This is a genomic window from Frankia sp. AiPa1 (assembly GCF_023243075.1).
Lineage (GTDB): Bacteria > Actinomycetota > Actinomycetes > Frankiales > Frankiaceae > Frankia.
Map to the genome: position 1 here is coordinate 1 of NZ_JALKFZ020000161.1, position 57,671 is coordinate 57,671.

The 57,671-nt window shown below is 70.9% G+C and carries 40 protein-coding genes, 1 tRNA gene, 1 pseudogene and 3 riboswitches (1 of these 45 running past the window's edge); of the genes and pseudogenes, 17 read left to right on the forward strand and 25 right to left on the reverse strand.

Annotation, left to right across the window (positions count from 1 at the left end; translation table 11 throughout):
• Nucleotides 1-11 precede the first annotated feature (11 nt).
• On the reverse strand, nt 12-161 hold the full coding sequence (locus MXD95_RS18380) for a hypothetical protein (RefSeq protein WP_250641893.1): 150 nt from the start codon (nt 159-161) through the stop codon (nt 12-14).
• A 720-nt stretch (nt 162-881) separates the two neighbouring features.
• Here MXD95_RS18380 and rlmB point away from each other — a divergent pair.
• A complete protein-coding gene (rlmB, locus tag MXD95_RS18385; protein WP_250641894.1) occupies nt 882-1,991 on the forward strand; it encodes a 23S rRNA (guanosine(2251)-2'-O)-methyltransferase RlmB in 1,110 nt (369 codons plus the stop codon).
• Nucleotides 1,992-2,254: 263 nt separating this feature from the next.
• Here rlmB and MXD95_RS18390 read toward each other — a convergent pair whose 3' ends face one another.
• Nucleotides 2,255-2,635, reverse strand: a complete 381-nt coding sequence (locus MXD95_RS18390) for a transglycosylase family protein (protein WP_250641895.1) — start codon at nt 2,633-2,635, stop codon at nt 2,255-2,257.
• 2 nt (nt 2,636-2,637) lie between these two features.
• Nucleotides 2,638-2,786, reverse strand: a riboswitch (cyclic di-AMP (ydaO/yuaA leader).
• Between the two features lie 496 nt (nt 2,787-3,282).
• A complete protein-coding gene (locus MXD95_RS18395) occupies nt 3,283-4,938 on the reverse strand; it encodes a peptide deformylase (RefSeq protein WP_250641896.1) in 1,656 nt (551 codons plus the stop codon).
• A 592-nt stretch (nt 4,939-5,530) separates the two neighbouring features.
• On the opposite strand from MXD95_RS18395, the gene MXD95_RS18400 reads away from it, so the two are divergent.
• Nucleotides 5,531-6,481 (forward strand): hypothetical protein, encoded by a 951-nt coding sequence (locus MXD95_RS18400; RefSeq protein WP_250641897.1) that lies wholly within the window; start codon nt 5,531-5,533, stop codon nt 6,479-6,481.
• A 547-nt stretch (nt 6,482-7,028) separates the two neighbouring features.
• On the opposite strand, the gene MXD95_RS18405 is transcribed toward MXD95_RS18400, so the two are convergent.
• Nucleotides 7,029-8,390, reverse strand: a complete 1,362-nt coding sequence (locus MXD95_RS18405) for a lipase (protein ID WP_250641898.1) — start codon at nt 8,388-8,390, stop codon at nt 7,029-7,031.
• 774 nt (nt 8,391-9,164) lie between these two features.
• On the opposite strand from MXD95_RS18405, the gene MXD95_RS18410 reads away from it, so the two are divergent.
• A complete protein-coding gene (locus MXD95_RS18410; RefSeq protein ID WP_250641899.1) occupies nt 9,165-10,892 on the forward strand; it encodes an ABC transporter ATP-binding protein in 1,728 nt (575 codons plus the stop codon).
• A 99-nt stretch (nt 10,893-10,991) separates the two neighbouring features.
• Here MXD95_RS18410 and MXD95_RS18415 read toward each other — a convergent pair whose 3' ends face one another.
• The 5 genes from MXD95_RS18415 to MXD95_RS18435 all read right to left on the reverse strand — a co-directional run bounded on the left by MXD95_RS18415 (nt 10,992) and on the right by MXD95_RS18435 (nt 20,167).
• Nucleotides 10,992-13,163: a serine/threonine-protein kinase gene (locus MXD95_RS18415; RefSeq protein ID WP_250641900.1), complete on the reverse strand. Its 2,172-nt coding sequence runs from the start codon at nt 13,161-13,163 to the stop codon at nt 10,992-10,994.
• A 320-nt stretch (nt 13,164-13,483) separates the two neighbouring features.
• Nucleotides 13,484-15,763: a family 2 encapsulin nanocompartment cargo protein terpene cyclase gene (locus tag MXD95_RS18420; protein WP_250641901.1), complete on the reverse strand. Its 2,280-nt coding sequence runs from the start codon at nt 15,761-15,763 to the stop codon at nt 13,484-13,486.
• 103 nt (nt 15,764-15,866) lie between these two features.
• The gene (locus tag MXD95_RS18425) at nt 15,867-17,285 is read right to left on the reverse strand and encodes a family 2B encapsulin nanocompartment shell protein (RefSeq protein ID WP_250641902.1); all 1,419 of its coding nucleotides are present in this window, start codon (nt 17,283-17,285) and stop codon (nt 15,867-15,869) included.
• Nucleotides 17,286-18,787: 1,502 nt separating this feature from the next.
• Nucleotides 18,788-19,372: an isopentenyl-diphosphate Delta-isomerase gene (gene idi, locus MXD95_RS18430; RefSeq protein WP_250641903.1), complete on the reverse strand. Its 585-nt coding sequence runs from the start codon at nt 19,370-19,372 to the stop codon at nt 18,788-18,790.
• Between the two features lie 330 nt (nt 19,373-19,702).
• Nucleotides 19,703-20,167 carry a hemerythrin domain-containing protein gene (locus MXD95_RS18435; RefSeq protein WP_250641904.1) on the reverse strand — a complete coding sequence of 155 codons (465 nt, stop codon included), beginning with the start codon at nt 20,165-20,167 and terminating at the stop codon, nt 19,703-19,705.
• 982 nt (nt 20,168-21,149) lie between these two features.
• Between MXD95_RS18435 and MXD95_RS18440 the strand changes: the two genes are divergently transcribed.
• Together MXD95_RS18440 and MXD95_RS18445 are read left to right on the forward strand one after the other, a co-directional pair.
• A complete protein-coding gene (locus MXD95_RS18440) occupies nt 21,150-22,676 on the forward strand; it encodes a serine hydrolase domain-containing protein (RefSeq protein WP_250641905.1) in 1,527 nt (508 codons plus the stop codon).
• A gap of 262 nt (nt 22,677-22,938) precedes the next feature.
• Complete coding sequence (locus MXD95_RS18445) at nt 22,939-23,085, forward strand: YuzB family protein (protein WP_250641906.1); 147 nt, start codon at nt 22,939-22,941, stop codon at nt 23,083-23,085.
• A gap of 79 nt (nt 23,086-23,164) precedes the next feature.
• On the opposite strand, the gene MXD95_RS18450 is transcribed toward MXD95_RS18445, so the two are convergent.
• From MXD95_RS18450 to MXD95_RS18475, 6 genes and pseudogenes are all read right to left on the reverse strand, one after another.
• Entirely contained in the window at nt 23,165-23,725 is a 561-nt protein-coding gene (locus tag MXD95_RS18450) for a hypothetical protein (RefSeq protein WP_250641907.1), read from the reverse strand.
• Between the two features lie 409 nt (nt 23,726-24,134).
• Nucleotides 24,135-24,902 (reverse strand): annotated as a pseudogene (locus MXD95_RS18455) (response regulator); the annotation flags it as partial.
• A gap of 104 nt (nt 24,903-25,006) precedes the next feature.
• The gene (locus MXD95_RS18460) at nt 25,007-26,644 is read right to left on the reverse strand and encodes a sensor histidine kinase (RefSeq protein ID WP_250641908.1); all 1,638 of its coding nucleotides are present in this window, start codon (nt 26,642-26,644) and stop codon (nt 25,007-25,009) included.
• Nucleotides 26,645-26,812: 168 nt separating this feature from the next.
• Nucleotides 26,813-27,679, reverse strand: coding sequence for an ABC-2 transporter permease family protein (locus MXD95_RS18465; RefSeq protein ID WP_250641909.1), 867 nt, complete (start codon nt 27,677-27,679; stop codon nt 26,813-26,815).
• Nucleotides 27,676-28,737 (reverse strand): ABC transporter ATP-binding protein, encoded by a 1,062-nt coding sequence (locus tag MXD95_RS18470; protein ID WP_250641910.1) that lies wholly within the window; start codon nt 28,735-28,737, stop codon nt 27,676-27,678. The genes MXD95_RS18465 and MXD95_RS18470 overlap by 4 nt, the downstream gene beginning before the upstream one ends.
• A 340-nt stretch (nt 28,738-29,077) precedes the next feature.
• Nucleotides 29,078-30,085, reverse strand: coding sequence for a DUF2278 family protein (locus MXD95_RS18475; protein WP_250641911.1), 1,008 nt, complete (start codon nt 30,083-30,085; stop codon nt 29,078-29,080).
• A 108-nt stretch (nt 30,086-30,193) separates the two neighbouring features.
• On the opposite strand from MXD95_RS18475, the gene MXD95_RS18480 reads away from it, so the two are divergent.
• On the forward strand, nt 30,194-30,442 hold the full coding sequence (locus tag MXD95_RS18480; protein ID WP_250641912.1) for an SIP domain-containing protein: 249 nt from the start codon (nt 30,194-30,196) through the stop codon (nt 30,440-30,442).
• 19 nt (nt 30,443-30,461) lie between these two features.
• Here the strand turns inward: MXD95_RS18480 and MXD95_RS18485 are convergent, their stop codons facing one another.
• From MXD95_RS18485 to MXD95_RS18500, 4 genes are all read right to left on the reverse strand, one after another.
• Nucleotides 30,462-31,934 carry a glycoside hydrolase family 3 N-terminal domain-containing protein gene (locus MXD95_RS18485; protein WP_250641913.1) on the reverse strand — a complete coding sequence of 491 codons (1,473 nt, stop codon included), beginning with the start codon at nt 31,932-31,934 and terminating at the stop codon, nt 30,462-30,464.
• Nucleotides 31,935-32,081: 147 nt separating this feature from the next.
• On the reverse strand, nt 32,082-32,888 hold the full coding sequence (locus MXD95_RS18490; protein ID WP_250641914.1) for an SAM-dependent methyltransferase: 807 nt from the start codon (nt 32,886-32,888) through the stop codon (nt 32,082-32,084).
• Nucleotides 32,889-32,987: 99 nt separating this feature from the next.
• Nucleotides 32,988-34,088 (reverse strand): WD40 repeat domain-containing protein, encoded by a 1,101-nt coding sequence (locus MXD95_RS18495; protein WP_250641915.1) that lies wholly within the window; start codon nt 34,086-34,088, stop codon nt 32,988-32,990.
• 208 nt (nt 34,089-34,296) lie between these two features.
• Nucleotides 34,297-35,418, reverse strand: coding sequence for an alpha/beta hydrolase (locus MXD95_RS18500; protein ID WP_250641916.1), 1,122 nt, complete (start codon nt 35,416-35,418; stop codon nt 34,297-34,299).
• 615 nt (nt 35,419-36,033) lie between these two features.
• On the opposite strand from MXD95_RS18500, the gene MXD95_RS18505 reads away from it, so the two are divergent.
• Nucleotides 36,034-36,354, forward strand: a complete 321-nt coding sequence (locus MXD95_RS18505) for an antibiotic biosynthesis monooxygenase family protein (protein WP_250641917.1) — start codon at nt 36,034-36,036, stop codon at nt 36,352-36,354.
• A gap of 119 nt (nt 36,355-36,473) precedes the next feature.
• Here MXD95_RS18505 and MXD95_RS18510 read toward each other — a convergent pair whose 3' ends face one another.
• Entirely contained in the window at nt 36,474-36,896 is a 423-nt protein-coding gene (locus MXD95_RS18510) for a nuclear transport factor 2 family protein (protein WP_250641918.1), read from the reverse strand.
• A 185-nt stretch (nt 36,897-37,081) separates the two neighbouring features.
• On the opposite strand from MXD95_RS18510, the gene MXD95_RS18515 reads away from it, so the two are divergent.
• Nucleotides 37,082-37,981 (forward strand): helix-turn-helix domain-containing protein, encoded by a 900-nt coding sequence (locus MXD95_RS18515; RefSeq protein ID WP_251078601.1) that lies wholly within the window; start codon nt 37,082-37,084, stop codon nt 37,979-37,981.
• A 615-nt stretch (nt 37,982-38,596) separates the two neighbouring features.
• On the opposite strand, the gene MXD95_RS18520 is transcribed toward MXD95_RS18515, so the two are convergent.
• Nucleotides 38,597-38,672: transfer RNA gene (locus tag MXD95_RS18520), tRNA-Thr, on the reverse strand.
• Between the two features lie 162 nt (nt 38,673-38,834).
• Between MXD95_RS18520 and MXD95_RS18525 the strand changes: the two genes are divergently transcribed.
• On the forward strand, nt 38,835-39,416 hold the full coding sequence (locus MXD95_RS18525) for a histidine phosphatase family protein (protein WP_250641920.1): 582 nt from the start codon (nt 38,835-38,837) through the stop codon (nt 39,414-39,416).
• Between the two features lie 286 nt (nt 39,417-39,702).
• On the opposite strand, the gene MXD95_RS18530 is transcribed toward MXD95_RS18525, so the two are convergent.
• The 3 genes from MXD95_RS18530 to MXD95_RS18540 all read right to left on the reverse strand — a co-directional run bounded on the left by MXD95_RS18530 (nt 39,703) and on the right by MXD95_RS18540 (nt 41,883).
• A complete protein-coding gene (locus tag MXD95_RS18530) occupies nt 39,703-40,431 on the reverse strand; it encodes a class I SAM-dependent methyltransferase (protein ID WP_250641921.1) in 729 nt (242 codons plus the stop codon).
• A gap of 157 nt (nt 40,432-40,588) precedes the next feature.
• Complete coding sequence (locus MXD95_RS18535) at nt 40,589-40,957, reverse strand: CHRD domain-containing protein (RefSeq protein WP_250641922.1); 369 nt, start codon at nt 40,955-40,957, stop codon at nt 40,589-40,591.
• Between the two features lie 374 nt (nt 40,958-41,331).
• A complete protein-coding gene (locus MXD95_RS18540) occupies nt 41,332-41,883 on the reverse strand; it encodes a hypothetical protein (protein ID WP_250641923.1) in 552 nt (183 codons plus the stop codon).
• Between the two features lie 1,011 nt (nt 41,884-42,894).
• Between MXD95_RS18540 and MXD95_RS18545 the strand changes: the two genes are divergently transcribed.
• Nucleotides 42,895-43,239, forward strand: a complete 345-nt coding sequence (locus MXD95_RS18545; protein ID WP_250641924.1) for an AMIN-like domain-containing (lipo)protein — start codon at nt 42,895-42,897, stop codon at nt 43,237-43,239.
• Between the two features lie 20 nt (nt 43,240-43,259).
• Here the strand turns inward: MXD95_RS18545 and MXD95_RS18550 are convergent, their stop codons facing one another.
• Nucleotides 43,260-45,146: a hypothetical protein gene (locus MXD95_RS18550; RefSeq protein ID WP_250641925.1), complete on the reverse strand. Its 1,887-nt coding sequence runs from the start codon at nt 45,144-45,146 to the stop codon at nt 43,260-43,262.
• 1,217 nt (nt 45,147-46,363) lie between these two features.
• On the opposite strand from MXD95_RS18550, the gene MXD95_RS18555 reads away from it, so the two are divergent.
• The 7 genes from MXD95_RS18555 to MXD95_RS18585 form a co-directional block, all read left to right on the forward strand.
• The gene (locus MXD95_RS18555; protein WP_374122070.1) at nt 46,364-47,368 is read left to right on the forward strand and encodes an AAA family ATPase; all 1,005 of its coding nucleotides are present in this window, start codon (nt 46,364-46,366) and stop codon (nt 47,366-47,368) included.
• A 728-nt stretch (nt 47,369-48,096) separates the two neighbouring features.
• Complete coding sequence (locus MXD95_RS18560; protein ID WP_250641926.1) at nt 48,097-49,497, forward strand: DUF58 domain-containing protein; 1,401 nt, start codon at nt 48,097-48,099, stop codon at nt 49,495-49,497.
• 296 nt (nt 49,498-49,793) lie between these two features.
• A complete protein-coding gene (locus MXD95_RS18565) occupies nt 49,794-52,274 on the forward strand; it encodes a transglutaminase domain-containing protein (protein WP_250641927.1) in 2,481 nt (826 codons plus the stop codon).
• A gap of 205 nt (nt 52,275-52,479) precedes the next feature.
• Nucleotides 52,480-52,713: a hypothetical protein gene (locus MXD95_RS18570; RefSeq protein ID WP_250641928.1), complete on the forward strand. Its 234-nt coding sequence runs from the start codon at nt 52,480-52,482 to the stop codon at nt 52,711-52,713.
• Between the two features lie 92 nt (nt 52,714-52,805).
• Nucleotides 52,806-53,555 (forward strand): PIG-L deacetylase family protein, encoded by a 750-nt coding sequence (locus MXD95_RS18575; RefSeq protein ID WP_250641929.1) that lies wholly within the window; start codon nt 52,806-52,808, stop codon nt 53,553-53,555.
• 358 nt (nt 53,556-53,913) lie between these two features.
• A riboswitch (glycine riboswitch) is annotated at nt 53,914-54,011 on the forward strand.
• Nucleotides 54,012-54,147, forward strand: a riboswitch (glycine riboswitch).
• A gap of 56 nt (nt 54,148-54,203) precedes the next feature.
• Nucleotides 54,204-57,263, forward strand: a complete 3,060-nt coding sequence (gene gcvP, locus MXD95_RS18580) for an aminomethyl-transferring glycine dehydrogenase (protein ID WP_250641930.1) — start codon at nt 54,204-54,206, stop codon at nt 57,261-57,263.
• 275 nt (nt 57,264-57,538) lie between these two features.
• Nucleotides 57,539-57,671, forward strand: the 5' end (the start) of a protein-coding gene (locus MXD95_RS18585; protein WP_250641931.1) for an FkbM family methyltransferase. The gene runs 608 nt beyond the window's last position; 133 of the gene's 741 nt are visible here — the first part of the coding sequence; its start codon is at nt 57,539-57,541; its stop codon lies beyond the right edge, outside the window.

Below are 57,671 nucleotides of genomic sequence, written 5' to 3' on the forward strand. Positions count from 1 at the left end.
GCCCAGATGAGCTAGATGTCGGGTTCGGCGGATGGGGCGGCCCCCGCCCGGCGCGGGGCGGCGGGGGGGGCGGGGGCGGGGTCGGGGGCGCCGGCGCCGGCGCCGGCGAACTGGTAGGCCACCGTCGGGGCGTCGTCGTGCGGGTTGAGGTCCACCGTCACGCCGCCGGACGGTGACGCTCGCGTGTGGGCGGTGTGCGCAGAGCCATGTGCTGGTGCCTCCTGCCCCTGCTGGTCCGGTCGTCGGAACTGGCCGCCGTGGCCGCCGTGGCCGCGGTGCCGGCCGTCTGCGGACGGTGCCCCGGCGATCCGGCCGGCCTGGGTGAGCCGGTCGCACGTGGCGGTCTGGTCGATTGGATCACGTCGGTCATCACGGGTTCATGAGGATGTATCCTCCCAGGTTCCCCGTGATGCGTCGATGACTGAGATCGCCACCGGCAGGCCACCCTCCGGCGTGCTCCCTTTGTCGACGCGCGAACGTGATTGAGCGTAAGGGTCGGATGTCGGCGGCCCCCGGCGGGGACCGCCGCATCAGGATAGGGCGCTAGGCCGCCATGAACGGCCATGTCGAGGCAGGTCGCTGGCATGGGTCCGGCCTGTCCCCCAGCCGGGGGTCCCCAGCCGAGGCCGCCGGTCCGCGCCGCCGGATGAATCCGGCCGGACGAGCTGCCCGGACTCCGCGGCCGTGCCGGATACCGTGTGTCACGCCGGATACCGTGGTCACATGGTCGTCTCAAGCCCACCCGGGGCATGCCCACCGGGATCGCCCGTATCCGGATCACCCGCGGCCGGCCTGCCGCTGGCCGGATCGGGCCAGTCCGGAGTAGGCCCGTCCGGGTCAGGCATGTCCGAGCCCGGTGCGTCCCCCGGTTGGTGGCACTGATGGCGGGCACAGGACGCCGGGGCGGCGGCGGAATCGCGCGCGGCGGTCAGGGTGGCCGGGCTGGCAAGTCCAGCTCGCACCGCAAGGGCGCCGGCGCGGGCAGCGGCGGGCAGAACCGCCGGGCGCTCGAGGGCCGAGGGGCCACCCCGCCCGCGCACCTGCGCCCCGGCCACCCGGCGCAGCGCCGGGCCGCCGCGGCGGCTAAGGGGGCGATCACTGAGAGTGGGCGTCCTGGCACCGGAAACCGAGTGAACGACGCCGGCCGGCCGGGGTCGCCCCGTTCCCGGCGGGCGGAGACCGACGAGCTGGTCGTCGGGCGCAACGCGGTGGTGGAGGCGCTTCGGGCCGCGGTGCCATCGACCACGCTGTTCGTCGCCGCGGGGCTGGACTTCGACGAGCGGCTCGACGAGGCCCGTCGGCTGGCGTCGCGACGTGGCATCGCGGTCGTCGACGCCGCCCGGCCGGACCTGGACCGGATGTGCGGCACCGCGCCGCATCAGGGCCTCGTTCTTTCGGTCCCGCCGTTCCGCTACACCCACCCCGACGACCTGCTCGCCCAGGTCCGCGCGGACCGACGCCCGCCCGAGGCCGCGGCCTCGGGCGCCGGTCGCGGGTCCGGCGGCTCAGCGGGCGCTGCCGGCCTGGTGGTCGCGCTCGACGGCGTCACCGATCCGCGCAACCTCGGCGCCGTGGTGCGGTCCGCGGCGGCCTTCGGCGCGCACGGTGTCGTGGTGCCCGAGCGGCGGGCCGCCGGGATGACCGCGGCGGCCTGGAAGACGTCGGCGGGCGCGGCGGCCCGGCTGCCCGTCGCCCGCGCCACCAATCTGGCCCGCACACTCACCGCCTATGCCGAGGCCGGGCTGTTCGTCGTGGGACTGGCCGCCGACGCCGAGCTGAGCCTCGACGAGCTGACGATGGCCGGCGACCCGCTGGTCCTGGTGATCGGCTCGGAGGGGCGAGGCCTGTCCCGCCTGGTCGAGCAGCGCTGCGATCTGACGGTGCGCATCCCCATGGTCGGCGAGGTCGAGTCGCTCAACGCCGGGGTCGCGGCCGCGGTGGCCCTCGCGGAGATCGCGCGTCGTCGGCGTAACCCGGTCGAGCGGGCCTGACCGGCGCTGGAGGCGTCTGCGGGTGAGCCCCCCGCGGGTGAGCTTTTCGGCTGTGCTGCCCCGCGGTGCGGCACAGCGGGACACAGCGGGACACAGCGGGAAACGAACCAGGCCCCGCCCCCGGGAGGTGGGGCGGGGCTGGTGGCCGCGCGCTGGGTCGCGTCGCCTCGCGCCGGTCGGCTCACGATCTGTCGAGCACGATCCGATTGATCATGTGCGGATCAGAACCGGCCGAGTGCTGATGTCGGCGCGGTATCGGGGCCTCAGATCCGGTGACCCCAGCAGGGCTTCGACGCGTACCACGGGCTGGTGCCCGCCTGCGCGTAGAGCTTGCGCGCCATGCGCCACTGCTCGGCGACGCTGGCGTGCTGCGGCAGGCCACGACCACCGAGGCCGTGCCACGTGCTGGGCAGGAACTGGAACAGGCCGCCCGCTCCGATGGAGTTCACCGCATGCGAGTTGCCGCCGGACTCACAGGGAACGACCGCACTCAGGAAATGGTCGGCGTTGGTTGCCGCGCTGGCCGGCTGGGACAGTGCGAGCCCGCCACTCACGGAGGCGGCGAGAGCCGTGGCGACAACAGCGGCACGGGTGCTGAGCTTGATCCGGTTGAGGCCCCGACCGAGCGTACGAGCATTGGACATTGAGGTGTCCTTCCCCACGCCTGCGAGGTGAGCTGTCGGATTCGGGCTGGGAATGCCCGGCCACCAGTGGTGGCTTCACCCCTAGGACGCCTGGGTTCGGCGTCCGAAATTGGGTCCCCCGCTCCTGCCACAAGTTTGGCTCCTACCGGGTGGGGGCAGGATTCGGCGTGCCACCCGGCGTCTGCCGTCAGTCGACGACATGGCTACGAACATAGCTGGCCGTGACCTGGGTAAATCAAGCCTCCGTGAAGATGGGCACAATACCTTCCGGAACATTTTTCTGATCTTTCTTCCGGTCTATCGCGCGGGTGTGTGCGCCCGAGCATAACCGGTTTCCTGGCCTCGCCGAAATACCTCTTGGGAAGTGGTTCTGCCACGCTGGAGAAAAAATATCACGGTCCGCGCCAGACCTTCTTCCGCGAGTGTCGCCGGGCGCTTTCCGTGACACCCCGGAGGCGCGCGGGACGCTGCGGTGGAAGGCGGGATGATCGGTCGCGATATTCGTTGTATCAGGCTGCATCTTTATGAATTGTACCCAGTTTGGGTATACATCGGCCATGGGAGTCGTGTCGTATTTTTCGGGCACGGCGCCTGGCCGCGCGGGGTGGCCGGGGCGTGGCCGATCCCCGCCGTCCGGGTGGTCGGCCTCAGGGGCTGTAGGTCCAGGCGGAGCCGGTACCGCGGTACTGCTCGACGGGTATCGGGGTGCTGCCGGGCCGCATCCGGGTGGTGTAGAGCCGGCCGAGGAGGTGGTCGATCTCGTGGCCGACGAGGCGGGCCAGGCCCTGGCGGTACACGGTGATGTGCTGGCGCCCGGAGATGTCGGTGTGCTCGACATGCAGCTCGAGGGGGCGGGGGACGAGCCCACGGACGTCGAAGAAGCTCAGGCAACCCTCGTAGTGCTCGTCGGTTTCCGGCGATGCCTCGATGATCCGCGGGTTGAGCAGGGTGATGATGTCGCCGTCGGCGGAGCGGACGATGGCGGCCGCCCGGTTGATCCCGATCTGCGGCGCGGCGATGCCCATGCCCTTGCCGAAGGTGTGCAGGGCGGAGACGCGTTCCATGGCCGAGGACAGCTGGGCGACGACTCGCCGGGCGTCCTCGGCCTCCGCCGGAAGCTGGAAGGAGCGGGCGGACTGGGCCAGCGCCGCATCGTCCGCCTGGACGATGCCCACCGCCGCCATCTGCTCGCTCGGGCGTGGTCCGGTGGTGGCTGATCGGCCCGGCGCCTCCGGTCCGTGGCCGCCGCCTTCGGCCCGGAAGTTCCATTCCAGTCGATAACGGGCATGAAGCGGCGGATTACTGGTCGACCAGGTGTATACCCGCCGGTCGCCCTCGTCGGCCCGGGCGATCGCGGTCCGAAACGGGAAGGCGTCCGCCGTCATCGAGGTCTCCATTCCCCAGACCACCGGGTCGGCTCGGGCGGGGAAGTCCAGCACGACCGACAGGAAGGCGGTGGGCACCCGGACCGCCCGCTGGAACCACGGGCCCCACTTCTCCTCGCCCACCCGATAGGTGTATTCGATCCAGGTGGATTCGCCTGGGTAAAGGGGGAAACGCCCGCTGCTGTTCTCGAACAGCAGCCAGACCTCCTTGAGTGCATCCCAGTCGGTCTTGATCTTCCAGGCCATCTGCTCGTCCCCGCAGTGGGCGGACAGGCGCAGTTCCTCCCACCGCAGGGGATTGCTGCGGTAGAGGCGCGCGGCCCGTTCCTGGTCACCTGGGAAACGATCGACGGAGATACGCATCAGGTAACGGGTCACCGGTTCGTCGCCGGTGTTGGTGATGCGACGCCGTTGGTGGGCGACATACATGCCGTCGTCGTAACGCAGCCGCGCGCTGTCCTCCTCGACGAGCAGTCCACCACCTGCCGCGCCGCGCGATCCCGACCCGGCCGACGCCGTGCCCGCCTCGCCGGCGGCCGCCACCGCGGACTGGCCGGACGCGGCGACCAGGTCGCCCGTTCCCGTGGACCCGGCCGTCCCGGCGCCGACGCCGGAGAGGGCAGCGGCCTCCCAGGGGCGAGCAGCCAGGTGGAAATAGGCGCCGGGGATGCGCAGCGCGTCGGCGATCCGCTCGATCAATGACAACCGCGCGATGTGGTCCTCGCCCTGCATGATCCGGCTGACCCGGCTCTGGCTGAGGCCCTCGACCGGCGAGGAGATCCGGTTCTGGCTCGCGCCGTCGTACTTCTTCATCAGGCGGAAGGCAGTGCGGAAGTCCCGGGAGGCGCAGGCGGCCTGGAACTCGGCACGGGCGAGCAGTTGCGCGGAGACCCGGTAGGGGCCGGACTCGTAGGACATCGACCGGCCTTCCGTTTGGCACACGCCCGAACCACGTCGCCGGGCCAGTCGCCAGCCCGACCCGGGCCGGGCTCGCCGTACCGCGCGGGTGCCTGCCCTCGACGGGCGGGCGCCGCGCTGACCAGCCGGGCGGCAGGATGGCCGCGGCACCCCATCGCCTCTGGATGGGGCACATCGCCCGATGTGACCCCAACTGACACATCAGGATAACGGGGTTGTGGCGTCGCGACATGGGCTTTGTGCGGGACTCCGATGGTCTGGCGTTGTCGTGCAGATGACACCCGAGTCGTCCAGGTGATGATCGACCGCTGGTCCCGCCGGTTCCGCGAGTTGGCCGCTTCTGGTCCCGGCGGGGCCATATGAGAAGGGCATGCCTGACTGGAGTTTCCGGTATCCCCCGATCGGACGACTCTGGACCCAGGCCGGCCCCGCCCCGCGTCGAGCCGCGACCTCCGCCGGGCGGGGCCGGCGCACCGGGCTGCCACGGGCGGTCGCGGCCGCCCGAACGGGAGGGGGCGGGAGCCGCGACCGGCCGTGGCGGCCATCAGGCCGAGGCGTGCGGCGCAGGGGCGGTTGCGGTGGAAGGAAGGTGATGACCATGACAACCCGGGCGGCCGAGCGGGAGCGCCGAGCCGTGGTCTACGGCGTGGTGCGCTTCGTGCCCGGCGGCGATCGTCAGGTACTCGACATCGTCATCACCTTTCCGACCGCCGCGGCGGCCGATGTCTTTGCCACGGAGCGGGGCTGGTCGGACTACATGATCGCGCCAGCCCGGTTCTTCGTGCACGAACGCCGGTCCGGCATGGATGCGCTGGCCCCGCCGGACCGGCCCGAGCTCCGCCCGTTCGGGCCTGACCCGTTGCCCGATCGGCCGCCGACGGGTGGCCCTGCCCTGTCCAAGCAGGGTCACCGTCCTGCCTCCGCCGATCCGGCCGGACCCCCCGGATCGGCGGGGGCGGAGAAACACGAGCCGGCGCTGGCCAAGGCCGCCGAGGGGAATACGGGCCCGGCCCCACGGGGGGAGCCGGAGTCCGCCCCGTCGGGGGTGCCGGAGTCCGCCCCGTCGGGGGTGCCGGAGTCCGCCCCGTCGGGGGTGCCGGAGCCCGCCCGGTCAGCGGATCCCGGGCTAGGCACGGCGGGCGGGGATGACCCGGACGGGCCGTTGCCGGTGATGGGGTCATCGGGGGATCCGGCGTCGCGGCCGCGGGCGACGGTCCGCCACTGGGGCGGGCACCGCTGGTCGATCAGGGTGACTCTGGGATCGCGCCCCATCGACCTGCTGCGCGCCGCGGCCAGGTTGCCTGTCGACCTCACCCACACCGCTTCCTTCTGCGACGCGGACACCGCCCTCGTGTACGGTGGGCCGCCTGCCGGCGCGCTGCCCGTACTGCCTTCGGCTCCGGCCACCGTCGCCGAGAGTCTGCTGGCGCCGCGGACACCTCCCGAGATCCAGACGGCTCGCTGGATGACTCCCGGGGAACTGCAGGCCTACCGGGCCGGGCACGATGCCGCGCTGGACGGTGTCCGGCGAGCCCTGGCCTGACCGGCTGACACAGCTAGCAACATCCGCCCGGGCTGTCCTTGCTACACATGCTGTCCCGGTTCCGCGGAATCGGGACAGCGCAGGCCAGCCTCGATGGTCGCGGCGCTGGGTTGCTTCTCGTGGATCTCCGGCCCGCGGCCGGGTTCATCCGGTGGATCTCACTGTCCGTGATGGCTCTCGGGGATGGTGGCGCTGCCGACGAGCAGAGATGTCGCTTCTACCGGGTTTTCCGTCCAATTTGTCCCTTCGTAACCCCGTAGAAGCGGCACGGAGGTTTCCCGGGGCCGATCCGTCGTCACGCGCTGCGGCAAGGCGGGCGGCGGCGGGTCGGCGGTGGGGAGGGGGCTCGGTGGTCGTGACGACCGGAGCTGACGGTGACGGCAGGGCACCCTGCACCACCGGCCACCGGCCACCGGCCATGCGGTACGCCGGACGGTGCGCGTGGCGCCGAGGACGCCGGACGTGGTCCGAGCCCGACCGGGGATCGGCCGGGGATCGGGCGGGAACTGGCCGGTCTGCTGTGATGGACCATCATGATCCGCGAGCCCTACTCGTCGTCGCGGAACCGAAGCGTGATGCGGTCGGTGTCCGACCTCCAGGCGGGCACGGAGAGGTTCGTGTGGTGCGAGGCTGCACCCCGTGGGGTCAACGCCACTGCGATCGAGCGGTTGCCCGCGGGTATGTACAGGTCGATGCCGGTGAGGAAGCCGATCGCGAAGTAGTTGGACAGTGGCGCGGCCAGGTTGGAGACGCCGTCGGCGCCCTGGTCGAACAGGAACACGCGCAGGGCTAGCTTCGAACGCGGTGCGTTTTCCGCGTTCAGGACGCTGTGACCGTCAACGGTCAGGCGGTCACTCGCGGCACCCTGATCACCCCACCATTCCCGGCCGCGAGTTACGACGAGGTCGGTCTGGCGCGGGCTCACCGCCATCCCACCGCCGATCTCCTCGGCCGGGCGGCTGGTCAGCAGCCGGATCAGCTGGTCGGTGCGGCGGAACGGCTCGTAATAGAAATGATGCACCGGTTCACCGGGAGGGGTGACGGCGAATTCGTAGCTGGACGTGCCGTCCGCGCGCAGCGGGCCGAACGTGCCGTCGGGCGGAAGGTTGACAAAGCCCTGCAGGCCCTGGGGCAGGCGCCGGCCGGTCTTCGGGTCGACCCGGTAGAGCTCGAGTCGGGCGGGACCCGCCCCGGCCTCCGCCGGGTACAGCAGAACGCGGCCGGCGAGCTCGATCTGGCCGGGCTGTGGAAAAACGTCGGTGGTGAACGGGTCCTCGCCAGTCAGGAACTGGTACATCTGTTTGAAGGTGCCCGGTGAGGTGAGCAGCTCGGCGCGGTCGTCGGCGGGGAAACGCACGTTCTGGGCGCCGGCTATCCGCCGGGTGGGGTCGCCGACGCCCCACACCGCCAGCGTGCGTACGCCGCGGGGAGGCCCGGCGGGCTGCGGGCCGGCGACGCTCACCAGATGCGCGACCCGCGCCGCCCGCGCGGCCGTGCTGGCAAGGTAGTGGATCGCCAGGCCGGCGCCCTCCGCCTGGGCGACCAGGTCGACCTGCTTCATGCTGGACGCCGCGAGCAGCCGGGTGATCTCGGTGTCGATCTGCGCGAAGACCTGGTTCTCCGGCGGCGTCGCGGTCGACGCGTCGTAGTCGAGCGCGGCTATCCGGTCGGCCGGATAGCCGTTGCTGGCAAATCGCTGCGCCTGGACCTCGAACTGGTCGCCGGTACCGAGATTCCCGGGTACGAACAAGAGGGGCAGCCGGGCGGTGTCCGGCGGTGCCGCCGGCCGTGCGATCTCCCGGGCAAGGGCGTCGGTGTCTGTCCCGGCGGCGGTCTGACTGCCACTCGAACAGGCCATTGCGGTCGCCAGCACGGCAAGGATCAGGCCGATCCAGCGGCGGCGAGGCATGCCGCGCCCCTTCCTGCGGAATGTTCGGCGCCCCGGCGAATCGCCCGGAGCCGATGTCGTGCAGCGTCACGGTCGGTCCGGGCGAACCAGTCACCCTACGGTCGGACGGACCAGTCGCCGGACGGACCAGTCAAAGGATGCCATCATTGGGACACGACGCGAGAAGATATCGTTTCAACGCGGACTCTCGCTTGCCCATCGGCCGGCGAGGCGCCGCCGTTGGGTGACTGATGGGAATTCGAGCCGGCCGGCGCCCGGGGAGAACTGCCCCGGCCCGTGTCGATCTCGGCCCGTGTCGATCTCTCTACGTAGAGTTGCCAAGAGTTGCTCTGCGAAAGGGGGGCAAGCCGCGCCGTGGGTGGCCAGCCTGGCCGCGGTCATCCGGGCGGGTGCGTGCCCGGGGCGGGGGAGTGTGCGGGCGGCAGGGTAATCGGAGCGCGGGGCCCTGAACCTCTGTCAGGTTGGCCGGAATCCGCGTTCGGTGGCCATGCCGGCGTCGGTGGGGCAGACGAAAAATGGGATGCGATCGGCGTCGCCGGCTGTCATCATGCATGAGTGGTAACGACGGGTGGAAGTGTTTCCCGAGAGCGGGAACTGTTATCCGCAGCCTCGGACGTCCCGGGCGGCAATCCAGGTGACGGGCCGGGCAGTAACTCCTCCGGTGACCTCGGCAATGACGACGGTGTCGATGGCGGCGGTGCGTCCAAACCGCATGCCGGCCTGCGGTTCCTGCTTTCTTTCGTGGGTACCTTCCGGCGTTCGATGCTCCTGGTGATGGCGAGTTTCGCGGTCTCCACCGCGGCGCTTGCCGTGCTGCCGATCTTCGTCGGGCGCCTGGTGCAGTCGTTGGCCCAACAGGGCATGTCGGGTGGCGTCGCGTACCGGTACGCGTTGGTTCTCATCGGCGCGAACCTCGTACACGACCTCTTCTGGCGCATCGGCGAGCTACTGTACCGCCGGATGATCATCCAGCATGGCTACGAATGTGAGGACATTCTTTTCGGCCGCGTCATCGGCCAGCGCTACCCCTATTTTGTGGGGAAGTTCACCGGAAAGATCAGCAGCTACGTGGCCACGGTGGGCCGTGAGTTTCGCGAGATACTCGAGTCCGCCTGCTTCACGTATGTCGAGATGCTGATCCGCGTCCCGTCGATCGTGGTCATCATGTTCGCCGTCAACCTGTGGTCGGGCCTGACCTTTCTGGGGGCGGTCCTGCTCATGTTCGCGGTCGGCCGGCGCACGGCCAGGTGGTCGTTCCGGGCGGAGAAGGAACTCGCCGACGAGGTCTCCGAGATGGACGGCCATGTGATCGATATCATCGCGAACTTCGTCAGCGTGAAGTCGTTTCGTCAGGAGCGGGCCGAGTACGACGAGGTACGGCGACGGCGCCGGAATGTGGTCGAGGCAGCCCGCCGTTCATCCTGGTGGGACATCGTGTTCTGGGCATCGATGTCGCTGGTTGTCCGCTGGTTGGTGTGGCCGCTGGCGATCCTGCTCAACCTGTACCTCTATCGCGACGGGCAGCTCAGCCTCGCGCAGTTCGCGACGTTTCTGTCCGTGCTGGTGATGTTCTCGGACTTCATCTGGGTGATGGTCTGGGAGGTCGCGCAGCTCAACCTGCGGCTGGCCCGGGTCGATGAGGCCTACCGGTACCTGTTCGGCGTCGAGCCCGTCGAGCCCGTCGAGCCGGTTACTCGGCGGGGTCTCTGGTCGGGGTCGACCGGGCCCGGCGGGGATGGGGACGGCCCGCCGGCCGGGCACGGGCGCCTGGAGCTGCGTGGCCTGGCGTTCGCCTATCCGGACAGTCCGGGCCGGCCGGTGCTGTCCGGCTTCGACCTGGTGATCGAGCCGGGTGAGAAGATCGGGGTGGTCGGTCGCAGCGGAAGTGGCAAGACGACCCTGGTGAAGCTGTTGCTCGGCTACTACCCCCTTCCGCGGGGCGCCGTCCTGCTGGAAGGCCGGGAGACTGCGAACACGCGTCTTGCCGCGGGGATCTCCTATGTGCCGCAGGACACGGCGCTGTTCCACCGGTCGATCCGCGACAACATCACCTATGGTTCGGCCGTGTCGGTGAGTCAGCAGGAGGTCGAGGCAGCGGCGATCCGCGCCCACGCGCACGATTTCATCACGCGAGCGCCGAACGGCTACGACACCCTGGTGGGGGAGCGGGGCATTCGGCTGTCGACCGGGCAGCGCCAGCGGATCGCGATCGCCCGGGCGTTTCTCGACGACAAGCCCATGCTCATCCTCGACGAGGCGACCAGCGCCCTGGACAGCGAGAGCGAGGTACTTGTCCAGCACGCTCTCGAGCAGCTCTGGACCGGCAAGACCGTCATCGCGGTGGCGCACCGCCTGTCGACCTTGCTGAACATGGACCGGATCATCGTTCTGGCCGACGGCGAGATCGCCGAACAGGGGACGCATCGGGAGTTGCTCGCATCTGGTGGGCGCTACAGCGCGTTGTGGGAACGCCAGAGTGGCGGGATGATCTCGCTCGGCTGACCGGGGGGCAGGGGCGTGGCGTGGACAGGTCGACGACGGGAGGTCGGCGGGCGACCCGCTGGTCCCACCGGTCAGTCGAGCGCTCTGGTGCTCGACGGCTCAGCGGCGGATGCCAGCTGAGACCGAGACGGAGACCGAGACGGAGACGGAGACGTCGGGCCGGTCGGCGGGATCCGGCGAGTCGACGCCTTCGGCGCCGAGGGCGACGCCCGTGACGTCCGGATCGACGTCGATACCGGAGGCGTCGCCGTCAGCCGCGCTGAGCTGCGAGAACTCCGCCGCGGCGGCGGACCACAGAGCCGGCAGGCCGATGCTCGTCCACTCGGCGCAGAGGGGGTCGCTGGCAGGCAGGGAGGTCCCACTTGTCGGTGCGCCCGTGACACTGCCCTGACTCGCGGTGCTGCCCTGAGCCACGGCGCTGCCCTGAGCCACGATGCTGTCCTGGCCTGACACTCTGGCCTGGCCCACGGCGATCCCCTGGCCTGGGGCCGTCGCGGTGCCGCCGCTGGGGGAGCCAGTGCTCCCGCCGTCGGCTGCCGTGCGCCCCGGTGTGCCGGTCGCTGCGGCCAGGACGGCGGCGGATCGAGGTCCCGCGGAGCCGCCGGTGGCGGTCGTGCCCAGCCGGACTGGGACGACGCCGCTCCCGGCGGCCTCCGATGCGCCGCCGGTAGCGGAGCGCAGCGCCTGGGCGATGCTGCCCGCCGCGCCGACGGGGCCCACCCAGTGGGCGGTACCGGTGGGCCAGGCGGTGCCGCCGGCACCCGCCTCGATACTGCCCCACCCGGCACTCACACCCGCCTCCTGCCGAGGACCCGTGGCCCAACCCGCCGCCCCGGCGTCCCCGCCGAACGCGGCGGGCCCGAGGTCGCCTGTGCCGGGGAGGATCGCGCCGGCCAGCCGCTGGCCGGTCAGTCTCCGGCCGGTCGGGCCAGAACCGGTCAGGGTGGGGCCGGAGCCGTCCGCAGGAGTGTCCGGGCTGGTCGGGAGCGGTGGGGCGAGGGCGGCTGAGCGCGGATCGGTCCTCGACCTGGCGGGTCCCGTCCCACCGTCGGACGGGGAGCCCGAGGGTTCCAGCCCCGACGTACCGATGAGGATCACCACCGACACGGCCGCGGCTATGGCAGTCGCCGCCATGCTGGGGATGACGGCGCCCCGCCGCAGCCGTAGCGCGGCCAGGCGATGGGCCTCGGCCCGAGTCCGCGCATGCCGGCCGGTACCGGTACCGGTACCGGCCTCGGACTGTGCCAGGGAACCCGCCGTGCCATCGGCGAGCGTGCCGGCGGTGGCCGAACTCAGCGTGACCAGAGCCGTATCGTCCGCAGCCGGGTCGTGCGCGGCTGGACCGTCCGTCGCCGAATCGCTGGGAGCGGAGCCAGCACCGCTGGTGGCCATAGCGCTGGTGGCCATAGCGCTGGTGGTCGAACCGAGCGCGGGTACGGCAAGCACCGTGGACCCGGCCGCGGTCGAGGCAGCGGCGACCTGAGCCCGCAACCGGCGGGCGTCCGGCCGCCGGTCGGGCTTCTTGCGAAGCGTTGCCGCGACCACTCCCCGCAGCGGGCCGGGTAGGCCGGCGAGCTCCGGCTCGCTGTAGACGGTGCGGTAGAGCAGTGCGTCGAGCGGGCCGGTCCCGAACGGTGGCCGGCCGGTGGCCGCGAAGGCCATGGTCAGGCCCCAGGAGAACACGTCGGCGGCGGGTCGCGCCCGCCGGGTTCCGGTCAGCAGCTCGGGGGCGAGGTAGCCGATGCTGCCGAGGACGACGCCGGAGCCGGTCATCGTGCCTGGCGGCCCGGCGACGATGCCGAAGTCGATGATCTTCGGGCCGTCCGGGGCCAGCATCACGTTGCCCGGTTTGAGGTCGCGGTGAACGACCCCGGCAGCGTGGATGGCGCCGAGTGCCTCGGCGAGCCCGTCGGCCAGCCGCCACAGCGCATCACCGGCCAGCGGCCCGTGCGCCGTGACCGACCGGAACAGCGTCGGCCCCTCGACGTACTCGGTGGCCAGCCACGGCACGTCCCCGTCGACGTCGGCACCCAACAGCCGAGCGACGTGGGGGCTGTCGATCCGCGTGACCGCTGCCGCCTCCCGGTGGAAACGGTTGCGGGAGTTCTCGTCGCCCGCGTACTCCTCACGCATCACCTTGACCGCGGCGGGGACGCCAGCGGCGTCCACCCCGAGATACACGATTCCCATGCCACCGCTGCCGATCCGTCCGATGAGCCGGTACGGCCCCACCTTGGACGGATCGCCTGTCTGCAAGGACTTCCAGGACACGTCACGTCCCCCTCGGATGTTCCCCTCGCACGGCGGCTGCCACGAGTGCCGCCGTGCCGGGCACCGGGCGACGGCGGCGTCCGTACGTCTCGCGGCCGATGCGCCGGGACGAGTCGCTCCGCCACGTGGAGCCACTCGGTCACGGGATCAGGGAGCCGCGCGGACGGAACCGCCGACATGCCCGGTCGCGGCTGTGCCGCCACCCGACCGGTCCGTTTGTACCTGGGTAATCCGGACATGGCACGGGTGTCCGCACGCGGGGTAGCGACCACGACCGGGCAATGGGGGAGGGAAATGAGGGGTGACGCCCGCGGGCGACGTCAGTGGGCGACGAGACCGCGGACGTCGGTCGTTGCGGTGCCCAGACCCGTCGGTGCGCCGAAGGGCCGCCGGCCCGCGGCCGGGTGGTAGCGCAGCTCGGCCTCCTCATACCGGTGGGTCCCTTGGTGCCAGCGCAGGATCCCGGCGAGCCAGTGCTCCAGCTCGAGCACGTAGCCGTGCAGCGCGGCCCGGGTGTCCTCGTCGAGCTCCAGCTGGTCGTACAGCGCTGGCAGCTCCTCGGCGACGATGTGCTGGAACTGGCCGATGCGGGCGGTCATCAGGTCACCCACGATCTCGACGGCACGTTCCCGCCCGCAGTCGAGGAAGTTCTCCACGACCAGCACGCCGTTGTGCACCTCGCCCTCGAACTGGATCTCCTTCTGGTAGGAGAACACGTCGTTGAGCAGGCAGGCGTAGTCGGCGGCGGAGTTCTCCAGCGAACGCATCGGCCGGGCCTGGAAGACCGCGTCCGGTACGGCATGTGCGCGGGCGAGCCGGCACAGGCTCATCGTGAGGTCCGAGCCGAAGGTCGCCCGGCGCATCTCGACGTAGTCGACCGGGTCGGGGATGCGGTTGGTGACCTGGTTGGCAAGCTCCCACAGCCAGCTGTCGACCATCGTCTCGACCGCGCGGCGGAACGTGGCCCGGGCGCCCGGCTCCATCGGGCCGGCGGTGCGCGCCCACAGGTCGGCAAGACCCCGCTCGAGGGCGTTCACCGGGACGTCGGTGGGTGGTCCGTCCAGGGGCATGAACGCGCGCAGTCGCTCGTTGGACAGCTTTGCGCCGGCGAGATCCCCGGTGCGGCCGAAGACCACCGGATAGAGATCGTCGCCGTACGTTCCCCAGGTCAGCCAGCCGGTGGTGAGGTCCAACTCGGCGGCGGACGCGTCCGGATGGATGCCCGCCGAGCACAGCGCGAAGTCGAAGGCAATCAGCTTGTGCTCGTCCCAGATGCCGGGGACCGGGTCGAGCATGCCCATCGAGTCCGCCCACCGCACGATGGCGCGCCTGGCGGTGTCCAGGCTCGGGCTCTGTCCGGTGCTGAACGGCATGGCGAACTCCGGCAGCCGGGTCGGGCCGACCACCCGGTACGGGATGTTCGCGTGGCGGCGCAGTCGCTGGGGCGTCGTCGCGAGCAGGGACGGGATGATCTGCGCCGCCGACGTGCCGAGGCTCGGCAGCCCGGGCAGCCCGGGCAGCCCGGGCAGGGCGGCGATGCCCAGTGGCAGCGCACCCGCCACGCCCGCCACGCCCGCCGCATCCGGCAGCGCGTCCGGGTTGGCCTCGCGGTTCATGTAGCGGCTGGACCGCAGGTGCCACTCATGCCCGCCGGACTGCCAGTCCTGCAGACCCTTGACGTAGGCCAGCGTCGCCGCCCGGCCGGCGGGGTCGATGCCGTGCTCGTCGAGAACGGCGGGTACCTCGACCAGTGCGGTGTGCTCGAACTGATGGAGCCGGGAGGTGAGCAGGTCGTTGACGGCGTCGGCGGCCTCCTGCGTCTCGAGGTCGAGGAAGCGTTCGACGACGAGCACGCCGTTGGACAGCTCGCCCTCGTCGAGGACCTCACGTTCGTAGGAGAACAGGTCGTTGCGCAGATGGACGGCGTCGGCGAAGGTGTCCCGCAGGACCCGCAGCGGCCGGGTGGCGGCGACCGCGGCGGGGACCTCGGCGTCCGCGGCGTGTTCGACCAGGTTCGCTGACCAGGGCGCCCCGCCGACCTTGCGGCGCATCTCGATGTACTCGATCGGGTTCGACAGCCGATCAGCGTTGATGTTGGCGAGCTCCCAGAGCGACTCGTCGAGCAGGGCGCGCGTGCTCTCGACGAAGCGCGCTCGCCAGTCGGCGGATCGGGCCGGGACCGTCCGCGTCCACAGGTCGGCGAGGCCACGCTCGACCGCATTCGTCGGCTCCTCGGTGATCGGGCCGTCGACGGGCATGAAGGCGGGCAGGCGGTCGAGGTAGGCGCGGGCGCCGGCCATGTCGTGGGTGCGCTTGAACAGCTCGAGGAAATGGTCGTCGAAGTAGAAGACCCACACGTACCAGTCGGTGATCAGATTCAGCCGCTCGGCCGTGACGTCGGGGTGGGTGTAAGCGCACAACAGGGCGTAGTCGTGGGCGTCGAGGTCCGCCGTGGTCCAGATCGCGGGCTCGCCCTCGGGCGGTTCGATCATCGCCATGGCCCGGGCCCATGTCCTGCTGTGTTCCCGGGCGATGTCCAGATATGGACTCAGGCGTGCCGGATAGGGCACGTAGAACTCGGGGAGGGAAAAAGGCTGCATGGCTCTCCGGGAAAACCCTTCTCTGCCTTCGGGGAACCGCCGGTCCGGTGCCGCCGCCGCGGTTGGTCCGTGCTATGTGTGGCGGCGGCACCGGCAGGTGGGATCAGCGTCCGATTTCGACGCTTTCGAGAACTCCGAGCGCGTCGGGAACGAGCACGGCGGCGGAGAAGTAGGTCGTCACGAGGTACGAGATGATCGCCTTGTCGCTGATGCCGGCGAAACGCACCGAGAGTCCCGGTTCGTACTCGTCGACAAGGCCGGTGTGGTGCAGGCCTATGACGCCCTGGTTCTCCTCACCGGTGCGCACCGCGATGATGGAACTGGTGCCCGTGGCGGAGATCGGAATCTTGTTCAGCGGCAGGATCGGAACGCCGCGCCACGCCGGCACGTGCTGATCGTGCAGGAGCACGGTCGCCGGATAGATGCCCCGGGCGGTGGCTTCCCGGCCGAAGGCGGCGATCGTGCGGGGGTGGGCGAACAGGAAGTGCGTGCTGCGCCGGCGGCTGAGCAGCTCGTCGAGGTCGTCCGGGGTCGGCGGGCCGGAGCGGGTGTGGATGCGCTGGCGCAGGTCGACGTTGTGCAGCAGGCCGAAGTCGCGGTTGTTGACCAGCTCGTGCTCCTGCCGTTCGCGCAGCGCCTCGACGGTGAGCCGCAGCTGCTGCTCGAGCTGGTTCTGCGGCTCGTTGTAGAGGTCGGCCACCCGGGTGTGGATGCGCAGGATGGTCTGGGCGACGCTGAGCTCGTACTCGCGGGGCGCGAGCTCGTAGTCGACGAACGTGCCCGGTAGATCCGGCTCGCCGCTGTGCCCGGCCGAGATCGCGATCGAGGCCTCGCCCTGCTTGTTGGTCTCCGGCTCCGGGCGGGACCGGTAGTCCGCCAGATGTTCGCCGAGTTCGGCGTCACGCTCGACGATCTCGTTGAACTCGTCGCGGGTGAGCACCAGCACGGTGGCGGCGGTCAGCGCGCGGGCGGTGAACTCCCAGCTCAGGTCGGACTGGGCGAGGACGGCGTCGCCGAAGAAACCGCCGTCGGCAATCACGCCGAGGGAGCGGTCGTCCCCGTACTCGCCGGGGGTGAGGCGCTCGATCTTGCCGTGGGCGACCAGGTACACCGCGTCGGCTGCCGCACCGGCCTCGACGATGACGTCCCCCGGCGCGAACTCCCGTTGCGTGAACCGGTCGGCGAGGGCGGCCAGCGCCCCACCGCCGTACCCGCGCAGCGCGGGCAGTTCCGCGAGCTCCCCGGGGATCACCCGAACCTCGGAGCCGACGGAGGTGAACGTGACGATCCCGTCGCCGAGCAGGTAGGTCAGCCGACGGTTGACCCGGTAGACGCCGCCGGCGGTCTGGATCCAGGGCAGAACCCGCAGCAGCCACCGGGAGGTGATCTCCTGCGCCTGCGGGACGGACTTCGTGGTTGTCGCAAGATTTCGTGCGGCCGCCGTGCTCAGGCTCAGTCGGAGATCCTCGCCGGGCGTGGCCGCGCCGCCCGCCGCGGGGTCGGTCGAAACGGGCTCGGTCATGGCGGACTCCACCTCTCTGTGGTTACTTCCAGGGACAGGCGTGGCGTATGGGTGGTGCAGGGACGGGGGACGCTTCCCGGGGCGGACGTGGCGGCCTGGACCGCACAGATTTTCGTTCCGTGTGGCGGAATGCCGAAAAATACCCCGGAGAAGGATGCTGATCGTCGTGGCTCCTATGGAGCCGGTGAGATCGCTTCTAGGTGTGGATCGGGTTGCGGATCAGCTGAGCGAATGCGGGCCCGGAAGGACTCCGCCCGCTCCGTTGCTCGCTAGCCGCACCATCGGCCGCTCCATACCAGTAAACCCCCGTGGCGTCACGTGGCAGGCAGTTTCTGCGCTGCTCATGATCTGGTTGGACGTGTTTCTCGCTGTGCAACGGCAGCTTCCCGCACGACCGGCGGGAACGGCAAGGCTTTTGGTGAACCAATCGAGGACTGGTCCCCGGATAGCCCCGCCGGGTCCCTGCTGATCTTTCTGTGTTACCGACTGTCAAGGCGGTGCGGTGGAGTAAGGAGGCGGGATCTCATCGGGCCGCCAGGATTTCCTGGGCCAATAAAGGAGTCGCCATTACTGGGCCGCGCGCATTTTCTGAATGCGGGGGCGATGCAGATCCCGGAGCGGGTGCAAGGGCGCTCGGCGGGTGGCGGCGCGCTGTGGCGACGGGTGCCACGGTGCCCGCATGGGTGCATGTCACTCCCGGGCCGCGCGTGCGGTGCGGCTGGTGTCGCGGGCCGCTCCACGCGCTGGGCGCACCACGGAGAGTGCTGGGTGTGCCATTGCCGGAATACCGCCGGCGGTCTGGGCGGGAGCGCACCACGCGGACGGCCGATGCCGGCCGATGCCTGCCGGTGTCGGGCGGCATCGGCCGGCACCTGACGGGTCCGCTGGCCGCGCAGACTCGTATGTCGGCTGGTGGGGCGGGTCGACGGGCCGGCGGCCAGGCCCGTCTGACGGCCAGGAGCCTGCTGCCAAGGCAGCTCGGTCCCGCGGACTGCGCCGGACTCGTCCACCCCCGCTGCCCCTGCGGCCGTGCGTCGCGGGTGCGGGACCAAGTGCTCGACCACAACAGGACTTTGTCCACTGGTGCATTCGCGCCGATGGCTATCAGGAACCTGGCGGGAATATCTATGTGTGGGTGCCACGGAGGGTGGGACGTGACCCGCCCGGATGGACCGGTCCGATAGCGATGGCCTGCGGGTTACCGTCCCATCCCGTGAGCCTGGAACGTCGCCTCATCCGGCGGCCTCAGGGTTAGCCGGATGGAGCGCGAGCGGCGCTGGCCGCTATTCGCGGAACGGTTCGCTGCCGGCGGTCCCTACGCGTTGAACGAGTCACCCTACGTAGTTTTCGTCCGCTGGACTGCCACCACTTATGACTACGAACTCCCCCGTAAGGTCTAGCTACTTGGCGCTAGCCACTGAGCCGACCGCCCGGTTGGTTGGTTGGTGCACCAGGGCCGCCGTTTCCGCAGGTGATCGTGTCCCGTCCGGCCTGCCCGCGGGTTAGTGGCCGGACCTGGCGGGAAGGGCCAGCGGGTGGGTGGCCTGCGCGAAGGCCGCCATCTGGTCGACCGACCAGGGGCTCAGCGCCCACGGGGTACGGACCGCGGTCTCGCGGTAGTCGACCCAGTCGACCCAGCGCCACTCGACCACCTCGGCCGGATCCGGATCCGGATCGCCCAGCGCACGGGCCACATAGACCGGGCAGACCTCGTTCTCGACCAGCCCGTCCGCCGCGACCGCCCGATAGGCGAAGTCGGGCAGCGCGCAGCGCATGTCCTCGAGTCCCAGGCGCAGTTCCTGTGCCACCCGCCGCTCGACGGCGTCCTCGACGCGCTCGCCCGGCCGGGGATGACCGCAGCAGCTGTTCGTCCACACCCCAGGCCACGTCCGCTTCTCCAGCGCGCGGCGGGTCACCAGCAGACGGTCGTCTCCGTCAAAGATGTAGGAGGAGAACGCCAGGTGCAGGGGTGTGTCATGGCCGTGGACGGCGAGCCGCGGTGCCGTCCCGCACGGCTGGCGGTCGGCGTCGAGCAGCACGACCTGATCGTCGACGTCCACCAGGGGCATTGATGCTTGCGGACTCACGCGTCTGGCCTCGCCTTCCCGAATCGGGTTGCAGGAGATTTCCTCGGATGTCACGCCGGGTGGGCGCCCCGGACCGCCAGGCTGGCCGGGGCGCGTCGAGTCCGGTGAAGGTTCCGCCGCCCGGCCGCGCCCTGGCGCGACACCCCCATCCTCCCGCTCCCGTGTGACGGCCGGACCCCGGGCCCACCCCACGTCTGGTCACATCGATGGCCGTCAGGGTGGGCCTCCCGGCTGGTCACATCGTGCGCCGAGCCCCAGCCGGTCGGCCGGGCCGGTCCGCCGGTGCGGCGGTCCGGGGTAACCCACAGGTGGGCCGGGAGGTCACGGTGTTCAGGAGACGATGAGGTTCCGGCCCTCGCGGAGCTCGGCGAGCAGCTCCCATTGGTCGCTGGTCAGGACCGTGAGCGCGGCCGGGAACAGGCCCTCCTGTTCCTTGACGATGTGCCGGCGCATGAGCGTCAGCATGTCGATGACCCGGGCCGGCCAGGCGGGATCGGTGTTCGCGGTGCCGTCAGTGGCTCCGGCCAGAACCGCCTCGATCCGTCGGTGTTCACCCGACAGAATGGCGATTTTCTCGGGAAACTCCACGGCCATCGGTGGGAAGAGACCGCGTTCCTCGACCTCGATGTGGGGCCCGAGAACCGTCGTGATCGCGATGCAGCATTCAACGAGCGCCTCGATATCACCGCACCGGTAGGCCGCGCGAGCAAGCGCGGTCAACTCGATGAGTTCGTCGTGCTCCCGGATCAGCTCCTCGATGGCCGGGGTGGCCAGGCACCAGCAGTAGTCAGACACAGTAGGGCCGTCCTCGGATCGAAGGGAGACCGGCGCGGATCTCCGACCGCCGGCCCTCCGAGTGCGCTGCCCTGCCGGGACGTCCCGGCGCCGTCAGTGGGCAACCGGGATGACGGGTGCCGTGACCTGCATGGTTGTGCGGGCATGCGGGCTCCAGCCCGGGCAGGCGCTGGTACGGGCGCGGGTATGGCCGAAGATCGAGCCGATCGGGCTCGGGCCGGGCGGCAGGGCGCCAGGCCGGGCGTCGGCGCCGATGCCGATGCCGATGGCACGGCGACCCAACGGCGACGGCGGCCGAGATCAGCAATGATCGAGGCTGGTCCGGCCGATGTGCGGAATTCACTCCGGGAAACCGCCGACGCCGTCATCACTCTCCTGCTCCGCCCAGGCGGCGCGCCGGATTGCGCCGCCGCAGCCATCATCCGGCGAGGCACCGCTGAACTATATGGACTTTTGTCCTCTTCGGGCGTTCCGAACGACTATGCCGGCCGGACCGGCCTCCCCGGACCGGACCCCGCCGGCCATCCCGCGTTTTTCCGAGGGCCGCTGGCGAACAACACTGGCGAACAACACTGGCGAACAACGTTGGCGAGCGACAGCGGTGATTACGCACAGGGCGCGAGACGACGCCCCGTCGATCGCGCTCGGGGCCTCCCCGGCCGCGTCCCGGCGACGCGCGAGGGCGCGGCCGACGGGCTCCCCCGGACGTGCCAGGACGGTCGGGCCGATCGCCGGGCGGGCTCCCCCCCGGACGTGCCAGGAGGGTCGGGCCGATCCCGCCGGGCGGGTTGCCCCGGCGGTGCCAGGCGCTGCAGCCGGTGCTGCCCGGCCTATGCTCCCAACTGCGCGGCCGACGCCGACCGCGGGGGCCCCGATTCGCCGTCGTGACCAGCCCACACGCGGTCGGCCCGGCCCCGGGGGCCCTGATCGGACTAGTACCTGGGCGCTGATTCGGACGCGCCGGCCCGGGTGGGGGATGTCGATGTCGCTGCCGTCGGAGTGCAAGCAGCCGGAGCGGGAACACCCAGAGACACTGCACGCCGGCACGCGACATCTGCTGTTGCGGCGGCTGGCGACCGAGCAGGCGGATGGTCGGGCTCCGTCGCTGGTCGCTGCGGTGGCGCGGGAGGGGCGGTCGGTCTGGGCGGCTGGCCGGGGCCGCGTCGTCGGTCCCCGCGCTGACAGTGCCCGCGCTGACAGTGCCCGCGCTGACAGTGCCCGCGCTGACAGTGCCCGCGCTGATGGTGCCCGTGCCGATGGTGCCCGTGGCAGTTCCGGAGAGAAGGTCGAAGGGGCCCGGCCGGGCCCCGACACCCAGTACCGGATCGGTTCGATCACCAAGACGTTCACCGCGGTGCTGGTGATGCGCCTGCGCGACGAGGGGCGGCTAGCCCTGGCCGACCCGCTCGACCGGCACCTGCCAGGCACCGCGGTCGGCGACCGGACGATCGCCGACCTGCTCTCCCACCTCGCCGGGATCACCGCGGAGACGCCGCCACCGTGGTGGGAGCGGGTGGCCGGCACCGAACATCCCGATCTGGCCGACGTGATCGGACCGGGTCCGCACCGGTTCCGTCCCGGCCGGCGCCACCATTACTCCAACGTCGGCTTCGCCGTCCTCGGTGCGCTCGTCGCCCACAAGCGCGCGACGAGCTGGGCCCAGGCGATGCGGGATGAGCTGCTGACACCGCTGGGCCTGACCCGCACCACGCTGCTGCCCGTGGCGCCGCACGCACAGGGCTACGCCGTCCATCCCCATGCCGACGTTCTGCTGCCGGAGCCGGCGCATGACGCCGGTGTGATGGCGCCGGCCGGCCAGCTCTGGTCGACGACCACGGATCTCGTGCGCTGGTCCGCCGTGCTCGGAGGTCACACCGATGCGGTGCTTTCGCTCGACACGGTGGCGGAGATGCGCGAACCGGCCGCCGTCGAGGGCGACAGCGGTCAGTGGCAGCTCGGCGCGGGACTGGGCCTGCAGCTGATCCGTCGGGACGGCGAGGTGTTCGTCGGACACGGCGGCTCGATGCCGGGATTTGTCGCCGCGCTGTGGGGCCGGCCCGTCGGTACCACAGCAGTGGCACTGGCGAACACGACGAGCGGCGTGGCGGCCGGGGACCTCGCACTTGATCTCGTTGACCTGCTCGACACCCTGCAGCCGCCGCTGCCGACCGAGTGGCTGCCGTCGGGCCCGGCCGGGCGGGAGGCCCTCGACCTGACCGGAGTCTGGTATTGGGGGCCGGCGCCGTACATGGTGTCGCTGCGTGCGGACGGCGGGCTGCTGCTGGCACCCCTGGGGCGGTTCGGGCGGCCCTCGCGGCTGCGGGCAGGGTCTGGCCGCGGCACCTGGACCGGCACGGACGGCTACTTCGCCGGAGAGACACTCACCCCCCGCCGGGATGCCGCCGGAGCGGTCACCCACCTCGAGCTTGCCTCGTTCGTGTTCACCCGGGCCCCCTACGCGCCACCCGGCCCGATTCCGGGCGGCCTCGACCCGCGTGGCTGGCGGTGATATCCCGATTCTGGTCGCGCTGCGCATCCCGCTCGGCCCGGCTCGCCCGGGACTGATCTGATCGGTTCGAATATCCGATCGCCCGCGCCGACCCCCACACGCGAGGGGTCGACGTGCAAGACTGGTCAGCGACAGCAATCCGGTGGCAGGTCTGCTGGTGTCGTCCGCGTCCCGCCGTCCACCACCGCGCCGCGGCCGCGGCGCCGGCACGGTGGTGGACGAGGCGCGGCCCGGACCCGCCCGTCGGGGAAGGAAGTAACCGGTGAAGAAGCGGCTGAACTGCCCGTGCGGTGAGTACATCGAGGGCGAGAACGAGGACGACCTCGTCGAGAAGACCCAGGCGCATCTCGCGGAGAATCACCCGGGTCACGAGTACTCCCGGGACCAGATTCTTTTCCTCGCCTACTGACGTCGTCGCCCGGCGTCACCGCAGGCCAGCGAGTTCCGGCGGCCGGCGCGAGCTGAGCCGCCCCGGCCGCCGAGACGGTTCAGCTCGCGCCGGGTACCGTCACGTTGCGCTCGCTGAAGCCGAACCCGTTCGACTTCGCCGTCTGCTCCAGGCCGGTGAAGGCCTGCTCGGCGCTGTTGACGTCAGCCTCGGTGGCGGTGCCGCCGCGAAGCCGGCTGGTCAGGGTGGAGAACGTGGTGCGGATCGACTGCGTCGCCCGACACAGGCTTGGATTGGCGAGCGCGAAGCCGTTCGCGACCTTGATCTCGTGGACGACGAAGACCCCGGCGATCGCCGCCTTGGCCATGCTGCGCTTGCGCTTGTCCGCGCCGGACTTGAAGCCGCCGTTCTTCAGCGGCTTGTAGATGTACCGGTGGAACGCGCCGAGCGCGAGACCGGAGTGCAACGCGAAGCGGGTCTTGGCGAACGCCTTGCTGTTCCCGTTCGTCGGGCACGCTCCGCTGTACTCACTGTCCGACGCGGCCGCCGTGACGGAGCTGCCGCTCGTCGAGGTCGAGGACGATTTCGGCCCACAGCCGACCAGCAGGACCAAGGCCAGCACCGCGGCCGTGGCAGCCGCCAGACATCGCGCTTTACGCACGCTCGTACCCTTCTGTCCTCGGCGGACGTGACCCCACCGGCGCACCGTCGCCAGGACGGCGCCCCGCCGAGCTGACGACCCAGGCCGGGGTTGGCCCCCGGCCTGGGTCGTACGCCGCGCGGCGCCATCGCGGGGCGGCGGCTGACAGCCGCCTGGCCGAGGCGTGCCGAAGCATACCGATGATCTACCCGTCCGGTCGGATCAGGTCCGAAATCCGACTACGCGCGGGCGGGCATCTGTCGTTGCCGGTGCGCCGCTGACCAGGTGGCGCCTACCGGCGGGGGTTTCTGCTCGGCCGGCCCAGTGCCGACCTGTCGCCGGACCTGCCGCGGCGGGCCACGCCGGCGGTCGCATCGCCGCCGGGCTGGAGTGAGCCCTGCGGGGCGCCGGCATCGCCCGGTCCGGGTGACGGCGGGTTGTCGGAGGGGCGGACCAGGCCGATCTCGTAGGCGAACACGACCGCCTGTACCCGGTCCCGCAGCTCCAGCTTGGCCAGGATCCGTCCGATGTGGGTTTTCACCGTGGCCTCGGACAGGACCAGCCGGGTCGCGATCTCGGCGTTCGACAGCCCGGCGGCGACCTCGTCCAGGACGTCCCGTTCCCGTTCCGTGAGCCGGTCCAGCCGGCGGTCGGTTGGCCGAGGTCGTCGCGCGCCGGGACCCGTACCGAGATCCGTACCGAGATCCGCTTCGGCTTCCGTGCCGGGGCCGGTACTGAGCCCGGACGACCGTACCGGATCGGTGCCTGGGGAAACCGCGCCGTGCGATGTCGCCGCCCCGGCGCCGCCCGGACCGGGAAGGTGGTGGGCGAAGGCGTCGAGCAGGCGGCGAGTGACGCTGGGCGCGACGACCGCGTCCCCGGTCGCGACCGCCCGGATCGCCGAGAGCAGATCGGCGGGGGGCACATCCTTGAGCAGGAACCCGCTGGCCCCGGCCCGCAACCCGGCGAAGGCGTACTCGTCCAGGTCGAACGTCGTGAGGATCAGCACCCGAGACGGGCTACCGGCGGCAACGATCGCGCTGGTCGCCTCGATGCCGTTCATTCTCGGCATCCGCACGTCCATCAGGACCACGTCCGGCCGCAGCCGGGCGGTCAGCTCGACCGCCTGCGCCCCGTCCGCGGCTTCGCCGACGACGCTGATGTCCGGCTGCGAGTCGAGCACCATCCGGAAGCCCATCCGCAGCAGCGGCTGATCGTCGACGAGGAGCACCGACGTCACCGACGTCACCGCCGTCGATGACGCGGTGTCGGAAGCCGACGGGGGCGGCACGGCGGATGCGGTCACGGTCGCACTTTCTCACCGCTCCTCCCGCGGAGGTCGGTATGTGTCCCGACCCCGACCCCAGCCGTACCGGCGCCGGGCTGGTTCCCGGCGGTGTGCTGTCCGGCGGGGCTGTGGCCGTGGTTGTGCGTTTCCGCCCCGCGGTGCTGGTCGGCGGCCCGCGCGTCCTGGTCGACTCCGGCGGTGTGGTCGGATCCTGCGGTCTGGTCGGATCCGGTGTTCCTGGCGCCACCGGTGATGCCGCTGAGAGTGATCCGGGCCCGCACCTGCCAGCCGCCGTCCGCCCCGGGACCGGCGCGCACCGTGCCGCCGTAGACGGCGATGCGTTCGCGCATCCCGACGAGCCCCTGCCCGCGGTCCCGGTCCCGGTCCCGGTCCTGGCCGGCGTCCTCGCAGGGGTTTTCGCCGAGGTCGTGGCCTTGGCGGTCAGGATGCGCCGGCAGTGGCACAGTGCCACCTCGGCCGGTGTCCTGGACGTCGACGGAGATGCCGCGCCGGTCGTAGGCCAGCCGCACTGAGGCCGTGGCGCCCGGGCCCGCGTGCTTGAGCGTGTTGGTCAGCGCCTCCTGCACCAGCCGGTACAGGGTGAGCGCGACCCCGGCCGGCAGGTCCAGCGGCTTGCCGTGGACGGTGAGGCTCACCGGCAGCCCGGCCTGCCGGACCTGGTCGATCAGCGAGTCCAGGTCGGTGAGTCCGGGCTGGGGCGCGGTGCCGTCCGGGGCGCCGTCGGAACGCAGCACGCCCAGCAGCCGACGCATCTCGGCCAGCGCCTCCCGCCCGGTCCGCGACACCTGCGTGATGGCCTGCACAGCTGGGCTGTCCACGCTCTCGCGTATACCCGAGCCCGCCGGCGAACCTTGGCTCCCCGGCGAACCCTCGCCGGACCGCGGGGATGGGCTGCCCGCGGACGGCGCGCCGGCCAGAGCGAACTGGGCTCCGTCGGCCAGGGCGATCATCACGGACAGGTTGTGGGCGACGATGTCGTGCATCTCGCGCGCGATGCGGGCCCGTTCGGCGGCCGCGGCGATCTGCGCCTGCTGGTCGCGTTCGCGTTCCAGCCGATCGGCCCGGTCGGTGAGGGCGGCGAGGTAGGCCCGGCGGGTCCCCTTGTTGCGGCCCAGCACCCCCGAGGTGACGGCGACCAGCCCGAGCAGGACCAGGTTGGCGGCGATCGACGCCCGATTCTCCTGATGCCAGACCATGCTGCCGAGAACGACCCCGACCGCCACGGCGACCGTCGCACCGATCCGTTCCCGTCGTGTCCCCAGCGACGCCACGGTGTAGAACGCGACCGGCACGCCGAGATTGCTCTCCACCAGCCGTCCAACGAACAGTTGCAGCACCCCGGCGACGAAACAGGCGGCGAACACGGCCGCCGGGAACCGGCGCCGCCAGATCAGGGGGATCACTCCCGCCGCGGCGATGACGATCGTCGCCGCCTCGCGGGCGCCCGAGGTGGACTGCAGGGTGTTGAGCAGAGCCGCGAAGGCGAACAGGCTGAGCGGGATGGCCAGCGCACCGTCCACCAGCGTCGGGTGCGCCCGCAGGAACCGCCCGATCCGTCCGTGACGCAGCCGGCCGAGCACCACCCCCGGCGGCTCGGCCGCCTCCTCCCGAGCCCCCCCCATACGCCCCATCACACCCCCCATCCTCCCCCCGCTACCCGCCCGCCCCCCGCCTCCGCCCCCGCCCGCTCCCAACCAGATCCATGATCCGGATGGTGCCGAAGGTTCTGGTTGGATGTGGCCCCTGGATCCGCCCAAAACCTTCGGCACGTCGCCTCTCCTGGCACTGGGTTGGCGGGTTCAGGCGTCGCGGCGGATGAGCAGGATGGCTGCCGCGGTGAGGGTGACGGCGAGGTAGCCGACCAGGACGAGCAGGCCGTGGGTCGGGGAGGGCAGGTCAGGGGAGCGGACGACCTGCATCAGGGCGTCTCCGGAGGCGGAGGGCAGGTAGTCGCTGATCCGGGCCAGCCGTCCCGGTAGCGCGCCCACGATCATCGGAACGACGAGGAGCACGCCGAACAGGGTGCCGATCGCGGCGGGGGTGTTGCGCAGCAGGGCGCCGAGCGCGAGGCCGAGCACGCCGACCGCGGCGACGAAGAACGCCGTTCCGAGAATCGCCCGCGGCACTCCGGGGTCGGACAGCGCGACGTCGATGTGTTTGGGGGCCAGCATCGCCTGGCCGGCACTGAACGCGATCAGGTTCGCGACCACCATCATCCCGAAGCTCACCACCGCGAAGACGGCGATCTTCGCCCACAGCACCGGCAGACGGCGGGGGACCACCCCGAGCGACGCGCGGATCATCCCGGTCGCGTACTCCCCGGTGATCACCAGGACGCCGAGGACGCCGATCGCGAGCTGGGCCAGGTACATCCCGCTCAGGCTGGTGGCGGTGGCGTCGAAGGTGCGTCGATCCTCGGCGGAGTAGTGGACCCAGTCGTTCGCGACCACCCTGGAGAGGATCATACCGAGCAGGACGGTGACCGCCACGGCCGCGAGCAGGGTCCAGGCGGTGGAGCGCAGCGAGGTGAGTTTCGTCCACTCGGAGCGCAGCACCCGCAGCTGGGTGACGCGCGGACCCGACCGGGCCTGGTGACGTGCGGGCGCGTGGACGCTCGGGCCGGCCGGCGGGACGTCGTGCGGGGCGTTGATCGTCTGCGTGCTCATGCCTGGAACTCCGATCGCGGGGAGCCTGTCAGGGCCAGCCTCTTCTCGGTGTCAGTGCTGGCGGCGGTCGTGGTGACGGCGGTCGTGGTGACGGCGGCGGCGGACGACGGCCTGGGCACACCCCCGGCTCTGCCGGTGCCCGCGGAGCCGAGGGTGCTCTGGGTGGTGTACTCGACGGCGTCCTGGGTCAGGGCCATGAAGGCGTCCTCGAGGGAGACCTGGCGGGGGGTCAGCTCAAACAGGGCGATGCCGGCGTCGCGGGCGACGGTGCCGATCTGTTCGCTGGTGCGGCCGCTCACCTCCAGCGTGTCCGCCGAGGTGGTGGTGACGGTGACATCGGCGCCGGCGAGCGCGTCGCGCAGGGCCGACCCCGCCGGGGTCCGCACGTGCACGGCGGCGGGGGACGCGCCGGCGATGACCTCCGCGACGGTCGTCTCGGCGATGAGCCGGCCGCGCCCGACGACCACGAGGTGGGTGGCGGTCAGCGCCATCTCGCTCATCAGATGGGAGGACAGGAACACCGTGCGGCCCTCGGCGGCCAGGTCGCGCAGCAGGCCGCGGATCCAGCGGATGCCCTCCGGGTCCAGGCCGTTGACCGGCTCGTCGAGGATGAGTGTGGCGGGGTCGCCGAGCAGCGCGGACGCGATGCCGAGCCGCTGGCCCATCCCGAGGGAGAACCCGCCGGCCCGCTTGCGGGCGACGTCGGTGAGGCCGACCATGTCGATCACCTCGTCGACCCGGCGCCGGGAGATGCCGTGGGTCTGGGCGAGGGCGAGCAGGTGCTTGGCCGCGCTGCGCCCGGTGTGGACCGCGCGGGCCTCGAGCATCACCCCGACCTCGTGCATCGGCGCCGCCGCGTCACGGTAGCGCCGGCCGTTGACGCGCACCTCGCCGCGGGTCGGCCGGTCCAGGCCGAGGATCATCCGCATCGTGGTGGACTTGCCGGCCCCGTTGGGACCGAGGAAGCCGGTCACCACGCCCGGCCGGGCGGTGAAACTCAGGTCATGGACGGCGACCTTGTCGCCGTACCGCTTCTCCAGGCCGCGTGCCTCGATCATCTGATTCCGGGCTCCCGTCTCGGTCCCCGCCGGTCGTCGGCTGTCGGCCGTCGGCCGTCGCGTGTCGTCGTCGAACACCGAGAACGTTAGGGATCTTCGGGGCTCCTGCCGACCTCCGGAAGGCTGATCTTCAGCAGCCCTTGGTGGCGCCGGGTACGTCCAGAGAGGTACGCCGAAGGTCGTACTCCCGCGACCGGCGATGGCAGCGCGTGGCGATCAGGAGGTTCGCGTCACGGCGTCGGGGTTTCGGCCGCCGCCCGCTCGATCGAAGCCGTGGATCCGCCGATGCGGGGCTTACCCTGATCGCATCCTGACAGTAGTGCTCCTGGCTTCGGGCCGCTTAGAACGTCAGGGTGCGTCCTTCCGGGGCGTTGGTGTAGGCGACGCCGTCGACTTTCAGGCCATCCGGGTTCAGCAGGGTGATGGTCCCGCCGTTATTGCCGAGGGTGATGGGGGCCGGCACGGGAATGCGGGCCGAGTGGCCGGCGGACAGGTCGGGGCCCGCCAGGGTTCCGCGGTGACCGGCCCGGTCGACCAGCGTCCAGCCGGCGAGGCCGATGTCCGCGTCGGTGGTGTTCAGCAGGGTGACCGTCTCGGCCTCCGGAGCGGGCCCGACGGGATTCACCAGTGCCGCGACGATGCGGACCCGCTGGTCGGGCTCGCCGGGTGCGGGCTGGCCGCCCGGGGCGGCGGGAGGGGTACCGGGCAGGGTGTGGCCGGTGGCGGGGTCGGTGTGCCAGGACTGGTTCTGGAACGCGAGGAACAGCGCCACCCACTGGTCGGGGAAGGCGAACAGCAGCGCACCGTCCTGCCAGGCGCCGTCATCGCCGGCGAACCGGCGGCTGTTGCCCTGGTTCAGGTGAATGTCGTGGACGCCGTTGCCTGGGGCGAATCCGAAGATCTTGTCCGGGGTGGACTCGGGGCCCCACCGGGCTCCGAACGCGTACAGCCGGGAGGCGGAGTCGGCCTGCGCCCGCTGAACATAGTGCTCGATCTTGTCGGCGAGGTCGTTGTCCGGCCCGGGCCGGACCGACGGCATGGCGCGCAGGGCGGCGCGGGGAAAAAGATTCCCGCGGATGAAGTCGAGCGCGAGGCCGCCCGGTCGGCTTTCCAGGGCGGTGAACCCCGCCGCAAGTCTGGAAAGCTCCGGAAGGATCGGGTGGCCGAAGTTCTCGTCGGCGGCGAAGAGTAGTTCCGCGGGTGCCTGGGCGGACAGCACGTTCACCGCCACCCGGAACTGGGTCCCACCCCCGTCGACCTGGATCTGGTAATGCGGACTGTCTTTGTCGCCCTCCCGGCGCCGGTCCCGCACGCGACCGGCGAGAACGCCATAGGATTTCAGCGGCATAAATCCTCCACCAGTTTCGTCCGGCGAATACCGGGCCTCGTTCGAAAACCGAGTATGCCGGTGGACGGCCGACCGGCCGTGAACGTGAGCTGAACTCCAGCGGTCGCTGTGCGCGGCCAGGTGGGTGCGCCTGGTGCGGTTGGGGTCACTGAAGCGGGGGAGGTTCGGACCGTCCGCCGCATCCTGCTCGACGAACTCGGAACAGACCGTTCCCAGCTGCATGCGGCGGCCTACTGGAAGCGCGGCAGCAGCTTCGAAGACCTCGACGCCCAGAACGCCCGCCGTTACGCGGCGGCCCTCGCCGCCGGCCGGGACCTCAGCGACCCCGAGGTGCTCGAGGAGCTCGCTCTGTCCTGACCGTCGGTCGGACCTTGCCTCACGGGGTGCAGCCGAGCAGGCCGGCGCGGGCCTTGCTGGCCAGCACGGAGGTGGCGGCCTGGGTGAGGCGGCGGGCGAAGGTCGGGCTGCGACGGGCCTCGGCCGCCAGCGCTGCGGTCATCGTCGCCCCGTCGGCACCGCGCACGGACAGGGCGAGATCCCCGCCGGCCTCGATGAACCGCACGGCACGCTCGCCGACCGGCACCGATGCGACGGCGACGGCCGCACCCAGATCGTCCGAGACGACCAGGCCGCCGAAACCAAGCTGGCCACGCAGCAGCCCCGTGACAACCGGGTGGGAGAATACCGCCGGCGCGTCCGGGTCGAGCTGCGGGTAGCGGGCCAGCGAGACCATCACCGCCGCGGTTCCGGCGGAGATCGCGGCGCGGAACGGCTCCAGGTCCGGGTCGGTGGTGCTCGCCGTCTCGTCCACGGCCGCGGCGGAGGTGTCGGTGTTGGCGTGCACCCGGCCGAGGCCAGGGAAGTGCTTCACCGTGGCAAGCAGCCCGGCCTGCTGCATCGCGGGGACGGCCACGCGCATGTCCGCGGCGACCGAACCCGGGTCGGTGCCGAAGTTGCGCTGGTAGAAGCCGATGGGCGGGTTGTCCTGTGCGGTGCCGGGCGCGACGGTGTCGGCGACCGGCGCGAGATCCAACGTCACTCCGGCCTCGGCGAGGGCTCGCGACCAGCCGCTGGTGCGCTGCCGCAGGGTGGCGGCGTCCCAGCCACCCTGCTCGAGCGCGGTGGGAATCCGCTCGAAGCCCAGCCCGCTCAGCGACTGGACCTGCCCACCCTCCTGATCGACCGCGATGTGGACCGGGGTCCCGACATCGCCGCGGGCCGCCTCCTGCACGGCGCGGACCTCGTCGTGCAGGCCGGATGCGGACTGCGCCGAGCGGCCCTGTAGGAACACCCCACCGAGCCGCGACTGCCGGACGAGCCCGATCGCCGTGCGCGGACTGCTGATCGGCACACCCACCATGACGACCTGCCCGGCCTGCTGTTCCAGGCTCAGCGCCGCGACGCGGGTCGCCGCGGCACGGGAGGCGGCGGACGTGGTGCAGGCCGCCGTCGTCCCCGCGCCGGTTCGCGTTCCGTTCGACCCGGCTGACCCACCGCCGTCGGGCGCCGACCTGCCACCCGCGCCCGCGCTGGCCCCGGACCCGGCGGTGGCGCCGCGACCGTCACCGCCACCGCCTCGCCCTCCCGGACTGTCGGCCCCATCGCGGTCGTGCCCGTCCGCTCCTGCCCCCGCGCCGAGGGACACGGCGAGCCCGGGGCTGGACGCCGCGGCGGCCGGCGTCCGCGGTGGCCGGTCGCCCTGAGCGGTGATGTCGGTGCCCGCCGGGCCCGACCGGCCGACTCCGCCGATGACGAACCCGCTGCCGACGACCCCGCCGCCGACGACCATGGCGAACCCGAGCACGGCCACCAGCACCGCCGGCACGAGAAGCCGGGAACGCAGGAGCACGCCCGGCCAGGGGCGGCGCGGTATCGGATCACGTTTGGACAGGCGCGGGCGCCGTGCCGGACGCGATCGGGTCTGTCGGATCGTCGGGATCAGGGGCCGTCGATGCCGTGGACGTCCGTCCATGAGGGGTCTGTCGATACCTCGCGATTACCTCTTGCGGCCGATTCCGCCGTAGATGTGCAGCGGCTCCGGGCTGGTCGCGGGCGGGGGCCGCCAGAACGGGGTCGAGACGACGCCCGGCTCGACGAGCTCGAGGCCGTCGAAGAAGGAGGCGACCTGCTCGGGCGTTCGCAGGTTGTAGGGATGCCCGTCGGCCTGGGTGATCTCGATCGCCTTGTCGACGTCCTCGCCGTGGGTGCCGTCGTTCAGCACGAGGTAGCTTCCCGGGGACACCGCCTCCCGCAACCGCGTGACGATGCTCGTCGCCTCGTCGTTGTCGGCCACGTTTCCCACGATGCCGAACATGACCAGGGCCACCGGCTGGGAGAAGTCCAGGACCTCGGCCGCACCGGCGAGAATGGCGTCCGGGTCACGGACGTCGGCGTCGACGTAGGCGGTGGCCCCGCCGGGTGCGCTGGTCAGCAGCGCGCGGGCGTGCACCAGCACCAGCGGGTCGTTGTCGACGTAGACGGTGCGGGACTCAGGTGCGATCCGCTGCGCGACCTCATGGGTGTTGTCCGCGCTCGGCAGGCCGGTGCCGATGTCCAGGAACTGGCGGATGCCCGCCTCGCCGGCGAGATAGGTGACTGCCCGGACCAGGAACTCCCGCTGGGCGCGGGCGACCCGCACGATGTCCGGGTAGACCTCGTAGACCTTGTCGCCCAGCTCCCGGTCGGCGGGGAAGTTGTCCTTGCCGCCGAGCCAGTAGTTCCAGACCCGAGCGGAGTGCGGCACGCTCGTATCCACCCGCGACCAGGCGCTCTGCGCCGGCTCGTCCGTCCCCATATCAGCCATGATGCACGCCCGGCCCGACCTTCTGTCCGTCCGTGACTGGAAAGGTGCTTCCCGGTGCCGACCCCGCAGGTTCGTTGGGTCGGATCCGACTCTCGTTGTCTACCTGTTGCCATCCTGCCTCTGGTGCTGATGAACCTCATGGATTTGGACCGTGCGGTCCCAGCTTCCACTGACCAGGACGTTCCCGCTGCGGGAGAAGGCGACGCCGGTGACGTGCTCCCGATGCGGACGAATGCGTGCGAGTTCGGCGCCGCTGCGGTCGTCCCAGATCGTTATCGTGCCGTCGTGCGAACCGGCGGCGAGCAGCTGTCCGTCCGCTGAGTACGCCATCGACAGGATGGCCCCGCCACCGGTGTGCAGGGCGGCGTGTCGCTGACCGGTGTCGGCGTCGTGCAGGATGATGGCGCCGTTCTCGGTGCCGGACGCGACGGTTCGCGCCCGGGGTGAGAATGCGATGGCGACCACCGAGCCGTCATGGTCGAGGATGACCGGGCGCGCTCGACCAGCCGTACGCCAGATCCGCACCGTGCGGTCCAGACCGGCGGACGCGACCAGATCCCCGTCCGGGGAGAACGCACAGGCCCGCACGATTCCGGTGTGGCCGTGGCGGCCGTGGAAAACCCGCAGCAGGCCCCGGTCCGCGACGCTCCATAACCGCACCCGGTGGTCGAGGTGCCCCGACGCCAGCAGACTGCCGTCGGGGGAGAACGTGATACCGAAGACCGCGCCGGTCGGTCCCTCGGGGGCGAGGGTGAAGCTCGGGCCGACCGAACGCAGCGGTGTCACCTGCACCCTTCGTTCGTCCCTGCCGCCTGCGACGGCAACCATCGTGCCATCGGGGGAGACGGCGCAGCCGAAGAACCGCTCGGATCCGGGCGCGGGGCGCTCGGGGTCGCCCGCGAGAACGGTCGACCTGCCATCGGCGAGATTCCATCGGCGGGTGGTGCCGTCATGGCTGGCGGAGACGGCCCACCGGCCGTCCGGCGCACAGGCCACACCGTTCACCCAGTTCCGGTGCCCGACGAGTGTCCGGCGCGGCCAGAGTGCCACCCGAAGCGGTACCGGATCGGTCGACGGGAATGCGTCGGCTGCGCCGTCTGGACGTGGCACCGGTCGCGGAAAGCGTGGCAGGCCCGGGTCAAATCGGTCGATTCCAGGGTCATCCGGCCCGAGGAAGTCGCGGCGTTCGTCACTGGCCACAGCCCATCCCCCTCCGGTGTCGCCGTGCGCCCCATCGTCACGCACGGGCGGTGAGATATCGGCGAGATGAGGACGGAGCCGAGCGGCAAGGGCTGTCGGTTGGCCGACTGTCCGGTCTGCGGACTGTCCTTGCCAGTCCTTGGCAGCCCTCGCCCATCGCCGAATTTCCGGACCTCGCCCGCGAGATCCGGAAATTCGGCGGGCGAAGTCAGCGGGCGTCGCTGGCGGCGGGTACCGCCGCCGGGCGGGTGACGCAGTCGGTGTCGGTCACCTCGCCGGCGGGTGTCGCACCGATCGACGACATCAGCAGGGGCCAGGCGGCCGCCATAGCCCGCTTCCAGTCGGTCCAGTCGTGGCTGTACCCCTTGAAGAGGCAGTAGGTGTGTGGGACCGGCGGAGAGAGGGACGCCAGCTTGTCGGAGGTCGCCGCGGTGGTCGGCTGGGCCAGATTCTCCTGGAAGCCCCCGGAGTCGCCGGCGGAAAGGAAAACGCGGGTACCGGCCAGCTTGGCCGCGTTGAGATAGGGGTCGTTGCGCTCCCAGATCGCCCGCTGGGCCGGAACCTTCGGGTCACCCCAGATCGCGGAGAAGCCCTTTCCGCAGATGAGTCCGGGCGTGTCGATGGCCGTGCCGGCAAGGCCACCGTCAGGGGTGCGCAGCGGGTCGAGGTCGCCGCTCCAGGACGCGGTCGCCCGGTAGAGGCCAGGGTGGTTCTCCGCGAGTTTCAACGCGCCCTGGCCGCCCATGGAGTAGCCGGCCACCGCGCGCACGCCACTGGCGTGATAGCCCCGCTCGAGGAGCTGCGGGAGCTCCGTTGTCAGGTACGTCTCCCACTCCGGCGGACCGCTCTTGCCGGCGTTGTACCAGTCGCTGTACGAGCTGCAGCCGTTCGTGTCGGGAATCGCGATGATCGCCGACGAGTCGGCGCTCAGTTTGGCCACGTCCGAGTTGTCGGAGTAGATCGTGTAGCCGGCGACACCGCCGTGCAGCAGGTACAGCGTCGGCCAGGTGGCGGTCGCGTCGCGTGTCCAGCCGCTGGGCAGGAGCAGCCGGACCCATTTCACCGGCTCACCGGTGATCGGAGAGGCGATCCCGACATCGAGCGTGCGCTGATCCTGCCATCGCTCCTGTGCGACCCGCGCGCCGTCGTCCGCCTTTGTGCTCAGTACTGCCTGCAGCGTCTGCAGCGACTGGCTGGCTCCGGCCAGGGCGATCCCGGGCAGAAGAACGGCCTGTGCGGAACCGGCCGCCGTCAGCTGCATCGTCAGTGCGAGCAGCAGCGTGGCGAACGCACATACGCAGCGGCGAAAAAATCTCCCACCCGTTTTCACTCCACCGAGTTTCGGCCTCTGAATGCGGGCCGCGCCAGTACCCGAATGTGCCGACCTGCAACACCATGGAAGCACCACGGAAGGACGAGAAATGCGCGACGCCGGGGCCGGGGGCGCGCTCCGTCTGTGCTCTGCGGCTGGCCGGACGTCCGTGCTGGTCCCATGAGATCCACGTGTTGCCGGATGAAGAGCTGGTCATGTGCCTGGCGGCGAGGGGGGCAGCCGCTTCCGTCGGGCGCATGACCTCTTGTTGGTTTATCGCTGTCGAATTTTCGCGACTGCTGGCCAGGCGAGGCGGCGTGGCGCGGGACTGTTGATGATCGGACCTGGCAGTGGCTGTGCCCACGGTTCCTCGGTACCGCACGTGAAGGTCGTTTCAGGGTAGAGTTGTCCGCCCCGGCCGCAGGTGATCCCATCCTTGCGGCGGAATCTCTAGCTGGGTGTGGCCACATGGGGCGTCAACGACCGCCGGCTCCCACGTTGCGTACACGGCGCCCGCCTGACGACGGTGGCCCGGTGCGCCCGCTGGTCCCCGCCGGGCGCGGTCGCGGGCGGATCGCCGGGCAGGCCGCCGTGTGCCAGAGCGGAACGCGGGGCAGGTCGTAGGCTAGGGCCGTGACCGTTGTGAAAATCAATGCCATCGAGGTTCCCGCGGGCGCCGGCCCCGAGCTGGAAAAGCGGTTCGCCAACCGGCTGCACGCGGTGGACGGCCAGCCCGGCTTCGTGTCGTTCGAGCTGCTGCGGCCGGTGAAGGGCGACGATCGCTACTTCGTCGTGACGCACTGGGACAGCGAGGAGTCCTTCCAGGCGTGGCTCACCGGGCCGGCCATGGAGGCACATTCCGGCGAGCGTGCCCGCCCCGTGTCGTCCGGCGCGTCCCTGCTGGAATTCGAGGTCGTCCAGCGGTCGGTCGCCGAAGGCGCCCCGCGAACCTGACCGACCCGCACGCCCACACCGACTCGATGATCGACTGACCCTCGCTGGGACCCGTAGCGCCCCACAGGCCGCGCCGTGAGGCGACCAACCTGTGGGCCCGCACGGGTCAGGTGCGCGGGTCAGGCACGCAGTGCGGCGGCGACTCCGGCGGAATCCTGAATGTCCTGGAGCCTGGTAACGAGGCCGTCCGGGCCGAACGTCCAGACGTGGACGAGGTCCTGGGCGAACGATCGGCCGGTGGAGCGGATCGTCGCCCGCTGTTCCAGCAGGACGGCGACCCGATCGCCGGCGGCGAAGAACTCGACGGGCGCGAAGTGGGCTATGTCGAACTCCTGGCCGAGGATGGCGAACACCTCCGCCACCTGTTCCCGACCGGTACGGACGCCGAAGTAAGCGAGGTCGGCGGGGCCGGCGTTGCTCCACACGACATCCGGCGCCAACGCCGCGAGCACACCTTCGACGTCCCCGGACCCGAACGCCACGTAGATCGACTGGACCCGCTCCAGGTTTGTGGTGCCCAGTCTGTTGTCCACGGTTGCCATGAGCCGTCTCCTGTCCTGTCCCGGTGAGATCCGGGGTCGTCGGTGCGAACGGGATCAGCATCGCGGTCCGAGGACGGAAGCAGCCAGGCCGGGATGCACCCGAGGCGCAGGCAACCCTGGGCAATGCGGTGGATGGGTCTGACAGACCCTGTCAGCATCGAGGCGTGGTCGTCCACACTGTTGGTATGGCCCCCACCAGCGCGCCTCGGTCTGACTCGACGATCCCGCTCCGGGACTTCCTCCGTGCCCGGCGGGCGCGACTGTCGCCCGAAGAGGTCGCGGTGGTCTCAACCGGTACCCGCCGAGTTCCTGGCCTGCGCCGGGAAGAGGTGGCGGGCCTGGTCGGGGTGAGCGTCGACTACTACGTCCGGTTGGAGCAGGGCAGGGTGCGACCGTCGGACTCGGTGCTCGACGCGGTTGCCCGCGCGTTGCGCCTGGACGAGACCGAACGGGCACACCTGCGGCGGCTTGTTCATCCGGGCGCGGACACAGCGGCCCAGGTATGCGCGGAAAACGTGCGCCCTGAGGTCCAGGAGCTACTTGACGGGCTCGGCGGCCTGCCAGCGCTGGTCATGAATGCCCGCCTCGACATTCTGGCGTGGAATCGGCTCGCCGCGGCGCTGATCTGCGACTTCGCGGTGCTGCCGCCCGAGCACCGCAACGCCGTCTGGTTGTTGTTCGTCGATCCGGCGACCCGGCGGCTCTACCTCGACTGGCCGCGGGTCGCCGGCGACGCAGTGGCGATTTTGCGCGTTGCCAGCGCCACGAACGCCGACCGCGCGACAGCCGAGCTCGTCGACAACCTGTCACGGACGAGTTCGGAGTTCCGCGCTTTCTGGGCCCGGCACGAGGTCCACGCGAAGACGCACGGCATCAAGGCGTTCCGCCACCCGGTGGTCGGCCCACTGACCCTGCGCTTCGAGACGCTCGGACTTCCTGGCGACCAGCAGAGCTTGATCACCTATCCGCCCGTCGATGCCGAGTCCGCCGCGACATTGCGCCTCCTGGCGGCCTGGGAGGAAGGGCACCCGGCTCCCGAACGTGGTGCTTCTCCAGCACCCGCAGATCCGCGGATCCAATTCTGACGCTACGCCGTCAGGTGCGTGCGGATTGCCCCGTCCCGCTCAATCCTTCCAATACTGACTGGTCCAGCACCATCCCGATCAGCAGCGCCAACGGACCGTTTCGTCAGCAGCTCGTCTGCCTCATCGATCTGGCCCAGATGCGGTCCCACGACGTCACCGTGGCGGACACGGCAGCGTCGCCTGGCCTGGCAGGTCACCACATGGATGATCGTCTCACGCAGGTCAGCTGGTCACACGTCGATGGACCCGGGTACGGGAACCGCCGGGCTCGGTGAGGGTCAGCGACTCCGCGACGACGATCCGCGACGACCAGTCGACACCTCCATGGGCATCCAAGGCGATCTGGCGCAGCCGAGGCCACACGCCCGCCCTGGGCCCAGGCATGGAACCACCGGTGCGCCGCGGGCACCGACACCCCTCCGGGACCAGCCGAAGAGCAGGGCTGCTCACCATCCTTCCATGATCAGAGATGTACCCGCAGCGGCCACACGAGACATGCTCTAAGCCGCCACGCCACCGGGGGCCGAGCCGATCTCCGCCAGCCTGAAGAGGCTCGCCCAAGGCATTGACGGTGTCCCGCGTGGGTTACAAACCGTAGGTCAGAGGCCATCTATCTGGAGCCGGCGAGGGGACTCGAACCCCTAACCCCTCGATTACAAGTCGAGAGCGCTACCAATTGCGCCACACCGGCTGGTACTCCGACGATACCCGACGTGGGGCGGCGACAGGCTCACACGCGGGTGGCCGGGTGGAGGGTCGCAGCGGTGCGGCGGCGTTGGCGGTGGCCCCAGCCGTGACAGTGCCGGCCGCGCTCCCGGCTGGCGGCCCGCCCCTCGCCTCTTTGAAGGTTCCTATGACCATCGGTGTGTCGGCCGATCAGTCCGGACGGCGCTGCGGTTCGCTGCTTCCCGCGGCTGACGGGGTGCGGGTGGTGTTGTGGCGGCACGGGCAGAGCGTCGCCAACGTCGCCCGGCTGTTCCAAGGCCACGGCGACGGCCCGCTGACCCCCACCGGCCACGAGCAGGCACGTGTCGCTGCGGATCATCTGATGGCGCTGGCCCCAGCGCGCATCATCACCTCCGACCGTCGCCGCGCCCGCGATACCGCTGCGGCGCTGCACGCCCGAACCGACCTTCCCGTCCTCGTCGATCCGCGGCTACGCGAGGCCGACCTCGGCGCCTGGGAAGGCCGCAGCCGCGCCGACATCGCCGCACGTTTCCCTGACGAGTACGCCCGGTGGAGCCGAGGAGAGGACAGCGCCCGGGGCTGCGGGGAACGGCCCAGCGAGGTCGCCGCCCGCGCTGGCAGCGCTCGCCGTGCCTGTCGCCGCCATGGCGCCGCGGGCCACGCTGGTCGTGACCAGCCATGGTGGCACAATCCTCGCCATCGCCGGCAGCATGCTCTGCCTGGCCGTTCCCGACTGGTACGGCCTTGACCGTGTTCCCAATGCCGGGACCCTCGTTCTCAACGAACCCGCAATAGGGCACCAGCGACCAGACGGGAATCCCTCTTTCTTGCGTTATTCCGGTCGCATACCGATGTCCATTTTGTAGGCTAATAAGAAAATTTCTGTAGGGATCGGGCGGGGATGGCGAGTTCACGCGTGCTGCCGGTTTGCGCTTGTTGGCGAGTGCCAGCGAGTGCGCCGGAAAGGCGGTTGGCGAGTCCTGAGTCGGCTCTACTCTTTGGATTAGCGCGGCAGAGTATGCGGAGTGGTGGCGTCAGCGCAAGACGAGAAGATCCAATTCGTCGATCACCGGGGCGCTTTCGCGGACGGCAGCCGCTCGTAGGCGTACCATTCCGCTCTCATAGTCGGCGTCGCTTATCAGTTTGAGTGGTGTGTGGGCGTCACGCTGCATCTGCTCGACGACCGTCGCAAGTGAGTCCGCGGTGATCTGGGGGACGGGCTCCAGGGCGACCTTATGGAAGCCCGTCGCGGCGAAGATGTCGTTGACCTCTTCGAGGCCGGGGTAGGTGTCAAGGACCGTCACCGCCTCGGGAAAGAATCGAAACAATGTGATCTTCTCGTGTCGGCCCGGGAACGCCGATCGGATGAGGGCCGGCGCGCCCGGCCGCAGCACCCGCCGTAGTTCCGCCGCGGCGGCCGGCAGATCGGCAACATGATGGATCATTGTGGACAGCCATGCTCCATCAAGGCAGTCGGTGGCAAGAGGGATGGCGGCTGCCTCTCCCGCGAGCATCCGCGGGTAGCTGCACCGGGCGCGCATCGCCGCGGACGGTTCGATCGCGACGACCTCCGCGCCGTACCAGTCGGTGAAGGCCGCTGACCACGCTCCCGTCCCCGCTCCAAGATCGAGGATTCGCATGGTGGGACGGGGCCTCAGGTAGCGACCGACTGCGTCCCGCCAGTGCGCCAGACCATCTCGGGGCGGGTGTCGTGCGGCGCGGAACGCTGCGGCGGCGGCCTCGTCATAGTCAATACGTCCCATGAGGTGCCCCGCTTGTCTGTCGCTCTTTCGCCGTCGCGCTGAGGAGTCGACGACAGTGGCCATCGTCGGTGCTTCGTGTTTCTGCGGCTGCCTGGACTTTGGCGGGCCGGCCGCGAGTCCTGGGAAGTCCTGGGTGAGGTTCCTGCTGGTAGGAAGGTCAGGCTGGCCAGTCGAGTTGTGAGTCGGGGATGCCGTGCGCACGGCCGTGTTCTTCGGCCTCGGCGCGCCCCTGTGGGTCGCCCCGTAGGTAACGAATAACCCGGTTGGGGAACACGATGAAGGTCTCCTGGGCGGTATGCAGGTCCACATACCACACAGGCGCGTCATCCAGGGCCTCGCTCAGTTGAGTGGCCAGGGCCTCGGCTTCGGTATCAGCGATGTCGAAGAAGATCAGCGTCCAGACAGGCGGCTGATCGACGGTGGCGTTCCCGGACGCCGATCGTTGGATCTTCCGGACGGAGAGGGAAAGATCGTCCAAGATCGTCCCTGTGCGCAGGCTCTCCGCGATCAGAACTCCGGCGGCCACTCGCGGCTCCCTGGGGTCAAGGGCAGGTCCGGCAGTCATGCCCGTCGAGCTTATTCGTCAGTCGCGGAGTGGCGCTCGCGACCTCGATGGTCATCGAGTAGCGCGAGAACGGGTTGGATGTCGCGGGCGAACTGTTCGCCGGGGCCGACCGTGGACCGCCTGGCAGGGCTCGCGGGCACCGGGCGGGCGTTGGAGTTCGCCATCGGAACCGGCCGGGTGCCGTCCCCCTCGCCGAGCGAGGAGTGCCCGTCACCGGGATCGAGCTGTCCCGCCCAATGATCGACCGGCTACGCGGCAAGGCGGACGAGGCGACGATCCCGGTCGTCGCCGGAGACATGGCGACGGAGGTCCGCCCCTGGCATCTACACGCTCGTCTACCTCGGTGCGGCCGCCGATCGTGCCACCGCAGGTGCTCGCCGTCGAAGGCGGCGCAGCAGATCGCCATGCACAATCCCGGCGGCGTGCACGCCCCCCGGATCGGCGGCAGGTCGAGCACGTGCCGCAGCGCCGCGATGTCGGTGATGTCCGCCCGGGCTGACGGAATCAGGGCTGGCGGCTCGGGGAAGCCAGCCACGAGGCGACGCCGTCCAGGGCTCGGGCCACCGTGAACTCGTAGAACTCCAGGTCAAGGAGCACGGCAGGCCGGGGGTCACGGCAGGCCGGGGGTCACGGGCTCGGGCGAGGGCGTCGACGCTGGCCGCGGCGAGGCCGGGCCGCCCGGCGTCCCGGAAGTCGCTGAGCACCTCGGCCATCCGGCCGCGGGTCTCCGGCCGCTCGTCCCGGTCGTCCTCCACCGCGACCATCATGAACGCGGTATTCAGCAGGAAGCGGTATACCAGGGTGGCATCGGCACCGAACCCGGCCCGCTGCAGCACCTGGATGCCCCGGTCGATCGTGGGCAGGGCGGCCGGCACGGTGGGTCCCATCAGCACCACCCGCCGGGCGAGGCCCCGGAACTGACCGCAGCACGTCGCGCCCGTCATGCAGCAGGTGGGTGAACCAGTCCCGCCACTCCAGGTCGGCGTCCGGAACCGGGATGAGCGCGATGACCCGGTTGGTGATGGCGTCGAGGACCGCCTCCCGGTCGCCGACGTGATGGTAGATGACGCCGGGCCAGACCTCGAGGGCGGCGGCGAGCTGGCGAATCGATCAGCCGTCCAGGCCCGACCCGCGGGTCAGCTCGAATGTCACGTCCACGATCTTGTCGGCCGTCATCGGCGGTAGGCCGGCGGCCGGACGCGATCGCGAGGAGCTGGGCCGGTCCATGTGGTCACCCTAACGGCCGTTCCTGAGGCGAAGACACCTTCGCCCGGGTCGGCCGCGCTGCTGCTGCGCGCCGCCCTGGCGGCCGCCGCGGTCTCCTGACCGGCCGTTTTACTCCTTCTCGCCGGCACCCCCACCACACGTTCATCTGCTTTTATCGCCGCCGATATCGGGTATGTCTAGATCAGGCTCGTCGTGCGGTCGCGGTCGGAGCGCCGGTTACCCGCGCCATGATTGTCGAAAGCGGGGCGTCACGAATGACCAGGGCCATCGGCGGCGTGGGGCGCATCGGTGCGAGGTTTGTCCCCGTTGGGTCCGTCGCCATGCGGTCCGTCGCGCTCGTCACAGCGATCGCGGCTCTTGCGTTGCTGGCCGCGTGCGGCGGCTCCTCGCCCAGGAACGCGGCACAGCCGTCACCGTCGGTGTTGAGCCCTGCCTCGCCTTCGGCGTCCGCGAGTGCCTCATCCCGGCCGGGCGCCGCCGGTGCGGAGGGTGGGGCCGGTGCGAACGGGACGCCCACGGGACCATCCGGTGGTATGACCACGGGAGCACGATCCGATGCCCGTAGCTGGTCGAGCCAGCCGGCGTCGGCCCCGGCGTCGGCCCCGGCGTCGGCCCCGATTTCGCCCGCCCGGGTGGTGTCGCTGCGTAGCGCTCCGAACAAGGAGAACGGTGTGCGGTACGAACGCCTGGTGGTCGAGTTCGCCGGGGGGACGCCGGGCTATCGGGCGCAGTACGTCAAGGAAGTGGTCCGTCCCGGTTCCGGGGCTCCGCTCGCGCTCGTCGGCCAGGCGCATCTCGAACTGGTTCTGAGCTCCGCGACCGCTCACGACGGCAACGGTGCGTCCACGCTGGTCACCTCGGCGGCCGGCCAGGATTCGTCCGCGGGGCTGAGCTACGCCGTGGCCGGGGACTTCGAGGGCATGGTGCACATCGGCGTCGGGCTCGGGCGCGTCACCGAATTCCGCGTTCTCCGGCTGACCGCACCGGACCGGCTGGCGATCGACTTCCGCGTCTGAGTCGCTGACGCCCTGGCGCGTCAATGCCGACGGGGCGCGTTCTGCGTGGCGGGTTGGGGTTCGACCGGGAGGGTGGGCTCCGGACGGGGGATGTCGGGTTGGGCGCTCGGTGCGACGGTGGGTGGCGGAGGGGTCGGAACGGGGGATGTTGTCACCGTCGACGGCGGTGGCGGGTCTGTCACGTGCGCGGTCTGCCCTGAGCTGCCCGTGGTGCCCGACGGTCCCGAGGGCTTCTGTGCTCCGCCCCCCGGGTCAGTTCCCGCGCCGGCGCCGGCTCCGGCTCCGGCTGTGAGCGATCCGGATGCGGGATCGTCGGAGCCGACCGGCGTCGGTCGCGGCCGTGGGGGCGCGGCCGGCAAGGGACGAGCCGCGGCGGCTCCGGCCTGCCCGGGCAGGCCTGCGGGCTGCTTGGAGAGACTCATCTGCCGGACGCCGATGATCAGTACGAGTCCTGGGCTGGACGGATCATTGATCCAGACCTGGCCCGCATCCACATCCGCGCCGTCGCCGTCGCCGTCGCCGTCGCCCGTGGCGGTGACCGTGATGGCCGCGTCGACGCCGGATGTGGGCGGAACAGCCGATCCAAGCGTGACCGGCGCGACGAAGCGTCCCGCGCGGCGGTCGAAGACGAGGACCGCACGCGCGTCCTGGTCGGGAATGTAGAGGCGCTCGTCCTGCCAGACAGGAGGCGTCAGGCGGCGAGCTGCCACGGGAGTCGAAACCGTCCCGTCTCGTTCCGTACCGCCCGTTCGCAGGATCGGATCGTTTCCGGCGGCACTGGTTCCGGCAACGGACGGACCGGCTGGCCGGTCGACGTCGGGTAGCGCGGGCGTGGGCGGCGTGGGCGGTACAGGCGTGCCCGGTGCGGGCTGGGTCGGCGCGGTCATGGTCGAAACGGTCGGCGCAGGCGCAGGCGCAGGCGCAGGCGCAGGCGCAGGCGCAGGCGCAGGCGCGGTCGGGGGAGTCATGCGACCCCTCACGGCACCGTCGCCGCCTGATCGGACGGTGTCGTCCCTCGCGGCTCCCACACCGGCGGAAGGGGCAGCGCCGGCTGGCACACCGAAGTACGTCGCCGCGCCGCGGGCGATATCGACGAGGATCAGGCGCCCGGTGTCCGTGTCGATCACGGCGGTGATCCCGGCCGGTGAGTGGGCGGAGGCTACCAGTGCGAAGGGAGCCGGGCCGATCTCAGCGGTCGCCGACAGGGCGAGCGTGACCGGCCGTCCTGTGCGTCCGCCCACCATCGGAGTCACCGTTCCGGCTGTGCTGTCGAGAACCACCGGCTGATCGCCCGCGAGCACCACGTCGATGGCATGGCCTGGCGGGGCCACCCGCACCGGTGCGGCCGGTACGCCCCGCACGATCGAGAGCACGGTTCCGCGGGTACGCACGGGTGCCCACAACGTTCCGTCCGCCGTCTGGGCCATGGCTCCGAGGGGACCGCCGAGGTCGAGGAACGGCCCCAGGGGAGTCAGACGCCTGCGGTCCAGGCGGAGAAGCCGCCCGTCCGCCCCATCCGCTACATAGACGGCGTCGGGAGCCACGGTGATGATGGCCCCGGCGGGCAGGGCGACGGAGCACGCCGGGGCCAGCCGCTGCGGCTCCATCAGATGGAGCAACCGGGCGTCCGCGTCGGCGACCAGCAGGTTCGCCCCGTCGGGTCGGACCGTCAGATGGTGGCCCGCCGCACCCGCAATGGTGATCGCCGCGTCTGCCCGCCCGGTGGTGCTCTGCAGGTGGGTCACGACGCCGGCCGTGTCCCAGGGCAGCCAGACATCGCCATCGGAGGAACCTGCGATGACCGGCGCAGCGCCCGAGGTGGAGATCAGGATCACTCCGGCGAGGCAGGCCGCCGCCGAGGCTGCCGCGACCGCGGCTGTCCTGCGCCACCCTTGCCGGAACACCACGCTCGGCTCTCTCCTATGCGTTCAGGCCCCGGGTGGGGCCGGACCTGACTGCCTCGGCCGATCAGGGCACGGGGACGCGCATGGCCCGCGTGCCGGGTCATCCGCCGGGCGCGGAAGCTGGCGACCTCCGGTACTGGACCAACGCTGGCCAGTCGGGCGCCACGGGCGAGAAAGCCGTGCGTGTTCGCAGTACTCCGGCGAGTCGATAGGCCACCGCGTCTGTCGATAGGCCACTGCGAAAGGCCACTGCGTCCGGCGGAGGGCCAACTGCGTCCGTCAGAAGGCCACTGCGTCCTTCGGAGAGCCAGGACGTCCGTCGAAAGGGCTGCGGCGTCCGTCGGAGGAGCACGGCTGCGAGATCTGGACGGTGTCCGTGCGAGCGTGCCACCCCGCCCATTCGCACGGACACCGCCCGGTGAGCGCCGTGGGAGGGGCGCAGCACTCACCATGACCCGTGCGCACTGCCCAATACGCACGGGAAGAAGTTGTTTTTTTGTATGTCCATGTTGCTTGCCGATTGACAGTCCGCCTGTGAGGTCATCCCTCTTGCTGGGTTAGACGCGGCACCCGCCCGACAGGTTGCGACTCCGCTGATGCCATTCGTGATGTCGTTGCGGCGATATCGTCAACCAGGTCCGGATGGTTGCACCCCGTGACAGGCATGTCCTGTGGGCGACCATCAGATCAACAACTTGTCCGGGTCATGGCACAACGAAAGTCGCGCGTCCGTCGTCTACCGCTACGGAACGGGAGGGCACGTATCCGGCGACGGCCGGAGACGCGACCGTTCCCGGGCGGATCCCCCCACCGCCCGTCTGGCGGATCGGGCCGGTCGCCCCCCTCGACTGGCCCGATCCGTCTTCCGAACCATCCGGTCATGCCGCCTGTTCGCCCCATACCGTCCCCACGCCCGATTCGCCCGTCAGCTCCTGCAACTCATCCAGCCCACCGGCGCCCGCACCGCGATGCCCCCGAGCGGGCCCGGCAAGAACGGGCTGTGTCAGGCGACAACAGCCCCGCAGCCCCGCAGCCCTGATCCGCCCTCCTGGCCTCGGCGCCCCTTCGGAGCCCCGGCGTCCCGATCCTCGCGTCCCGACGTTGTGTCATCCCCGACCCGTAGAAGCCAGATCTCCGACCGCCCATCCGGGATCCCGACCCAAGGAGCGCACGGTGATGAACAGGCCTACCGTCTCCCCCGATCCGACCAGGTGCCTGGCATGACCGGACGAGACGAGGGCACCGGACCGGTGCGCGGCGACGAGGTCGGGATGGCCGAGTTCTCGGCGGTCTTCCGCGACGTGGTGGCGAACGTCGAGAAGGTGATCCGAGGTAAGCGCGATGTCGTCGAGCTCGCCACGATCTGCATGTTCGCCGAGGGGCACCTGCTCATCGAAGACGTTCCGGGGCTCGGCAAGACGTCACTCGCCCGCAGCCTCGCCGCGTCGGTGAACGCGGGCAGCCAGCGGATCCAGTTCACTCCCGACCTGCTGCCGGCCGACATCACGGGCACGATGGTCTACAACCAGCGAGCGAACGAGTTCGGCTTCCGCGCCGGTCCGGTGTTCACCAACCTGGTGATCGGCGACGAGATCAACCGGGCGTCACCGAAAACGCAGTCGGCCTTGCTGGAGGTGATGGAGGAGGGGCGGGTCACCTCCGACGGGACCAGCTACTCGGTGCCCCGCCCGTTCATGGTCGTGGCCACGCAGAATCCGATCGACATGGACGGCACCTACAGCCTGCCCGAAGCACAGCTGGACCGTTTCCTCATGCGGCTGCGGATGGGCTACCCGTCGCTTGACGCCGAGCTGGAGATCCTGGAAGGCACCCAGGTGGGCCGAGCGGTGGACGATCTGGAGCCGGTGATGCGGGCTGAGGACGTCGTGGCCCGATCGGCCCAGACGCTGGCCGTTCATGTCGCCCCCAACCTGCGCCGCTACCTGGTCCAGTTGGTCGTGGCCACGCGCACCATTCCCGACATCGTCCGGTTGGGTGCGAGCCCCCGGGGCAGCATCGCGCTGCTGCGCGCGGTGCAGGTCCGCGCGGCCGCCCAGGGCCGGGCCTTCGCCACGCCCGACGACGCGAAGGCGGTGGCCGGCGCGGTACTGGCGCATCGCCTCGTGCTCAGCCCGGAGGCGGAGCTGCGCCGTGTCCTCGCCGAAGACGTGATCGACGAGATCCTGCAGTCGGTTCCGTCGCCTCGCCGGCTCGTCGGGATCTGAGCGTGCCGCCCCGGGGCCGGCCTCCGCGTCACGACGACCAGCCGACGCTCACGCGCCGCTCGAGCAGGCCCGAGCCTGACACCAGGCCGCTGCGCACCACCACCAGCACCACCACCGGCCCCGACGCGTCTGGCCGGGCGGAGCGATCCGCCCCCGAACGGGGCCCGTGGCGCGCCCCGCGAGCATCCGCGTCACCCGGCCCTGTCGCCCGGGGTCTGGGAGAGCGGCACCGGCCACGGCCGACGACCCCCCCGCTGCCATCGTCCGCCGCTCCGCCGCCCGTCTCCCGACAGCCCGTAGCTCCCCACGGACCAGACCCCGGCCCGCGGGGCACGGGCGGGGATCAGACCATGCCGATCACCGGGCCGGCCCAGGCAGGCAATGGCCGGTCGGGACCAGCGTCTCGGTCGCGCCGCGAAGGCGACTCGTCGCCTGCCTGGAGGGCCCGCCATCTCCGGACGGGCGAGAGCCCGACCGACCCGCGAGCGGTACCGGAGCGAAGGACGAAGGCGCGAGCCGAATACCCGTGGGCCAAGCGCGTGCCGGTCGCCGACGACAGACTCCGGACCAACTCCGAGACAGCGGCCAGTGCCAAGATCGCGGCTAGTGCCGAAACCGTGACCGGGGTCGAAGCGGAGGCGGCGGGCTCGGTCGCGGCGGGCTCGGTCGCGACGGGGGAAACGCGTCCCCCTCGGATCCGTGCACGGCCTACCCGGCTGGGCTGGGGCGTGGGCGTCGCTGCCGCGGCGCTCCTGGCCGGCGCCCGGATGCTGCGTTACCCCGAGATGGGTGTCCTCGGCGGCACGGCTGCCGCGGCGGTGCTCCTGTCCCTGGTCCTTGCCGTGTGGCACCCACGAGTGTCGGTGTCACTGACTGTGACGCCGCGTCGAGCATCCTGTGGCGAACCCGCGACCCTCACGGTCGCGCTACGTAACGACGCGCGGTGGCGCTCACCCTCCTTCGGCGTCCGCCTGCCGGTGGGCTCAGCCGGCGTCCGTTCGGACCAGAGCATGACGCCTGACGAAACCCGCCTGGCGGGGGGCGCATCGTCTCCTGCGTATGTGGTGCTGCCGGTCGCCCGGATGCCGGGTTCCGGCACCCGCACAGTCGAACTTGCCCTGCGGACCGAGAGCCGCGGTGTCATGACGATCGGTCCGGTCGAGATCACCCGAACGGACCCGTTCGGCCTGGTCACTCGCCGCCAGAGTCTGGCGGCCACCGCGACGCTGCACATCCGGCCGCTGGTGCTGCGGCTCGCCCCGCTGGCCACGGCACCGTCGCACGAACCGGACGGCCAGACCGGGCATGGCACGGCGGGGGGACTGGATATCCACACGCTGCGGCCGTACGCGGCAGGGGAGGATCTCCGCCTGGTGCACTGGCCCTCGAGCGCGCGAGCCGGCGAGCTCATGGTCCGTACCCACGTCGATCCGACCGAGCCGGCAGCCACCGTGGTACTCGATGTCCGGTCCGAGGCGTATCCCCCTGGCCTGGCCGGGCGGGCGGCGTTCGAGGCGGCCGTGGACGTGGCGGCAGCGGCGGTGATGACCTGTGCGGGGGAGGCGTTCGGGGTCCGGCTCGTGACCACCGCCGGCCTGCGTGTCCTCGGCCGACGCCGGCGCCGTGACGCCGACATCCTCCTCGACGAGCTGGCCGCCGTGGACCTGTCGCAGGACGCCACCCTCAACGTGATCGGTACCCTGCGGCGCGGCGGGCTGGGCACCCTCGTCCTCGTGACCGGCGGGCTTGATCGGCTGGCCCCGGCCGCGCTGCGAACGGTCGGGCACACCTACGGGCGGGTGGTGCTCCTGCGAGTCGGCCCAAGGTCCGAGGCCACCGCCCGGGCGGTGCTACGGCGAGACTCCTCCGAACGGGCCCGGCTACGGCCGGCGATGTCCGTGCGGGCCAGCGGTTCGCCGACGGCCAGCGGTGTCGCGGCCGGCCCCTTGTCGGCGGCCGGCCGGTCCTGGGCGGGCGGCGCCGCGATGGCCACCCATGCACGTGGCGGCAGGCTGGGGGTCGTCGGGCGGCTCACCGTCATCGACATTCCCGATGCAACGGCGCTGGCCGGCCGCTGGCCGGCCGTATGGTCCCGAGGACGTGGCCCGATCGAGGAGAGATACAGGTGAGCGCGGGGCGCCAGCCACCCAGATCGGGCGGTGCGACCCCACCCGGCCGTGCCACTCTCCCCGGCCTTACCACTCCGCCAGGTGATGCCATCCGGTCGGGCGATGCCATCCGGCGGGCCCAGCGGCTGGGCGGCGGTGGCGGGCCCACGGACAGATCGCGGCACGCCGGATCGACGGCGTCGACGGCGTCGACGGCGTCGACCATTGTCCTCGGACCAGCAGGTCTCGGACTAGTCGGGCGGGCCCCGAGATGACCACCGAGCCCGTTTCACGCTTCGCGACGAGGACCGGTGCCGATGCCGGCGCTGTCGACCATCGAGCCCCGGCGGTCGCGGCTGCCTGCTCTCGTGCTGGTCAGCGGACTCGCGCTGATCGGCGGGCTCGGCTGGAGCCGCGTGTTCTCCGGCCATGAGATCGATGTTGACGTGGCCGCCGCGGCCATCCTTCCCGTGCTCCTGGTTATGTCGCTGAGCGGTTGGCGGCAGCGGGCTTCACCGTTCGTGACGGTCGTGGGATGGGGCAGCGGGTTCGTGGCCTGGGCTGCGGCCACCATCGCCGCCCCGGCCGGCGGCGTGTGGTCTCGGTTGGAGATGGTCGCGTCCGGAGTGTCTACCGGATGGGCACGTCTGCTCGACACCGCCGTTCCGGCGCCGTCCGAGGCGGGTCTTCTGCTGGCGCCGGCTGCCTCGACCTGGCTCGCGGCCGCGGTCGGCGCCGAGCTGGTGGTACGCACGCGCGCCCGCCTGCTCCCCGCACTGCCGAGTGCGGCCCTGCTGCTGGTCACAGCGGGCTATGCGACCCCCTCGTCCGGGCCGGACCTGCCGCGGGCCGCGGGGCTCGCCGCTCTGGCTGCGCTGCTCGTCCGGGCGCGCCGCCCGTGGGAGGGCACCTCGGTCGGCAGCACAAGGACGGACGGAGGGAGAAAGGTCCCGGTCTGGGTGGCTGGTCTGGCCCGGTCCGGCGGCGCGGCTCTCCTCGTCGTCGCCATGGGGGTGGGGCTGGCCGGCGGTCCGCTGCGCCTCCCGGCCGGCCGGCCCCCGGTCGATCCGCGTAGTTATCACACGACCGCCGCCGCCACCGCCGGGTCCGCTCTCAGCCCGCTGAGTCGGCTCGCAGGCTGGACCGCCCATCCGGACCAGGTCCTGTTCCAGGTGACGCTGACGCCACCGTCCACTGGCCCGACGGCTTCGCGCCTAGCTGTCCTCGACTCCTACGACGGCGCCACCTGGACGTCCACCACCCGATTCCTGCCGGCGGGTCAGGCGTCCGCAGGCTGCCCCGAGACGACCTGGCAGTCGTCGGCCACCGGGGCCGGCTCGGGCGGGACGGGTGTGCGCGACGCCCGGCCGGCGCCGGTGACCCAGGACCTGACCGTCGCCGCGCTGGGGGGCGACCTCGTGCCGGTCGTGGCCCAGCCCAGCCAGTTCTCCATGGTCCCGACCGCCATGTCCGGGGCAACCACCCGCGCGGGAAGCGGAACCACCCCGGGGGGAAACGGCGAGAACCCCGCCACCGGGGAATCGCGCGGACGGTTCGCGGTCGCGCCCTGTGACGGCACGCTGTTGCGCACCGAGCCGCTGGCACCGGGCACCCGGATGCGGCTGCGTTCCCAGCCACCGGCGGTACTCACCCCGTCCCAGACACTCGCCCTGACGGTGTCCGCCACGGCCGCAGATGCCCGAGACCTCGCCCTGCCCGCCGATCTGCCTCCAGTGCTGCGCAGCCTCGCCACGATCGCCACCGCCGGCGGTACCTCGCCCTACCAGCGGGCCGCACTGCTTCGGCAGTACCTGATGACGAACTTCGCCTTCGACCCCACTGCCCCCGCCGGGCACAGCCTCGCCCAGATCGCGCATTTCCTCGAACAGACCGGACGTGGGGTCTCCGAGCAGTTCGCTACCACCTTCGTGGTCGCCGCTCGGCTTCTCGGCCTGCCCACCCGGCTCGTCGTCGGCTTCACCACATCAGGCCCGGACACCGCCGCGCCTCGCGCGGTGCGCGGCCATGACGCTCTGGCGTGGGCAGAGATCCATTTCGCTGGCGCCGGCTGGCTGCCCTTCTTCCCCACCCCGATGGCGAGCGACGCGCGGGGCAGCACGGTTGCCGGTGCGGCGCAGGGTGAGTCCTCGGCGCAGTCCAAACTGGTCAACGCAGTGCTGGGCGCGGCGGTGAGCGGCCAGTCCGACACAGCGAGCACTGCCCATGCGCAGCAGAACCATCGTCGTCCACTCGGGCCAGGGTCGGCATGGTCCGACTGGGCACGGGGGGTTCGGCTGGCGGGGGTGGCGACCCTGGTCGGTCTGACCGGCTATCTCGCTCTGGCCTGGGCCCTGCCTGGCCTGAGACGCCGTCGGGCGCGTCGGCGTGGCGCTGAGCGGACGCGAATAGTCGCCGCCTGGAGCCAGGCGATCGATCTGCTGGCGCTGTCCGGCTGGCCGATGCCGACTGCGGCGAGCCCCGTCGAGGTCGTGGCCGCGGCCGGTCCGCTGGGTGAACCGGCCGGGACCGCGCTGCGGGGGCTGGCCACGCTGGCCACCGTCGCCCTGTTCGGTGACCCGGCTGACGACCGCCCGCGGGCCGCAGCCGGCCGCGGCGCGGCCGCAGAGGCCTGGCGGCAGGTCGATGCGTTGGAACGTGCACTGAACCGGATCGTGCCCCGCCATCGTCGGATCGCCCGTCGGATCTCCCCCCGCACCGTGGCCGGCGAGCTACGTCGTCGCCGGCCCGGAAAACCGGGCCCGGTTGCCCCACGCCCGCCGATGGTCGGACAGGTCTGATCAGCGGCCAGCGGTCGCCCGCAGTCCAGAAGCTGTGGGTTCTCTCTTGGCTACTTCGGGTATCGCACCTGTGGCGATGTCCGGCGTTGACCAGCGAAGACCGGTCCGCCGAACGGGGGGAGCGGCGTCGATATGGCCCGTTTCGGTCAGACGGTGGCCAGGCACCGAGGTCGACGGGGAGAGAGCCGACAGGGAGAGCACAGCGATGGCGCAGACACGGAAAGACACTCCGGTCGCCGCACGCGAGCGGGCGCCGAAGGGGCGCACCAGGCCTGCGGGGGCAGAGACCTCCAACGACGAGATGGCACGGCAGGTGGCAAGCCAGACCTCCTCCGACCGGAAGGCCGAGGAGGTCTTCCGACGGGAGCGGCACGGCGCACTCACCGATGAGGAGGCGGCCAAGAGCGAGCTGCTGCGACGGCCCACCGTCCACGGGTGAAATGCCCGCAGAGCCCGCAGGTTCGACTGACCCCATCCTGCGACGACGTCGTTTCCGCTGCGTGACGGCCGCGTCTGTCGTATGCAGAAGGCATGGCATCCGAAGCCGGCCGGCCGTTCACCGGCGCAGGCACCCCCGCATCGGCCTGGCAGCAGTGGGACCCGCGCTGGCCGGAGTTCGATCTGAGCACTCCCCCACAGCGGGTGGTCGTCGTGGCCCCCCATCCGGACGATGAGGTGCTCGGGGTCGGGGGGCTGCTGGTTCGGCTACACGAACTGGGTGCTGAGATCACTGTGGTTGCCGTCACCGATGGTGACGGGTCACATCCTGGATCGCCGACATTGACTCCCCGGCAGCTCGCGGAGCACCGGATCGCCGAGCAGCATGCGGCGCTGGACGCGCTTGGCCTCGGGCAGACCGAGGTGCGTCGGGCCGGGTTGCCGGACGGGCGGGTCGCCGGGCACGAGCCGGGCCTCGTCGACCTGGTGGAACCGCTGGTGACCCCGCAGACCTGGGTGTTCACCACCTGGCGCGGCGACCGACATCCCGACCACGAGGCGACGGGACGCGCGGCGGCCCAGGCCGCGCGACGGGTCGGTGCGCGGCTCGTCGAGTACCCTGTGTGGGCCTGGCACTGGGCGGTCCCGAGTGACCCCGATGTGCCATGGACGCGGGCGAGGTCCGTCCATCTGCCCGAACCGGTCATCGAGGCCAAGCAGCGAGCCGTCGACTGCTACCGCACGCAGATCGCCCCCCTGTCCGGCCATCCCGCCGACGCAGCCGTCCTTCCGCCGCCGTTCCTGGCCAGACTCCTCCGACCGACGGAGACCGTCTTCGTCTGAACGCCGTCACCTCTGCGAGCTGTCCGAGACCCGCTCGCCGCCAGACATTCGTGCACAGCCAAACGTCCGTGCGCTGTCAACGTCCGTGCGCTGTCAACATCAGTGCACTGTCAAACATCAGTGCAATGTCAACATCAGTGCACTGTCAACGCCGGTGCGCTGTCAACGTTCATGCAGCGTCAATACCCGCGCACGGTCAGCATCCGTGCGCTGCCGGTGTGCGCGGGCCGTCGGCAGATGAGCGCCACCAACATCCGGGCGTCGGCGATATTGCGACCAGGTTTCGGAATCCCGTCCCGGTGGCCGCCGGCGGGCGGTGCGGCTAGCGTCCACCGTACGAACTGCATACCGCTGCCGCTCACGCCCGTGCGGGAGAGCTCCGGGCCACCAGCTGCCGGGGCGCCGAAGGAGCAAGCTCTCCCCATAAACTCTCAGGCCCCCAACCGCCGGGTCAGGCAACTCTGGAAAGTGGACATCACGGTGTCCCGCCGACGGTGAAAGCCACTGCCGGCCTCGCGTGCGCCCGCCGATGTCGGCGGGCCCGAAGGCCGGCCAGTGGCGAAGCTCTCAGGCCACAGGACAGAGGGGGAGTCCCGCCGCGGCTCCGGCTCGTCCGCCGGTTCCGCCCGACCTCCGGAGCGCCCCATCATGCATGACAGCAGCGACCAGCACTTTCCGACCGTGACGGTGCCGGCCGGGGCATATCCCCGGTTCGCCGACAGGCACATCGGCCCTGACTGGAGCGCCCGCCGGGCGATGCTGGCCACGCTCGGCCACGACTCGCTGCGGGCGCTCACCGATGCCGCGGTGCCCGCGAGCATCGCTGACAGGACCCTCGACCTTCCGGCGCCCCTCGACGAACCGGCGGTCCTGGCTGCGCTACGGGCGCTTGGCCGGACGAACCGGCCGGTTCCCTCGATGATCGGTCTCGGTTTTCATCCTACGGTGATGCCGGGCGTCATCCAGCGCAACGTCCTGGAGAACCCGGCCTGGTACACGGCGTACACCCCCTACCAGCCGGAAATCTCCCAGGGTCGGCTTGAGGCCCTGCTCAACTTCCAGACCATGATCACAGACCTGACCGGTCTTGCGGTGGCCGGCGCCTCGCTGCTGGACGAACCCACCGCGGCGGCTGAGGCCATGCAGATCGCGTTGCGTCGAGCGAAGGGAGGCCGACGCAGCTACCTCATCGACGCCGACACGCTGCCGCAGACGATCGCTGTCGTGGCGACCCGCGCCGAGGCGATGGGCGTCACCGTCCATGTCGTCGACCTCAGCGGTGCCGACCTCAGCGGTGTCGGCGACACGGAGTCCACCGCGGGCTCCGGACCCGCCGGGAGCACGGCTGCGGTGGGGCTCGACGCGGTGCCGGCCGACCTGCTGGACTCGGCGTTCGGGCTGCTGCTGTCGTACCCGGGGCCAAGTGGGGCGCTGCGAGACCACCGCGAGGTGATCGCGCAGGCCCGTGGACGAGGCATCGTCGTTACTGTCGCGGCCGACCTGCTCGCGCTCACCCTGCTGCGCTCCCCCGGCGAGCTCGGGGCCGACATCGCCATCGGCAGTACCCAGCGTTTCGGCCTGCCGTTGTCGTTCGGCGGCCCGCACGCTGGCTACCTCGCCGTCCGCTCAGGCCTCGAACGCACGCTGCCTGGGCGGCTGGTCGGCGTCTCCATCGACGCGGATGGCGCCCCGGCCTACCGTCTCACCCTGCAGACCAGGGAACAGCACATTCGCCGAGAGAAGGCGACGAGCAACATCTGTACCGCGCAGGTGCTGCCAGCGGTGCTGGCCTCGATGTACGCGGTGTACCACGGCCCGCGGGGGCTGGCGGGAATCGCGCGCCGGATCCATGGGCTCGCGGTGCGTCTCGCCGAGGGGCTGCGTGCAGGTGGGATCACACTGAGTGACTCGTCCTTCTTCGACACGGTCGTCGCCGCGGCACCTGGTGGCCGCGGCGCCGAGGTGGTCGCCCGCGCGCTCGAGCACGGGGTGAACCTGCGCCTCGTCGATGACAACCACGTGGGCATCTCCTGCAACGAGACGACCGTGGAGGCGGATCTACGCGCGGTGTGGGCCGCGTTCGAGGTGCCACCGGTCGCGACGCCCGAGGTCACGGTACACGCCGAGCTGGACGGGCCGACCCCGGCCACGACCGGGATCGCGTTGCCCGACGCCCTGGTGCGGACCGACACCTACCTCGAGCATCCGGTGTTCCACGAGCACCGGTCCGAGACGGCGATGCTGCGTTATCTGCGCCGGCTGGCCGATCTCGACCTGGCCCTCGACCGCGGCATGATTCCGCTTGGCTCCTGCACGATGAAACTGAACGCCACGACCGAGATGGCCGCAGTCACCTGGCCGGAGTTCGCCGACATCCACCCATATGCCCCCCTCGATCAGGCCGCCGGATATCTAACGCTGATCCGGGATCTGGAGGAATGGTTGGCCCGAATTACGGGGTATGCGGGTGTGTCCGTACAGCCGAACGCCGGTAGTCAGGGGGAACTGGCCGGTCTGCTGGCCATCCGCGCCTACCATCGGGACACCGCACCTGACGGTGCTCCGGCACGTGACGTCTGCCTGATTCCCTCGTCGGCCCACGGGACGAACGCGGCCAGCGCCGCCATGGCGGGAATGCGCGTGGTGGTGGTCGCCTGCGACGAGAACGGAAACGTCGATCTCGACGACCTGGCCCGGGCCGCCGGTAAATACGCGGAGGTCCTCGCCGCCCTGATGGTGACCTATCCCTCGACGCACGGCGTGTATGAGGAGAGCATCGGAGCGGCCTGCGCGATCGTCCATGATGCCGGTGGGCTCATCTACGTGGACGGCGCGAACCTGAACGCACTCGTCGGCCTGGCGAAACCAGGCCGGTTCGGTGCCGATGTCAGCCATCTCAACCTGCACAAGACGTTCTGCATCCCGCATGGCGGGGGCGGTCCGGGCGTGGGGCCGGTGGCTGTCGGGGAAAAACTGCTTCCCTACCTGCCCAACCATCCCCTGCGGCCTGAGGCTGGCCCGGCCACGGGTGTGGGTCCCATCTCCGGATCGCCATGGGGCTCAGCCGGCATTCTCATGATTCCCTGGGCATATATCCAGATGATGGGCGCGGACGGGCTGCGTGAGGCAACCTCGGTGGCCGTTCTTAACGCCAACTACATTGCGCATCGGCTGCACCCGCACTATCCCGTCCTTTACACCGGGCGGAACGGGCTCGTGGCGCATGAGTGCATTCTCGACCTGCGTCCGCTGACCAAGCGCACCGGCGTGACCGTGGACGACGTCGCAAAACGGCTTATCGACTATGGTTTTCATGCGCCGACCATGTCGTTTCCGGTCGCGGGCACCCTCATGGTGGAACCCACCGAAAGTGAGGACCTTGCTGAGATCGACCGGTTCTGTGCTGCGATGATCGCCATTCGTGCGGAGGCCGACAAGGTCGGCGACGGGACCTGGCCGCGAGACGACAATCCCCTGCGCAACGCGCCACACACCGCGGCGATGGTCACGGCGGACGACTGGTCGCATCCCTATCCGCGTTCGATCGCTGCCTATCCGGTGCTGGCGCTTCGGACCGGAAAGTACTGGCCGCCGGTGCGGCGTATCGACGGTGCTTACGGTGACCGGAATCTGATCTGCACCTGCCCGCCGGTGGAATCCTTCGCTCAGCCCGCGGAAGATGAGGCGGTTCTGGCCACGGTCGGCTGAGCCGCCGGCCGGGTCGGGATCGCGGTGCCGGTCGGGGCTCCCGCTTGCCCCGATCGGCAACACTTCCGTTACGTGAGATATCTGCCCGGGGGGCGCGTGCTCCGGTTGGATAACCGGTGTTCCGGACGGTTCGGCCGGCGGGTGGGGTACCGCCGGTTGACCAGCGAACTGTCCACCTCAATAGTTGGATGCGTCGGACCGGTCAAAAAGAGCTCGGTCGCACACGGTGGATCGCCGACGAGACAACGTAAGGGGCTGGGCAGATGGATCCGCGGATGGAGAAACACCTTGCTGCGACCCGCCGGAAGGCGGTCGATCTGGGCCTTGGCCCGGTGCTCAAGGCGGTGCGGGACAACGTCGTGCCGACTGCGCGGCGTAACCGCAGCGACGACCGGCACCTGGCGCTGC

Coding starts and splice junctions, on each gene's coding strand:
- MXD95_RS18515 (WP_251078601.1), top strand. CDS start 37,082: ATGGCCCCCACCAGCGCGCCTCGGTCTGACTCGACGATCCCGCTCCGG.
- MXD95_RS18390 (WP_250641895.1), bottom strand. CDS start 2,635: ATGTCCAATGCTCGTACGCTCGGTCGGGGCCTCAACCGGATCAAGCTC.
- MXD95_RS18410 (WP_250641899.1), top strand. CDS start 9,165: ATGGCGAGTTTCGCGGTCTCCACCGCGGCGCTTGCCGTGCTGCCGATC.
- MXD95_RS18465 (WP_250641909.1), bottom strand. CDS start 27,679: ATGAGCACGCAGACGATCAACGCCCCGCACGACGTCCCGCCGGCCGGC.
- MXD95_RS18540 (WP_250641923.1), bottom strand. CDS start 41,883: ATGGGACCCACCGTGCCGGCCGCCCTGCCCACGATCGACCGGGGCATC.
- MXD95_RS18400 (WP_250641897.1), top strand. CDS start 5,531: ATGACCATGACAACCCGGGCGGCCGAGCGGGAGCGCCGAGCCGTGGTC.
- MXD95_RS18530 (WP_250641921.1), bottom strand. CDS start 40,431: ATGGGACGTATTGACTATGACGAGGCCGCCGCCGCAGCGTTCCGCGCC.
- MXD95_RS18425 (WP_250641902.1), bottom strand. CDS start 17,285: ATGACCGAGCCCGTTTCGACCGACCCCGCGGCGGGCGGCGCGGCCACG.
- MXD95_RS18565 (WP_250641927.1), top strand. CDS start 49,794: ATGCCGGCGCTGTCGACCATCGAGCCCCGGCGGTCGCGGCTGCCTGCT.
- MXD95_RS18405 (WP_250641898.1), bottom strand. CDS start 8,390: ATGCCTCGCCGCCGCTGGATCGGCCTGATCCTTGCCGTGCTGGCGACC.
- MXD95_RS18490 (WP_250641914.1), bottom strand. CDS start 32,888: ATGGCTGATATGGGGACGGACGAGCCGGCGCAGAGCGCCTGGTCGCGG.
- MXD95_RS18470 (WP_250641910.1), bottom strand. CDS start 28,737: ATGATCGAGGCACGCGGCCTGGAGAAGCGGTACGGCGACAAGGTCGCC.
- MXD95_RS18475 (WP_250641911.1), bottom strand. CDS start 30,085: ATGCCGCTGAAATCCTATGGCGTTCTCGCCGGTCGCGTGCGGGACCGG.
- MXD95_RS18460 (WP_250641908.1), bottom strand. CDS start 26,644: ATGGGGCGTATGGGGGGGGCTCGGGAGGAGGCGGCCGAGCCGCCGGGG.
- rlmB (WP_250641894.1), top strand. CDS start 882: ATGGCGGGCACAGGACGCCGGGGCGGCGGCGGAATCGCGCGCGGCGGT.
- MXD95_RS18575 (WP_250641929.1), top strand. CDS start 52,806: ATGGCATCCGAAGCCGGCCGGCCGTTCACCGGCGCAGGCACCCCCGCA.
- MXD95_RS18525 (WP_250641920.1), top strand. CDS start 38,835: ATGACCATCGGTGTGTCGGCCGATCAGTCCGGACGGCGCTGCGGTTCG.
- gcvP (WP_250641930.1), top strand. CDS start 54,204: ATGCATGACAGCAGCGACCAGCACTTTCCGACCGTGACGGTGCCGGCC.
- MXD95_RS18555 (WP_374122070.1), top strand. CDS start 46,364: ATGACCGGACGAGACGAGGGCACCGGACCGGTGCGCGGCGACGAGGTC.
- MXD95_RS18570 (WP_250641928.1), top strand. CDS start 52,480: ATGGCGCAGACACGGAAAGACACTCCGGTCGCCGCACGCGAGCGGGCG.
- MXD95_RS18440 (WP_250641905.1), top strand. CDS start 21,150: ATGTCGCTGCCGTCGGAGTGCAAGCAGCCGGAGCGGGAACACCCAGAG.
- MXD95_RS18510 (WP_250641918.1), bottom strand. CDS start 36,896: ATGGCAACCGTGGACAACAGACTGGGCACCACAAACCTGGAGCGGGTC.
- MXD95_RS18420 (WP_250641901.1), bottom strand. CDS start 15,763: ATGCAGCCTTTTTCCCTCCCCGAGTTCTACGTGCCCTATCCGGCACGC.
- MXD95_RS18395 (WP_250641896.1), bottom strand. CDS start 4,938: ATGTCCTACGAGTCCGGCCCCTACCGGGTCTCCGCGCAACTGCTCGCC.